Source organism: Pseudomonas sp. GZJR-8 (genome assembly GCF_002916705.1).
GTDB classification, from domain to species: Bacteria; Pseudomonadota; Gammaproteobacteria; order Pseudomonadales; family Pseudomonadaceae; genus Aquipseudomonas; species Aquipseudomonas synxantha_A.
Genome location: NZ_JXSI01000013.1, coordinates 55,747 through 113,417, shown reverse-complemented (window position 1 = coordinate 113,417; position 57,671 = coordinate 55,747). Strand labels below are relative to the sequence as shown.

The 57,671-nt window shown below is 58.9% G+C and carries 48 protein-coding genes (2 of these 48 only partly in view); 29 read left to right on the top strand and 19 right to left on the bottom strand.

The features are described from left to right. The 12 genes from arnC to TK42_RS22500 form a co-directional block, all read left to right on the top strand. Positions 1–78 carry the 3' portion of an undecaprenyl-phosphate 4-deoxy-4-formamido-L-arabinose transferase gene (gene arnC / locus TK42_RS22555; protein WP_103735170.1) on the top strand. It extends 987 nt beyond the left edge of the window, so the window shows 78 of its 1,065 coding nt (coding positions 988–1,065); the start codon falls outside the window, past its left edge; its stop codon occupies positions 76–78. Further along, positions 75–2,066, top strand: a complete 1,992-nt coding sequence (gene arnA, locus TK42_RS22550; RefSeq protein WP_103735169.1) for a bifunctional UDP-4-amino-4-deoxy-L-arabinose formyltransferase/UDP-glucuronic acid oxidase ArnA — start codon at positions 75–77, stop codon at positions 2,064–2,066. Before arnC ends, arnA begins: the two co-directional genes overlap by 4 nt. Next, positions 2,066–2,950, top strand: coding sequence for a 4-deoxy-4-formamido-L-arabinose-phosphoundecaprenol deformylase (gene arnD, locus TK42_RS22545; protein ID WP_103735168.1), 885 nt, complete (start codon positions 2,066–2,068; stop codon positions 2,948–2,950). Before arnA ends, arnD begins: the two co-directional genes overlap by 1 nt. Beyond that, positions 2,947–4,602 (top strand): lipid IV(A) 4-amino-4-deoxy-L-arabinosyltransferase, encoded by a 1,656-nt coding sequence (gene arnT / locus TK42_RS22540; protein ID WP_103735167.1) that lies wholly within the window; start codon positions 2,947–2,949, stop codon positions 4,600–4,602. Before arnD ends, arnT begins: the two co-directional genes overlap by 4 nt. Next, a complete protein-coding gene (gene arnE, locus TK42_RS22535) occupies positions 4,599–4,946 on the top strand; it encodes a 4-amino-4-deoxy-L-arabinose-phosphoundecaprenol flippase subunit ArnE (protein ID WP_103735166.1) in 348 nt (115 codons plus the stop codon). The genes arnT and arnE overlap by 4 nt, the downstream gene beginning before the upstream one ends. Continuing rightward, positions 4,943–5,356 (top strand): 4-amino-4-deoxy-L-arabinose-phosphoundecaprenol flippase subunit ArnF, encoded by a 414-nt coding sequence (gene arnF / locus TK42_RS22530; RefSeq protein WP_078821367.1) that lies wholly within the window; start codon positions 4,943–4,945, stop codon positions 5,354–5,356. Before arnE ends, arnF begins: the two co-directional genes overlap by 4 nt. After that, positions 5,353–6,735 (top strand): UDP-glucose/GDP-mannose dehydrogenase family protein, encoded by a 1,383-nt coding sequence (locus TK42_RS22525; protein ID WP_032875337.1) that lies wholly within the window; start codon positions 5,353–5,355, stop codon positions 6,733–6,735. The genes arnF and TK42_RS22525 overlap by 4 nt, the downstream gene beginning before the upstream one ends. Then, positions 6,736–8,358, top strand: a complete 1,623-nt coding sequence (locus TK42_RS22520; protein ID WP_103735165.1) for a glycosyltransferase family 39 protein — start codon at positions 6,736–6,738, stop codon at positions 8,356–8,358. Positions 8,359–8,679: 321 nt separating this feature from the next. Beyond that, the gene (locus TK42_RS22515) at positions 8,680–8,868 is read left to right on the top strand and encodes a type VI secretion system contractile sheath small subunit (RefSeq protein WP_256584644.1); all 189 of its coding nucleotides are present in this window, start codon (positions 8,680–8,682) and stop codon (positions 8,866–8,868) included. Positions 8,869–9,033: 165 nt separating this feature from the next. Continuing rightward, positions 9,034–9,741, top strand: coding sequence for an HPP family protein (locus tag TK42_RS22510; RefSeq protein ID WP_078821363.1), 708 nt, complete (start codon positions 9,034–9,036; stop codon positions 9,739–9,741). A gap of 131 nt (positions 9,742–9,872) precedes the next feature. Beyond that, positions 9,873–10,973: an enoyl-CoA hydratase/isomerase family protein gene (locus tag TK42_RS22505; protein ID WP_103735164.1), complete on the top strand. Its 1,101-nt coding sequence runs from the start codon at positions 9,873–9,875 to the stop codon at positions 10,971–10,973. Positions 10,974–10,976: 3 nt separating this feature from the next. Next, on the top strand, positions 10,977–12,128 hold the full coding sequence (locus TK42_RS22500; RefSeq protein WP_103735163.1) for an acyl-CoA dehydrogenase family protein: 1,152 nt from the start codon (positions 10,977–10,979) through the stop codon (positions 12,126–12,128). Between the two features lie 136 nt (positions 12,129–12,264). Here the strand turns inward: TK42_RS22500 and TK42_RS22495 are convergent, their stop codons facing one another. Genes TK42_RS22495 through TK42_RS22475 form a run of 5 tightly spaced genes read right to left on the bottom strand, consistent with a single transcriptional unit; the run spans position 12,265 to position 17,821 of the window. Continuing rightward, positions 12,265–13,038: an enoyl-CoA hydratase gene (locus TK42_RS22495; RefSeq protein WP_103735162.1), complete on the bottom strand. Its 774-nt coding sequence runs from the start codon at positions 13,036–13,038 to the stop codon at positions 12,265–12,267. An 11-nt stretch (positions 13,039–13,049) separates the two neighbouring features. Continuing rightward, positions 13,050–14,177, bottom strand: coding sequence for an acyl-CoA dehydrogenase (locus TK42_RS22490; protein ID WP_032875350.1), 1,128 nt, complete (start codon positions 14,175–14,177; stop codon positions 13,050–13,052). A 9-nt stretch (positions 14,178–14,186) separates the two neighbouring features. Continuing rightward, a complete protein-coding gene (locus tag TK42_RS22485; RefSeq protein WP_103735161.1) occupies positions 14,187–15,371 on the bottom strand; it encodes an acetyl-CoA C-acyltransferase in 1,185 nt (394 codons plus the stop codon). Positions 15,372–15,382: 11 nt separating this feature from the next. Next, positions 15,383–16,150, bottom strand: coding sequence for an SDR family NAD(P)-dependent oxidoreductase (locus tag TK42_RS22480; RefSeq protein WP_103735160.1), 768 nt, complete (start codon positions 16,148–16,150; stop codon positions 15,383–15,385). Between the two features lie 21 nt (positions 16,151–16,171). Then, positions 16,172–17,821, bottom strand: coding sequence for an AMP-binding protein (locus TK42_RS22475; protein ID WP_032875355.1), 1,650 nt, complete (start codon positions 17,819–17,821; stop codon positions 16,172–16,174). A gap of 245 nt (positions 17,822–18,066) precedes the next feature. On the opposite strand from TK42_RS22475, the gene TK42_RS22470 reads away from it, so the two are divergent. The 4 genes from TK42_RS22470 (at position 18,067) to TK42_RS22455 (ending at position 23,397) form a co-directional block, all read left to right on the top strand. Continuing rightward, positions 18,067–18,960 carry a bestrophin family protein gene (locus TK42_RS22470; protein WP_103735159.1) on the top strand — a complete coding sequence of 298 codons (894 nt, stop codon included), beginning with the start codon at positions 18,067–18,069 and terminating at the stop codon, positions 18,958–18,960. Between the two features lie 76 nt (positions 18,961–19,036). Next, positions 19,037–20,095 carry a tetratricopeptide repeat protein gene (locus TK42_RS22465; RefSeq protein WP_032875361.1) on the top strand — a complete coding sequence of 353 codons (1,059 nt, stop codon included), beginning with the start codon at positions 19,037–19,039 and terminating at the stop codon, positions 20,093–20,095. A 132-nt stretch (positions 20,096–20,227) separates the two neighbouring features. Beyond that, a complete protein-coding gene (locus TK42_RS22460; protein WP_103735158.1) occupies positions 20,228–21,730 on the top strand; it encodes an ATPase domain-containing protein in 1,503 nt (500 codons plus the stop codon). 71 nt (positions 21,731–21,801) lie between these two features. Beyond that, positions 21,802–23,397, top strand: a complete 1,596-nt coding sequence (locus tag TK42_RS22455) for an ATP-binding protein (RefSeq protein ID WP_228309906.1) — start codon at positions 21,802–21,804, stop codon at positions 23,395–23,397. Between the two features lie 55 nt (positions 23,398–23,452). Here TK42_RS22455 and TK42_RS22450 read toward each other — a convergent pair whose 3' ends face one another. The 6 genes from TK42_RS22450 to TK42_RS22425 form a co-directional block, all read right to left on the bottom strand. Then, positions 23,453–27,292, bottom strand: coding sequence for a hypothetical protein (locus tag TK42_RS22450; RefSeq protein ID WP_146097894.1), 3,840 nt, complete (start codon positions 27,290–27,292; stop codon positions 23,453–23,455). Positions 27,293–27,653: 361 nt separating this feature from the next. After that, entirely contained in the window at positions 27,654–28,031 is a 378-nt protein-coding gene (locus tag TK42_RS22445; protein ID WP_103735156.1) for a response regulator, read from the bottom strand. A 78-nt stretch (positions 28,032–28,109) separates the two neighbouring features. Continuing rightward, positions 28,110–29,303 carry a hybrid sensor histidine kinase/response regulator gene (locus tag TK42_RS22440; protein WP_078821356.1) on the bottom strand — a complete coding sequence of 398 codons (1,194 nt, stop codon included), beginning with the start codon at positions 29,301–29,303 and terminating at the stop codon, positions 28,110–28,112. Next, positions 29,297–29,896 carry a chemotaxis protein CheB gene (locus tag TK42_RS22435; RefSeq protein ID WP_005788283.1) on the bottom strand — a complete coding sequence of 200 codons (600 nt, stop codon included), beginning with the start codon at positions 29,894–29,896 and terminating at the stop codon, positions 29,297–29,299. Before TK42_RS22435 ends, TK42_RS22440 begins: the two co-directional genes overlap by 7 nt. Beyond that, a complete protein-coding gene (locus tag TK42_RS22430; protein WP_171905487.1) occupies positions 29,893–30,723 on the bottom strand; it encodes a protein-glutamate O-methyltransferase CheR in 831 nt (276 codons plus the stop codon). The genes TK42_RS22435 and TK42_RS22430 overlap by 4 nt, the downstream gene beginning before the upstream one ends. Beyond that, positions 30,724–34,221, bottom strand: a complete 3,498-nt coding sequence (locus tag TK42_RS22425) for a response regulator (protein WP_032875383.1) — start codon at positions 34,219–34,221, stop codon at positions 30,724–30,726. It lies immediately after the preceding gene. Between the two features lie 283 nt (positions 34,222–34,504). Here TK42_RS22425 and TK42_RS22420 point away from each other — a divergent pair, with 283 nt between their 5' ends. The 3 genes from TK42_RS22420 (at position 34,505) to TK42_RS22410 (ending at position 40,171) form a co-directional block, all read left to right on the top strand. Next, positions 34,505–38,089, top strand: a complete 3,585-nt coding sequence (locus TK42_RS22420; protein WP_146097893.1) for a hypothetical protein — start codon at positions 34,505–34,507, stop codon at positions 38,087–38,089. A gap of 197 nt (positions 38,090–38,286) precedes the next feature. After that, positions 38,287–38,649: a response regulator gene (locus TK42_RS22415; RefSeq protein WP_078821353.1), complete on the top strand. Its 363-nt coding sequence runs from the start codon at positions 38,287–38,289 to the stop codon at positions 38,647–38,649. A gap of 121 nt (positions 38,650–38,770) precedes the next feature. Continuing rightward, positions 38,771–40,171, top strand: coding sequence for a DUF1254 domain-containing protein (locus tag TK42_RS22410; RefSeq protein ID WP_103735154.1), 1,401 nt, complete (start codon positions 38,771–38,773; stop codon positions 40,169–40,171). Between the two features lie 19 nt (positions 40,172–40,190). Here TK42_RS22410 and TK42_RS22405 read toward each other — a convergent pair whose 3' ends face one another. Both TK42_RS22405 and TK42_RS22400 read right to left on the bottom strand, forming a co-directional pair. Beyond that, the gene (locus tag TK42_RS22405) at positions 40,191–40,862 is read right to left on the bottom strand and encodes a DUF3313 domain-containing protein (RefSeq protein WP_005788271.1); all 672 of its coding nucleotides are present in this window, start codon (positions 40,860–40,862) and stop codon (positions 40,191–40,193) included. A gap of 105 nt (positions 40,863–40,967) precedes the next feature. After that, entirely contained in the window at positions 40,968–41,462 is a 495-nt protein-coding gene (locus TK42_RS22400) for a hypothetical protein (RefSeq protein WP_032875395.1), read from the bottom strand. A 165-nt stretch (positions 41,463–41,627) separates the two neighbouring features. On the opposite strand from TK42_RS22400, the gene TK42_RS22395 reads away from it, so the two are divergent. Next, the gene (locus TK42_RS22395; RefSeq protein ID WP_103735153.1) at positions 41,628–42,320 is read left to right on the top strand and encodes an aspartate/glutamate racemase family protein; all 693 of its coding nucleotides are present in this window, start codon (positions 41,628–41,630) and stop codon (positions 42,318–42,320) included. Here the strand turns inward: TK42_RS22395 and TK42_RS22390 are convergent. Further along, entirely contained in the window at positions 42,317–42,829 is a 513-nt protein-coding gene (locus tag TK42_RS22390; protein ID WP_032875400.1) for a GNAT family N-acetyltransferase, read from the bottom strand. The two genes, TK42_RS22395 and TK42_RS22390, sit on opposite strands and share 4 nt — an antisense overlap. A 227-nt stretch (positions 42,830–43,056) precedes the next feature. Here TK42_RS22390 and TK42_RS22385 point away from each other — a divergent pair, with 227 nt between their 5' ends. The 4 genes from TK42_RS22385 to TK42_RS22370 all read left to right on the top strand — a co-directional run bounded on the left by TK42_RS22385 (position 43,057) and on the right by TK42_RS22370 (position 47,289). Further along, entirely contained in the window at positions 43,057–44,028 is a 972-nt protein-coding gene (locus TK42_RS22385) for a LuxR C-terminal-related transcriptional regulator (RefSeq protein WP_103735152.1), read from the top strand. Positions 44,029–44,127: 99 nt separating this feature from the next. Then, a complete protein-coding gene (locus tag TK42_RS22380; RefSeq protein WP_103735151.1) occupies positions 44,128–45,003 on the top strand; it encodes a transporter in 876 nt (291 codons plus the stop codon). A 22-nt stretch (positions 45,004–45,025) separates the two neighbouring features. Then, the gene (locus TK42_RS22375) at positions 45,026–46,180 is read left to right on the top strand and encodes an MFS transporter (protein WP_103735150.1); all 1,155 of its coding nucleotides are present in this window, start codon (positions 45,026–45,028) and stop codon (positions 46,178–46,180) included. Beyond that, positions 46,177–47,289: a class II histone deacetylase gene (locus tag TK42_RS22370; RefSeq protein WP_103735149.1), complete on the top strand. Its 1,113-nt coding sequence runs from the start codon at positions 46,177–46,179 to the stop codon at positions 47,287–47,289. Before TK42_RS22375 ends, TK42_RS22370 begins: the two co-directional genes overlap by 4 nt. On the opposite strand, the gene TK42_RS22365 is transcribed toward TK42_RS22370, so the two are convergent. Continuing rightward, positions 47,279–48,418, bottom strand: a complete 1,140-nt coding sequence (locus tag TK42_RS22365) for a glycerate kinase (RefSeq protein WP_032875415.1) — start codon at positions 48,416–48,418, stop codon at positions 47,279–47,281. The two genes, TK42_RS22370 and TK42_RS22365, sit on opposite strands and share 11 nt — an antisense overlap. 100 nt (positions 48,419–48,518) lie before the next feature. Continuing rightward, entirely contained in the window at positions 48,519–49,634 is a 1,116-nt protein-coding gene (locus tag TK42_RS22360) for a sugar diacid recognition domain-containing protein (RefSeq protein WP_103735148.1), read from the bottom strand. A gap of 160 nt (positions 49,635–49,794) precedes the next feature. On the opposite strand from TK42_RS22360, the gene TK42_RS22355 reads away from it, so the two are divergent. Both TK42_RS22355 and TK42_RS22350 read left to right on the top strand, forming a co-directional pair. After that, positions 49,795–51,105 (top strand): MFS transporter, encoded by a 1,311-nt coding sequence (locus TK42_RS22355; protein WP_032875421.1) that lies wholly within the window; start codon positions 49,795–49,797, stop codon positions 51,103–51,105. 179 nt (positions 51,106–51,284) lie between these two features. Then, positions 51,285–52,157 (top strand): hypothetical protein, encoded by an 873-nt coding sequence (locus TK42_RS22350; protein WP_103735147.1) that lies wholly within the window; start codon positions 51,285–51,287, stop codon positions 52,155–52,157. 24 nt (positions 52,158–52,181) lie between these two features. Here TK42_RS22350 and TK42_RS22345 read toward each other — a convergent pair whose 3' ends face one another. Continuing rightward, entirely contained in the window at positions 52,182–52,886 is a 705-nt protein-coding gene (locus TK42_RS22345; RefSeq protein WP_103735146.1) for an SDR family oxidoreductase, read from the bottom strand. 101 nt (positions 52,887–52,987) lie between these two features. Here TK42_RS22345 and TK42_RS22340 point away from each other — a divergent pair, with 101 nt between their 5' ends. The 3 genes from TK42_RS22340 (at position 52,988) to rarD (ending at position 55,997) form a co-directional block, all read left to right on the top strand. After that, positions 52,988–53,890 (top strand): LysR family transcriptional regulator, encoded by a 903-nt coding sequence (locus TK42_RS22340; protein WP_078821340.1) that lies wholly within the window; start codon positions 52,988–52,990, stop codon positions 53,888–53,890. Between the two features lie 81 nt (positions 53,891–53,971). Continuing rightward, complete coding sequence (locus TK42_RS22335; protein ID WP_005788244.1) at positions 53,972–54,988, top strand: aldo/keto reductase; 1,017 nt, start codon at positions 53,972–53,974, stop codon at positions 54,986–54,988. Positions 54,989–55,115: 127 nt separating this feature from the next. After that, positions 55,116–55,997 carry an EamA family transporter RarD gene (gene rarD / locus TK42_RS22330; RefSeq protein WP_032875435.1) on the top strand — a complete coding sequence of 294 codons (882 nt, stop codon included), beginning with the start codon at positions 55,116–55,118 and terminating at the stop codon, positions 55,995–55,997. Between the two features lie 54 nt (positions 55,998–56,051). Here the strand turns inward: rarD and TK42_RS22325 are convergent, their stop codons facing one another. Both TK42_RS22325 and hppD read right to left on the bottom strand, forming a co-directional pair. Then, the gene (locus TK42_RS22325) at positions 56,052–57,281 is read right to left on the bottom strand and encodes a dermonecrotic toxin domain-containing protein (protein WP_177464517.1); all 1,230 of its coding nucleotides are present in this window, start codon (positions 57,279–57,281) and stop codon (positions 56,052–56,054) included. A gap of 164 nt (positions 57,282–57,445) precedes the next feature. Further along, a protein-coding gene (gene hppD, locus TK42_RS22320; protein ID WP_032875438.1) for a 4-hydroxyphenylpyruvate dioxygenase crosses the window boundary here: on the bottom strand, positions 57,446–57,671 show its final stretch. It continues 851 nt past the right edge of the window; only the last 226 of its 1,077 coding nucleotides appear in the window; the start codon falls outside the window, past its right edge; it ends in the stop codon at positions 57,446–57,448.

The window sequence follows — 57,671 nt, the reverse complement described above, 5'->3', positions numbered from 1 at the left end:
GTGTCTTCCCATACTTCTACTTCTACTTCTACTTCTACTTCTACTTCTACTTCTCCTTCGGATCAGGTTCAGTCATGAGTTCAAAAGCTGTTGTCTTCGCTTACCACGATATCGGCTGTGCAGGCATTGAAGCCCTGCTCGGTGCGGGTTACGACATTGCTGCCGTGTTCACCCATGCCGATGACCCCAAGGAAAACAATTTCTACGGCTCCGTCGCCCAACTCTGCGCACGCCATGGCATCCCGGTGCACGCCCCGGAAGACGCCAACCACCCGCTGTGGGTCGAGCGCATCGCCAAGTTGAACCCGGAGTACATCTTCTCCTTCTACTACCGCAACCTGCTGAGCGAACCGCTGCTGGCTACCGCTCGCAAAGGCGCGTTCAACCTGCACGGTTCGTTGCTGCCTAAATACCGTGGCCGCGCCCCGGCCAACTGGGTGTTGGTCAACGGCGAAACCGAAACCGGCGTCACCCTGCACCGCATGGTCAAGCGTGCCGATGCCGGCGCCATCCTCGCCCAGCAGAAAGTCAGCATCGACCGCACCGATACCGGCCTGAGCCTGCACGCCAAGTTGCGTGATGCGGCCACAGCCTTGCTGCGCGACGCGCTGCCACAATTGGCCCTGGGCAAGCTGACCGAAACCGCCCAGGACGAAAGCCAAGCCACCTGTTTTGGCCGCCGCACTGCCGCCGATGGCAAGCTGGACTGGAAAAAGCCTGCCGAACAACTGTTCAACCTGGTGCGCGCGGTGACGCAGCCGTACCCGGGCGCCTTCTGCGCAGTGGGCGAGCACAAGCTGATCGTATGGCAAGCCGACGTGGTCAAGGGCAACGACGGTTTGGCGCCAGGCCGTGTGATCAGCGTCAACCCGCTGCGTATTGCCTGCGGTGAAGACTCCTTGGTCATCAAGTTTGGCCAGCGTAACGAAAACGGACTGTACCTGGCCGGTCCGGCCCTGGCCGATGAACTGGGCCTGGTGGATGGCTCCGTACTGCGTGGCGCCGAGTCTGGCCGCAAGCCACGTCGTACCCGCGTGTTGATCTTGGGCGTAAACGGCTTTATCGGTAACCACCTGTCCGAGCGCCTGCTGCGTGACGACCGTTACGAAGTCTATGGCCTGGACATCGGCTCCGACGCCATCGAGCGTCTGCGCAGCCACCCGAATTTCCATTATGTGGAAGGCGATATCAGCATCCACACCGAGTGGATCGAATACCACATCAAGAAATGCGACGTGGTCCTGCCATTGGTTGCCATCGCCACGCCAATCGAATACACCCGTAACCCACTGCGTGTGTTCGAACTGGACTTCGAAGAAAACCTCAAGCTGGTGCGCTACTGCGTCAAGTACAACAAGCGCGTGATCTTCCCCTCGACCTCCGAAGTCTATGGCATGTGCCAGGACCAGTATTTCGATGAAGACACCTCCAACCTGGTGGTCGGTCCGGTCAACAAGCAGCGCTGGATCTACTCGGTGTCCAAGCAACTGCTGGACCGCGTGATCTGGGCCTACGGCGACAAGGGCCTGAAGTTCACCCTGTTCCGTCCGTTCAACTGGATGGGCCCGCGTCTGGACCGCCTGGACTCTGCGCGTATCGGCAGCTCCCGCGCCATTACCCAATTGATCCTGAACCTGGTGGAAGGTACGCCGATCCGTCTGTTCGACGGTGGTGAGCAGAAGCGTTGCTTCACCGACATTGCCGACGGTATCGAAGCGCTGGCGCGCATCATTGATAACGACAATGGCGTGTGCGACAGCCAGATCATCAACATCGGCAACCCGGAAAACGAAGCGAGCATCCGCCAGTTGGGCGAAGAGCTGCTGCGTCAGTTCGAGGCTCACCCACTGCGCCACAACTTCCCACCGTTCGCCGGTTTCCGCGACGTCGAAAGCAAGGCGTTCTATGGCACGGGCTACCAGGACGTGGCGCACCGCAAGCCGAGCATCGAGAACGCCAAGCGCCTGCTGAACTGGGAGCCGAGCGTGCAGATGAGCGAAACCATCGGCAACACGCTCGATTTCTTCCTGCGTGAAGCCATGCTTGAAATTGCGGATAAAAAGTAATGCAGGCAGGTCTTCGCATCGACGTCGACACCTACCGTGGCACCCGTGAAGGTGTGCCGCGGCTGCTCGAATCCCTGGATGAAGCCGGGGTAAAGGCGACGTTCTTCTTCAGTGTCGGCCCGGACAACATGGGCCGCCATCTGTGGCGCCTGATTCGGCCACAGTTTTTGTGGAAGATGCTGCGTTCCAACGCCGTCGGCCTGTATGGCTGGGACATCTTGCTGGCCGGCACCGCCTGGCCAGGCAAGCCGATCGGCCGCGACCTGGGGCATCTGATGCGCCAGGCCAAGGCCGCCGGGCATGAAGTCGGCCTGCACGCCTGGGATCACCATGGCTGGCAGGCCAATACCGGGCGTTGGAGCGAGGCACAGCTGGTCGAGCAGATTCGGCGTGGCGTGCAGACTTTGAGCGACATCCTAGGCGAGCGCGTGGACTGTTCAGCCGCCGCCGGGTGGCGCGCCGACGAACGTGTGGTGCAAGCCAAGCAAGGCTTCAATTTTCGCTACAACAGTGATTGCCGGGGCACCAGCCTGTTTCGACCGACACTGGCCGATGGCAGCGCGGGCACCCCACAAATTCCGGTGGACCTGCCGACCTTCGACGAAGTCGTCGGGCCGGTGGTGGCTGCCAATGATTTCAACCGCTTCATCCTGGACCGGTTCAGCGCAGCGAAGCTGAACGTCTACACAATCCACGCAGAAGTTGAAGGGATTCTGATGGCCAATGATTTTCGCCAGTTGCTCGCCCAGGCAGGGCAGCGCGGCATTGATTTCAAACCCTTGGGTGATCTTCTGCCCGCAGATGTAACCACCCTGCCCCAACAAAAACTGGTGCGCGGCGCATTGAGCGGCCGCGAGGGTTGGTTGGGAGTACAGCAGGCATGATTCGTCGCTGGGCCTTGCCCCTGCTCCTGCTGGCGTTTGCCGCGTTTTACCTGCTGCCGCTGGCCACCCATGGCCTGTGGATTCCCGATGAAACCCGCTATGCGCAGATCAGCCAGGAAATGCTGCTGACCGGCAAATGGGCCTCACCGCACTTCATGGGTATTCGTTACTTCGAAAAACCCGCCGCGGGCTACTGGATGATTGCGCTGGGCCAGGCGATTTTCGGGCAGAGCCTGTTCGGCGTGCGGTTTGCCTCGGCCTTGAGCAGCGCCTTGAGCATTGTGCTGGTTTACCTGGTATCCCGCCGGTTATGGAGCGACCCGCACAAAAGCCTGGTCAGCACCCTGCTGTACATGAGCTTCGTCAGCGTGGCGGCCCTCGGTGGTTATTCCAACCTGGACCCGCAGTTCACCTTCTGGGTCAACCTGACCGGCGTGGCGTTGTGGTTCTGCTTTGACAGCAGCACGCGGCGCGGCCGACTGTGGTCCTGGGCGCTGTTGGGTTTCGCGTGCGGCATGGGCTTCATGACCAAGGGCTTCCTGGCCTGGTTGCTACCGGTATTGATCGCCCTGCCCTACGCCCTCTGGCAAAAACGCCTGGGTGAGTTGTGCACGGTTGGCGGCGTGGCCGTGGTGGTTGCAATTGCTGTCAGCGTGCCGTGGGCATTGGCTGTGCACCTGCAAGAACCGGACTACTGGCATTTCTTTTTCTGGCACGAGCACATCCAGCGCTTTGCCGGGGAAGATGCCCAGCACGCTGAGCCGTTCTGGTATTACCTGCCGCTGCTGGTAGCGTTCGCGCTACCGTGGGTAGCCCTGTTGCCGTCCACGCTCAAGCAGGCATGGCTGCAAAAGCGCGCGCCGAAAACCGCATTCCTGCTGCTATGGCTGTTGATGCCGCTGGCGTTTTTCAGCCTGGCCAAGGGCAAGTTGCCCTCCTACATCATGCCTTGCATGCTGCCCCTGGCGTTGCTGATGGGCTCGACCTTGAGCGACAAGCTCAAGCAAGGCCACGGTCGCGTCCTGCGCATCAATGGCTGGCTGAACCTGGCGATCGGTGTGCTGGTATTGCTGGCCCTCAGCTGGTTCCAGTTGAAAAAACCGGTGTACGAGCCGGGTGAGGAAACCTTCAGCCTGGTGCTGGTGTTCATCTTCCTGTTCGGTTGGATCGTGGTCAACCTGCTGCAAGCGGCACGGCCCTTGACGTTGTGGGCCGCGCCTCTGATTGGCAGTGGGCTACTAGTGGTTTTGGTGCCTGCGGCATTGCCCCATTCGGTGGTTTATAACAAGACCCCGGACCAGTTCATCATCGATCACATCGAGGAATTACAGCCCACTGTCGCCCTGTTGAGCAACGATCTGGGCGCTGCTTCTGCACTGTCCTGGCGTCTCAAACGACCGGATATCACGCTCTACAACACCTCGGGCGAGGTCAAGTACGGGCTGGCTTACGCCGACACGGCCCATCGGCTGGTCGACCGTAATGCGATCCAGGCGTGGATGGCGCAAACCCGCCGCACCGGTGCCGTGGGTGTGGTGATGCGCGTCAACAGCCAAGGTGAAAAGGAAGAGCTCGCGCTGCTGCCCGCCGACGGCAAGCGTTATGCCCAAGGCAAGATCGTGATCCTGATTTTCCCGCAGGTCGCGCCATGACCACCCTGCTGCTGTTGCTCACAGCCTGCTTGCTCACCTGCATGGGCCAGGTCTCGCAAAAGTTCGCCGTGGAAAGCTGGCGGAACCTGCCTCAAGGCTGGGCGTTGAAGCTGCGCTCGCCGTGGTTATGGTCAGCGTTGGTGTGCCTGGGCCTGGGCCTGGTGGTGTGGCTGCTGGTATTGCAACGCCTGGAAGTGGGGATTGCCTACCCCATGCTCAGCCTGAATTTTGTGCTGGTCACGCTGATGGCGCGCTTTGTATTTCACGAACCCATTGATGGCCGCCACTGGCTGGGTGTGGGGCTGGTGATTGCCGGCGTCGTGCTGCTGGGGCGCCAGGTATGAGCCGCATAAAGGGTTTCGCCCTGGCCCTGGGCAGTGTCGGCCTGGTGAGTGGCGCCCAACTGGGCATGCGCTGGAGCATGACGCGCCTGCCCTTGCCCACCGAGTGGCTGGCCGCCTTCGCCCACAACAGCATCGACCTGAGCGCCCTGGGCGTGGTGATCCTGGCGATCATCGCCTACGCGCTGTCGATGCTCTGCTGGCTTGGCGCACTCAAGCATTTGCCTCTGGGCCGTGCCTACTCGCTGCTCAGCATCAGCTACGCGTTGGTCTATCTGCTGGCCGCCAGCCTGCCGGTGTTCAACGAAGCTTTCTCGCTTTCAAAAACCCTGGGGGTGGCCTTGGTCATCCTCGGCGTACTGGTTATCAACTCTCGTCGTGCATGCACCTCAAGTCCCAGGAATACCCCATGAAAATCAGCGTATTTGGTAGTGGTTACGTTGGTCTGGTACAGGCCACTGTATTAGCCGAAGTCGGTCACGATGTCATTTGCATGGACGTTGACAAGAGCAAGGTCGAGTCGCTCCAGAAAGGTCACGTGACCATCTTCGAGCCGGGCCTGGCCGCGATGGTCAAGGACAACCTGGAAAGCGGACGCCTGCATTTTACCTACGACGAAAAACTCGCTGTCGAGCACGGTGAAGTGTTGTTCATCGCCGTGGGTACGCCGTCGGATGAAGACGGCTCTGCCGACCTGAAATACGTGCTGTCGGTGGGTGACGCCGTGTCCCGCCACCGCGTGCAGCCGGTAATCCTGGTGGAGAAATCCACCGTGCCGGTCGGCACCGGTGACACCCTGCGCGCTCATATCGAAAAGAACCTGAATGCCGCTGGCCGTCAGTTGGAGTTCGATATTGTCTCCAACCCGGAATTCCTCAAGGAAGGCTCGGCCGTTGCCGACTGCCGCCGCCCGGACCGCATCATCATTGGCTGCGAGCGCGAGGAAGTACGTGAGGTCATGCGCGACCTGTACGCGCCGTTCAATCGCAACCACGACCGCATCATCTTTATGGACCTGCGCAGCGCCGAACTGACCAAGTACGCCGCCAACTGCATGTTGGCCACCAAGATCAGCTTCATCAACCAGATTGCCGAACTGGCCGAGCACCTGGGCGCCGATATTGAATCGGTGCGCCTGGGCATTGGTGCAGACTCGCGAATCGGCTACCACTTCATCTACCCAGGCTGTGGCTACGGCGGCTCGTGCTTCCCCAAAGACATGCGTGCCTTGATCCATAGCGCCAAGCAAGCCAACTGCTCCAGCGACCTGCTCGAAGCAGTGGAAGCCATCAACCAGCGCCAGAAGAGCAAGCTGTTCGAGCGCATCAATGCGTTCTTCAAGGGCAATCTGAAGGGCAAGACCTTCGCCCTGTGGGGCCTGGCCTTCAAGCCCAACACCGATGACATGCGCGACGCTCCCAGCCGCGTGCTGATGGAAGCCTTGTGGGCCGCCGGTGCCAATGTGCGCGCCTTCGACCCGGAAGCCATGCAGGAAACCCAGCGGATCTATGGCGACGACCCGCGCCTGATGCTGATGGGCACCCCGGAGTCCACCCTGGGCGGCGCCGATGCGCTGATCGTGTGCACCGAATGGCAGCAATTCAAGGCGCCGGACTTCGACCTGATTCACCAGCGCTTGAAAACCCCGGTGATCTTCGATGGCCGCAACCTGTATGACGGCGAACGCCTGACACGCAAAGGCTTCAAGTATTTCCCCATTGGCCGTGGCGATTCCTGCGAGTTGCCGATTCCCCAGCAAAACTGGGTGGAACAGGTCAGGGATGTCGGCTAGGTGAACAAGGCTTTCCCATCCATGCAGAGCGCCACAATCCGCCGCCATTCACTGGGGCTTGGGCTCTTGGCGCTGGTGCTGTTTATCGCCGGCAACTGGCACCAGGCAATTATTGGCTTTGATTCACGCTTCGTGGTGTTTGCCCAGGAAATGCTGCGCCACGGGCCTGGTTTCTTCCCCACGACCTACGGCCAACCGTATGCCGACTACCTGGCGACTTCAACGCTGCTGACCTGGCTGCTGTCGTTGCCATTGGGCCAGGTCACCAGCCTGACGGCATGGCTGCCCACCGCGGTCGCGTCAGCAGTGATCGTAATGCTGGTCTACCGCCTGACTGCGCCCTACTCCCCGCGCTGGGGGCTGTTGAACCTGGCAATGTTGTTGCTCAGCAGCACCTTTGTCAGCGAAACCCGCGCGGTCTCCTTGGACCAGATGCTCGCCGCCGTGACCCTGGCGGTGTTCTATCTGGGCTATGCCCATGATCACTTCGCTGCTGCCAAGCGCTTGCATTGGGTGTTTGTGTTGCTGCTCCTCGGGTTTGCACTGCGTGGGCCGATTGGCCTGGTGGTCCCTACAGGCGTTTTGTGCAGCTATTACCTGATCAACCGCCAATGGCGCAGCCTGTTCAGCTTCGGCCTGCTGGCGTTGGCGCTGCTGGCGGCGTGCGTCGGTCTGTTGCTGCTGCTGGCCAAGCTCAGCGGCGGCGAAGACTTCATGCATGACGTGATTCGTATGCAGTTCCTGGGGCGCATGGATGGCAGCGAAGGCTCCGGCGGTGTGCTGTATTACTTCACCAGCTCCATGGGTAACTACGCGCTGGCTTATCCGCTGGCAATATTGGTACTGGTGGCGGTCATGATCGGCGGGCGGCGCACACCGGATCCGGCATTGAAGCTAGTGTTGTATTGTGCAGCCGCGGGTGTGCTGGTGATGGTGGGCCTGTCGGTGCCCCAGGCGAAAAAAGCGCGCTATATCCTGCCGATGTTGCCGATGGCAGCGATCATTGCCGCGTATCCGTTCCAGGCGACACAGGGGCGACTGTTTGCCTGGCTGCGCGGCCTGATGCTGGGCGTCTGGACGCTATTGCCGACGCTGTTGGTGATTGGCCTGCTAGTGGCGCGGCGGCGTTATCCGGAGCCGCTGGCCCACCTCGAAGTGATCTTCGCCGTGCTTGGGCTGCTTCAGATCCTGGCGCTGCTGACACTGCTCAAGTCCCGACTGCGTACGTATGGCCCGGCCCTGGCTGCAGTGCTGGCCCTTTGGACAACCTACATCCTCGTGGTCGAACCCCTGGAGCGTCGGTTATACGACACCCGCACGTTCAGCCTCGCCGTCAAGGCTCAAGTCCTGCAGCAACCGGCGCCCGTGGTGCTGCACGCGCTGGGTAAAGACGCGAAAGCCATCAAGTTCATGGTCAACTTCGATTGTGACAAGGTCCCGCTGTTTACCCAATTGCCCATTGAATTGAAGCCGATCCAGGCCCCGGCATGGTTGGTCATGAGCCAGGCCGACTTCGAAGGGCTGGACGATCCACGCTTGCGTTCGATCACGCCCACGCTGACCGGCGAGTTCGACAAGAACCCCTACGTATTGTTGCATCTGGTAAAAACCACGGTGCCATGAGCACTTTTCCAGGGGCATTGTAAGAAAGAACGCCGACTCTTTAACCAGTAGGCGTCTTTCATCACAAGCACCAAGAAAACACCTACATTCCTTTGCGTAATAGCTGGTGCACTTTCCCTTCCTGTGCCTGGAACCCGACGGTAGACTCGCTGCCACGTGCGTTAAGTATCTACCACCCGATCGTCAGGGCTGTCCCGAAAGCGCTTGGGTCAAGGCACGCCATAACTACAAGGACGCTGTAGGCTGCCCAAGCGCGATGGCTTACTTCATTGAGAGGACAATGCCGTGCGAGAGGAACTGTTGAATGTACCTTTACCAAGACTGGATCGTTTGATGGCATTGCGCGACGCGCTGGTGGCGTTGAAGGGGCCACTGGCCGACGACGCCAAATTGCGCGAAAACCTGCATGAGCGCTTGTTCAATGAAGAGGCCAATAACCGGGTGCTGGGCAAACTCTGCACACCAGCGCCCACTGTGGCAGGCCCCATTACCTTCGGAGACACCCTTTAACTGCATAATATTTGCGTTTAACCTTCATTAATATGCAGTGGTGCGATCAGACCAACCTCGGCACACTGCACGGGTTCCTCCCCCAAATGTTGGAACGTTCAAAGGGCTGCACCGGGAAACCAGGCAGGCCTTTTTTTTCGCCCGCCGTTTATGGATCGTCTTTAAATGCTCGCTCGCTGGTTACCCGCTGCAATCAACACCCGCCCCGCTGAATGGAGTCGTGCCGGCATCGGCATGGCTTTGGGCACAATGTTCAGTGTCTGGGCTTGCGCCCAGGTATTCGGCATGGAGGTCGCCCTGCATTTGCTCGGCCCCCTTGGCGCTTCGGCCGTGTTGCTGTTTGCGGTGTCATCGGGAGCGCTGGCCCAGCCATGGTCGATCATGGGCAGTTACCTGTGTGCCGGCATCGTTGCATTGCTGGTGGCACGGGTACTGGGGCGAACCCTGGGTAGCGCGTGCCTGGCGGCGGGCATGACGGTAATCCTGATTTGTTGGCTGCGTTGCCTGCACCCACCGGCCGGTGGCCTGGCCATGACCCTGGTACTGGCCGACCCTGCGTCCATCGCCCTGGGCTGGTATGAACTGGCGCCGGTCATGCTGGGTGCCGGCGCTCTGCTGGGATGCGCACTGCTCTATAACAATGCCACGCGCACACGTTACCCCAAGGGGCCAGCCGAGCCTGCTCCTGTCGTCCTCGGCATTCAGCCCGTGAGCGATCCATCGATTACAGCGGCCGACCTCAAGCTGGCGCTGGCCGAAATGGAGCAATTTTACGATGTCGAGCCCACTGAGCTGGAACAACTGATCCACGCAGCAGAAGGCCATGCACGACGTCGCAGTATCGGTGAGGTCCTGGCCAACCGCGCGGCTTGATCCCTGCTGCATAAATGCAAAAACGACCTGCATGATTACCGGTTGTACTCGGCAAATTTGCACTGGTAGGATCGCGAGAAGGTTCGCCCGCGAACATCTTGATAAAGAACAATAAAAGCAGGGAGTTAGTGATGACTGCTCAGGTTTCATCCGAAGCAAGCCACGCCGATATTCAGCAGGAAGTACTGAGTGAAGTGCGTAACCATATCGGCCACCTCACCCTCAATCGCCCCGCCGGCTTGAATGCCATCACCCTCGACATGGTCCGCCAGTTGACGGCGCAGTTGCAGGCGTGGGCGGATGACCCGCAGGTTTATGCCGTGGTGCTGCGTGGCGCCGGCGAAAAAGCCTTCTGCGCTGGCGGCGACATCCGCTCGCTGTACGACAGTTTCAAGAACGGCGACACCCTGCACCAGGATTTCTTCGTGGAGGAATATGCCCTTGACCTGGCCATCCACCATTACCGTAAACCGGTCGTGGCACTGATGGACGGCTTCGTCCTCGGCGGCGGCATGGGCCTGGTACAAGGCGCGGATCTGCGGGTCGTCACTGAACGCAGTCGCCTGGCGATGCCGGAAGTGGCTATCGGCTACTTCCCTGATGTAGGCGGCAGCTATTTCCTGTCGCGTATTCCCGGTGAGCTGGGGACTTACCTTGGCGTGACCGGGGTGCAGATACGTGCCGCCGATGCGCTGTATTGCGGGCTGGCCGACTGGTCTATCGACAGTGCCAGACTCCCCGCCCTGGACAACAAGCTCGACCAGTTGCAATGGAGCGATTCCCCCCTCAAGGATTTGCAAGGTGTGCTCGCCAAACTGGCGGTGCAGCAATTACCCGATGCGCCGCTGGCGGCCCTGCGCCCGGTCATTGATCACTTCTTCGCCCTGCCGGATGTACCTAGCATCGTCGAGCAATTGCAGGCAGTTACGGTCGCCGACACCCACGAATGGGCGTTGACTACCGCCCATCTGATGCAGTCCCGCTCGCCCCTGGCCATGGCCGTGACCTTGCAAATGCTGCGTCGTGGTCGGCACCTCCCGCTGGAACAGTGCTTTGCTCTGGAGCTGCACCTGGACCGTCAATGGTTCGAACGTGGCGACCTGATTGAAGGCGTTCGCGCCCTGATCATCGACAAGGATAAAGCCCCGCGCTGGAACCCGCCCACGCTCAATGCGCTGGATGCCAGCCACGTCGAGAGCTTCTTCCACAGCTTCGCGCAGATTGAGAAATAAGCCATGCAAGATCTTGAATACACAGAAGAACAAATCATGATCCGCGACATGGCGCGGGACTTCGCCCGTGGCGAAATTGCTCCCCATGCCCAAGCCTGGGAGAAAGCCGGGTGGATCGACGACGCGCTGGTGGCGAAGATGGGCGAACTGGGCCTGCTCGGCATGGTGGTCCCGGAAGAATGGGGCGGCACCTATGTGGACTACGTGGCCTACGCGCTGGCCGTGGAGGAAATTTCCGCGGGTGACGGCGCCACGGGCGCCTTGATGAGTATCCATAATTCAGTGGGTTGCGGGCCTATCCTCAACTACGGCACAGCTGAGCAAAAACACACATGGCTGGCCGAACTCGCCAGCGGCCAGGCCATCGGCTGCTTCTGCCTGACCGAACCTCAGGCCGGCTCCGAAGCCCACAACCTGCGCACCCGTGCCGAATTGAAAGACGGCCAATGGGTGATCAACGGCGCCAAGCAATTTGTCAGCAACGGCAAGCGCGCCAGGTTGGCCATCGTGTTTGCGGTGACCGATCCGGAACTGGGCAAGAAGGGTATTTCAGCGTTTCTGGTGCCTACCGACACCCCGGGTTTTGTGGTCGACCGCACCGAACACAAGATGGGCATCCGTGCGTCGGACACCTGTGCCGTTACGCTCAACCAATGCAGCGTGCCGCAAGCCAACCTGCTGGGTGAGCGCGGCAAGGGCCTGGCAATCGCCCTGTCCAACCTGGAAGGTGGGCGCATCGGTATTGCCGCCCAGGCCTTGGGCATCGCCCGGGCCGCCTTTGAAGCAGCGCTGGCTTATGCCCGGGATCGCGTGCAGTTCGACAAGGCGATCATCGAACATCAGAGCGTGGCCAACATGTTGGCTGACATGCAAACGCAGCTGAACGCAGCACGCTTGCTGATCCTCCACGCTGCGCGCCTGCGCAGTGCCGGCAAACCATGCTTGTCCGAAGCTTCCCAGGCCAAGCTGTTTGCCTCGGAAATGGCCGAGCGTGTCTGCTCCAAGGCGATGCAGATTCATGGGGGGTATGGGTATCTGGAAGACTATCCGGTGGAGCGTTACTACCGGGATGCGCGGATCACGCAGATTTACGAAGGCACCAGCGAGATTCAGCGGATGGTGATTGCCAGGGAACTCAAGCACTACCAGCTCTGACTGACACACTGCAAAAAACTGTGTCAAACACTGCAGTTCAAATGTGGGAGGGGGCTTGCTCCCGATGGCCGTGGTTCAGTAGCTGATGTGCTGACTGATCCACCGCCATCGGGAGCAAGCCCCCTCCCACAGCGTTTTACTTATCCTTGAACTCCGGCGCCCGCTTGGCCACGAATGCGGCCATGCCTTCCTTCTGATCCTGGGTCGCAAACGCCGCGTGGAACACCCGGCGCTCAAAGCGCACGCCTTCGGACAGGCTGACTTCAAAGGCGCGGTTCACGCTCTCCTTGACCATCATGCTGATCGGCACTGACTTACTGGCGATCAGGGCAGCGACTTTCAGCGCTTCTTCCAGCAACTCATCGGCCGGCACGATACGCGCCACGATCCCGCAACGCTCGGCTTCGACGGCGTCGATAAAGCGCCCGGTCAGGCACATTTCCATGGCCTTGGCCTTGCCCACGGCGCGGGTCAGGCGCTGGGTGCCGCCCATGCCCGGCAGCACGCCGAGGTTGATTTCCGGCTGGCCGAACCTGGCACTGTCACCGGCCAGGATAAAGTCGCACATCAACGCCAGTTCACAGCCGCCACCGAGGGCAAAGCCATTCACCGCCGCAATGATCGGCTTGCGGCGGTTGGCCACACGGTCACTGTCGCTGAACAGGTCGTCCATGTAGATCTGCGGGTAAGTCAGCTCGGCCATTTCCTTGATGTCGGCGCCGGCCGCAAAGGCTTTTTTCGAGCCGGTGAGCACGATGCAGCCGACCTCTGGGTTGGCCTCCAGGTTATCCAGCGCCTGGTTCAGTTCGCTGACCAGTTGCGCGTTCAAGGCGTTCAACGCCTGCGGGCGGTTGAGGGTAATCAGCCCGACGCGGCCCTGGACGTCAAGCAGGATGGTTTCATAACTCATGTATCGGCTCCTTATAGATTGCGTGAGATGACCATGCGTTGAATATCGCTGGTGCCTTCGTAAATCTGGCAGACCCGCACATCGCGGTAGATCCGCTCCAAGGGGAAGTCGCTCAGGTAACCGTAACCGCCCAGGGTTTGCAAGGCGGCCGAACAGACTTTCTCGGCCATTTCCGAAGCAAACAGCTTGGCCATGGACGCCTCCACCAACGCCGGCTTGCCGCTGTCACGCAGGGCCGCGGCGTAATGCACCATCTGCCGGGCCACGGCAATTTGCGTGGCCATGTCCGCCAGGCGAAAGGCGACGGCCTGGTGCTCGATCAACGGTTTGCCGAAGCTTTCCCGCTCACGGGCATAGTCGCGGGCTGCTTCGAAGGCGGCGCGGGCCATGCCCACCGACTGGGAAGCGATGCCGACACGGCCACCCTCAAGGTTGGCCAGGGCGATCTTGTAACCCTCGCCCTCCTCGCCCAGGCGATTGGCCACGGGCACCTTCACGTCTTCAAACAGGATCTGGCACGTGTCGGAAGCATGTTGCCCGAGCTTGTCTTCGACTCGCGCCACGGTGTAGCCCGCAGAGTCAGTGGGTACGATGAAGGCACTGATCCCGCGCTTGCCCGCTGCCGGGTCGGTGACGGCAAACACAATCACGATCCCGGCGTTTTGCCCGGAGGTGATGAACTGTTTGCAGCCATTGAGCACATAGTGATCGCCTTCAAGGCGTGCACGGGTCTTCAAGCTGCTGGCATCGGAACCGGCCTGGGGTTCGGTCAATGCGAAGGCACCGAGCATGGTGCCACTGGCCAGGGGCGTGAGGAATTGGGCCTTTTGCTGGTCATTGCCGAATTTGAGGATCGGCACGCAGCCCACCGAGTTGTGCACGCTCATGATGGTCGAGCACGCGCCGTCACCTGCGGCGATTTCTTCCAGGGCCATGGCGTATGCCAGGTAGCCGGTGTCGCAACCGCCCCACTGTTCCGGCACCAACATGCCGAAAAAGCCCAGTTCGGCCATTTCAGCGATGGCTTCCTTGGGAAAGCGATGCTCGCGATCCCATTCGGCGGCGAACGGCTTCAAGCGTTCCTGGGCAAATTGCCGGGCGGCGTCGCTGATTTGCAGTTGTTCGTCATTGGGCAGCATAAGTCATCCTTAGTAGAGGCATTCAACGGCCATGGCCGTGGCTTCACCGCCGCCGATACAAATGGCCGCGACGCCACGCTTGAGGCCCTTCTGGCGCAAGGCCGACAGCAGTGTCACCAGGATCCGCGCACCCGAAGCACCAATAGGATGGCCCAGGGCGCAGGCACCACCATGCACGTTGACCTTGTCGTGAGGGATCGCAAGCTTGCTCATGGTTACCAGGCTGACCACGGCAAAGGCTTCGTTGATTTCGAACAGGTCGACGTCTTCCAGGCGCCAGCCAGTCTTGCTCATCAACGTGCGTATCGCCCCCACCGGCGCCACCGGAAACAGCCCCGGCTCATCGGCAAACGCGGCGTGCCCGTGGATCACCGCCAACGGCTTGAGGCCACGTTTAAGGGCGTCCGACTCGCGCATCAGCAGCAATGCCGCGGCGCCGTCGGAGATCGAGCTGGAATTGGCCGCGGTGACGGTGCCGCCTTCACGGAACGCCGGCTTCAGGCTGGCGATCTTGTCCAGCCTGGCTTTAGGCGGTTGTTCATCGTGCAGGATGGTTTTTTGTTCCTTACCCACGGTGACCTGCACCGGGACGATCTCGCTGGCGAAGCTGCCATGGGTGATGGCCTCCTGCGCGCGCGTCAGGGACGCGATGGCGAAGGCATCCTGAGCTTCCCGGGTAAAGCCGTTGTGCTCGGCGCAGTCTTCGGCAAAGGTGCCCATAAGGCGGCCCTTGTCGTAGGCGTCCTCCAGGCCATCGAGAAACATATGGTCAAGCACCTTGCCGTGCCCCATGCGGTAGCCGCTGCGCGCACGATCCAGCAGGTACGGTGCGTTAGACATGCTTTCCATGCCGCCGGCGATCACCACATCGACGCTGCCGGCGCGCAATGAGTCGTGGGCGAGAATCGTCGCCTCCATGCCCGAGCCGCACATCTTGTTCAGGGTGGTGCAGCGGGTGGACTTGTCCAGGCCGGCGCCCAGGGCCGCCTGGCGTGCAGGTGCCTGCCCGAGCCCGGCCGGCAGTACGCAGCCAAACAACACCTCGTCCACCGCATCGGTGGCGATACCGGCGCGTTCAACGGCGGCACGAATCGCTGCGGCGCCCAGCTGCGGTGCGGTCAGGCTTTTGAGGTCGCCCTGGAACCCGCCCATGGGCGTGCGCACGGCGCTGACAATCACAATAGGGTCGTTCATACAGGCACTCCTTACTTGGCGGCCATACGCAAGGCACCGTCGAGACGGATCACCTCACCATTGAGCATGCTGTTTTCAAGGATATGTCGCACCAGCGCGGCATATTCGGCGGGTTTGCCCAGGCGCGGTGGAAACGGCACGCCAACGGCCAGGGAGTCGCGAACTTCCGGAGTCATGCCGGCCATCATCGGGGTTTCGAAAATGCCCGGAGCGATGGTCATCACGCGGATGCCGAAACGCGCCAGTTCCCGAGCGGCGGGCAAGGTCAAACTGGCAATCGCACCTTTGGACGCGGCATACGCGGCCTGGCCGATCTGCCCATCGAATGCCGCCACCGAGGCGGTATTGATGATCACACCGCGCTCGCCGTCAGCATTCGCTTCGGTTTCTGCGATCGCCGCAGCGGCCAGGCGCAAGAGGTTGAAGCTGCCGATCAGGTTGACGTTGATCACCTGGGCAAAGCTGGCCAGCCCATGCGGGCCGTTCTTGCCAAGGATTTTCTCGCCGCGCACGACACCGGCGCAGTTGATCAGGCCATGCAAACCACCAAACGCCTCCACCGCTGCCTTCACGGCAGTTTCGGCAGCGGCTTCCTGGCAGATATCTGCCACGGTGCTACGAGCGTTGTCGCCCAGTTGCGTGGCCTTGGCGGCAACGGCGTCAGCGTTCAAGTCCACCAGCATGACTTTGGCGCCGGCCGCGATGAGCATGTCAGCCGTGGCCGCGCCGAGGCCAGAAGCACCGCCGCTGACCAGAAATACCTTGTTTTCAATCTGCATCGTTGTTTCCTTTGAAAGGGATCAAGCCACGGCCGCCTGGGCCTTGGCTATTTCCTGATTGCGCAAAATGAAGCGTTGCAGCTTGCCGCTCGGGGTTTTGGGCAAGTCGCTGACAAATTCGATTTCCCGTGGGTAAGCATGGGCGGCCAGGCGCTGGCGTACATGCAGGCGCAGCTCTTCGGCCAGTTCCGGGGTGGCGCGGTATTGCTCGCTGATCACCACGAAGGCTTTCACCAGTTCAGTACGCTCAGGGCATGGTTTGCCGACCACGGCGGCCTCGACCACCGCCGGGTGTTCGACCAGGGCGCTTTCGACATCGAATGGCCCCACGCGGTAGCCGGAAGTGGTAATCACGTCATCGCTGCGCCCGACAAAACTGATACTGCCGTCGGGGTTCAATTCCACCGTATCGCCACTGAGGTAGTACTTGCCGACGAAGGCTTTGGTCTTCACACCGTCGTAGCCGGCAAACCAGCACATCGGCGATTGCTCGCGGTCGATGGCCAGAATGCCGGGCTGCCCGGCTGGCAGTTCCTGGTGGTTGTCATCCAGCACCACGATGCGGTGCCCGGGCGAAGCGAACCCCGCCGAGCCCACATGCACCGGATGCGTCAAGCCGTGGTGATTGCACAAGACCATGCCCAGCTCGGTCTGGCCGTAGTGGTCGTGGATGGTCACCTCCAGGTTGTCGGCGAACCAGCGGATCACCTCCGGGTTCAACGGCTCGCCGGCACTGCTGACGATGCGCAGCTTGCCCTTGATTGAACGGGCGAACTGCTCGCCGCCGGCAATCAGCAATCGATACGCCGTGGGCGAGCCGGTCAGGTTGGTGATCGCGTATTTATTGATGACCCGGCAGGTGCTTTCCAGGGTGAACGGGCCGTCGTAGAAGGTAATCGGATGCCCCATGGACAACGGCCCGGTCACACCGAAATAGATGCCATAGGCCCAACCGGGGTCGGCGACGTTCCAGAACGCGTCTTCAGGGCGCAAGTCCACGGCGTCGCGCATATAGCCCTGGAACGCGACAATGGCTTTGAGCGGCACCGAGAGTGCTTTGGAGGGACCGGTGGTGCCCGAAGTGAACATCAGCAGGAACGGATCCTCCGCGCCCAGCAACACCGGCTCGCAGACGTTGGAGTAGTTGGGCAGCTCAGCCCAGAAGCTATAGTCGCCACGCACGATGCCCTCGCCCTTGGCGCCGGTGACCGTGACAATGGTCGGGCAGCCGGCGACTTCGGCCAGCTTGGGGCGGTTCACCGCGTCGGTGACCACCAGCGCCGCGCCGGAGCTGGTCAGGCGATGTTCAATGGCCTTGGGGCCGAAGGCAGTAAACAGCGGCTGATACACCGCGCCGATGCGCCAGGTTGCGAACACCACCACCAGCAACTCGGCCGTACGTGGCAGCAGGCCCGCCACCTTGTCGCCGCGCTTGACGCCCTGGGCCAGGAGGAAATTGGCGAAGCGTGCGGCCTGATCCTGCAATTCAGTAAAGGTCGACGTGGCGCTGCGCCCGTCCCGACCCTCCCAGAACAACGCGATGCGCCCTGGCAGCGCGTGGCGGTCACAGCACTCCACGCAGGCATTGAGCGCCTGCAGGTTGCCAGCCAGTGCGGCATCGACAGTGCGCTGATAATCAAACTCGGTGGTGGCGGCCAAATACTCACGCATCGTTTCAATCCTTCTGTATTTTTATTTTCAGGACTTTTTAACTGGATAAATCGGCTGAAATAGTCGCTCCAGAGCGTTGCAGGGGCAATGGTCAAAGCCTTCAACTTGGCTGACTGGTTTGGCCAATCCTGCTATCGGCGGCTACGCCGATCATTGGTCCCACCGATCAAACGGTCGATCCAAGTGATTGGACGCTCTGCAAGCCAGCTTCTACCCTGATGCCTGCACCCTCACAGAAGCCTGCCATGATCGTTCGCCCCAAGCCCAACCTGCTGGGCATCCTGTTTTCCCTCAAGGGCTCGATTGCCAAGCGCATTGCCTGGCGCAGCCTGTTGGTCACGCTGCTGGCTTCAGTCATCGTGCTGGTGGAAACCCTGCACCCCGCCTATTTTTCCAAGGTCAACGCTACGCCCTTTACCTTGCTGGGCTTGTCGTTGTCGATTTTCATGAGTTTTCGCAACAACGCCTGCTACGACCGCTGGTGGGAAGGCCGCAAGCAACTGGGACAGATGATCATCGAGGTACGCTCGCTGATTCGTGAAACCCAGGTGCTCGGCGATACCCCCGAGCGGGCCGGGCTGTTGCGTGAGCTATGCGGTTTTGCCCATGGCTTGATCGCGCATTTGCGCCATGAAGATGAGGTGCGCGCCATACAGCCCTGGGTTACCGTGCGCGCGAGCCACCCCAACTTGCCTGACAGCGTGCTGCAGATGCTCGGTGCGCGGTTGTGCGTTCTGGCCCGGCAGGGTGTGATCAGTGAATGGCGCTACACCCAGCTGGAAGCTCGGCTAGTCGGCCTCAGCCAGGTGCAGGCGTCCTGTGAGCGCATCAAGACCACCCCGCTGCCCTTCCCCTACACCTTGCTGCTACACCGCACCATTTACCTGTTCTGCATCCTGTTACCCTTCGCCATGGCCGAACCGCTGGGCTGGTTGACGCCGGTGTTCACTGCAATCGTCAGCTACACCTTCTTTGGTCTGGATGCGATCGGCGATGAATTGGAAGACCCGTTTGGCTTTGACGAAAACGACCTGCCGTGCGATGCCATCCTGCGAACCCTGGAGCGCGAGATCCTGGCGGCCCTCGGTGAAGTCGACTTGCCTGCTGCGCCGCAACCGGTGGAGTACGTGCTGACCTGACGCCGGTTTGACACTGGCCCTGCACTGACCGAAGCTGATGGCTTTGCACTAGCAACCACAGCTTTCGGACGCCCGCATGTCAAAGTCACGCCGTAACTCCATCATCGGCCTGTGCGCCCTGTTGTTGATCGTGTCGATCACTTGGTTTTTCTCTCGTCCCCCTCAAGTCACCGTGGCGCCCGCCATTGCCCACGGTTATTCCAAGGCGTTGAAACAGGCCCAAAACGGTGAGCCGGGCGCTGCGCGCGTGTTGTACCAACAGTTGGGACGGCCTGATCTGTCGCCTGAGCGCCGTGCCGCCCTGCACGCCCAATTGCCCAATTACCCCAGCCCCCAAGCGCTGAAGCTGGCGGATAAAGACCTGGCCGATGAATCTGCAATGGTTCGCGAAGCGGCGATCCACAGCATCGTCGGCCTGGTACCTAGCGGCCAGCGCACCCTGTTGCTCGGTCCGGTACTGGATGATCCCGAACAGGCTGTGCGCTTTGCTGCGGCCAATGCCCTGCTCGGTCTGTCGCCGGACACCCTGGGCTTGTATTTCGGCCCCTTGCAGCAGGTACTCGACGAGTTTGTGAAAACCCTCAAGGCCCAGCCCGAAACCGCTGAAGGCTGGATCCAACTGGCGCGCCTGTACATCCACAGCGCGATGCTGGCACCGGCGCAAGACGCTCTGGAACAGGCAATGCGCCTGGAACCGGACAACCTGCAAGCAGGCGTGGCGCAAATCGAACTGCTGGACAAGCAAGGCAAGAGCGAGGAGTCGCGCCAACTGTTGGCGCAGCAATTGGCGGCGCATCCGGAGTCGGCCTACCTGCAACACGCGTTGGGCATGTGGTTGCTGCACCACGGCGAGCGCCCCTATGCCTTGCTCGGCCTGTCCAAGGCGGTGGAGCTTGAGCCGGACAACCAGGATTATCGCTTTGACCTGGCCACCACACTGCACGACCAGGATGAACTGGAGGCGGCCCAGCGCCAGTTGGAAGAGATCGTTCAGCGCCACCCGGCCAATCGCAAAGCACGTGTACTGCTGGTCAATTACTGGAAAGAGAGCGGCCAATTGCAGAACGTCCAGGTGCTGCTGGCACAGTTGGAGCAGCAGAACCCGGATGATCCAGCCTTACAGCAAGGCCTGTAGGAACGAGCTTGCGCGCTCCTACACGACTGCAATTCTTAAGAAACGTTGAACCGCCACATGCCGATACGGTCAAGTGAATATGGCGCGCCCCTTCGGCGTGCACCCAACTTGTACGTGACCTGAGGGCACTTCTTGTCTACATCCAATGCGCTTTTTAGTGAAAAGGCGGCCACCGGCATCGAAGGTCTTGATGACATTCTTTCCGGCGGGCTATCACGTAGCCATTTGTTTCTCCTTGAAGGTGAGCCGGGCACCGGTAAAACCACCGTCGCCCTGCACTTCTTGCAGGCAGGGGCGAAAAACGGTGAAAAATCGCTGTATATCACCTTGTCAGAAACCGAGCGGGAACTGCGCCAAGGTGCCAAGTCCCACGGTTGGGACCTGGACGACAACATCCATATCTTCGAATTGACCCCGCCCGAAAGCTTGCTCAATGCAGAGCATCAGCAGAGCTTGCTGTATTCCTCCGACCTGGAGCTGGGCGAAGCCACTCGGCAGATTTTCGAAGTGGTGGAACGCGTCAAACCGACCCGCGTGGTAGTCGACAGCCTGTCGGAGATCCGTCTGCTGGCGCAAAGCTCGCTGCGCTATCGCCGGCAAATCCTGGCGATCAAGCACTACTTCGTGCGTTATGACGCCACGGTACTGCTGCTCGATGACCTGACCACCGAGTCTCTCGACAAAACCGTGCACAGCGTGGCTCACGGCGTCATCCGCCTGGAAGAGTTAACCCCTGACTACGGCGCCGAACGCCGTCGTGTGCGAATCGTGAAGTACCGCGGGCAGAAATACCGGGGCGGCTTCCACGACTTCACCATCATGGGAGACGGTGTACATGTGTTCCCGCGTCTGGTAGCGGCCGAGCACCGTGGTGGCTATGTACGGCAAACCATGAGCAGCGGCATTGCCGAACTGGATGCCTTGATGGGCGGCGGTGTCGAGACCGGCTCCAGCAGTCTGATCCTCGGTCCGGCCGGTACCGGCAAATCCTTGATCTCGATGATTTTTGCCGCCGCCGCCGTAGAGCGCGGAGAAAAGGCGGCACTGTTCATCTTTGACGAAGAGATGGGTCTGCTGTTCGAGCGCATGAGGAACATGGGTATTGACCTGGAGGCTATGCAAGCGACCGGCAATCTGTTGATCGAACAGGTGGACGCCGCCGAGTTGTCCCCGGGTGAGTTTTCCCATCGGGTACGACGTTGTGTGGACGAACGCGGCATCAAGACGGTGGTAATTGACAGTATCAATGGTTATCAAGCGGCGATGCCGGAAGAAAATGCACTGATCCTGCATATGCACGAACTGCTGCTCTATCTCAACCGCCGCGGCGCTGCGACCTTTATGACCGTTGCCCAGCACGGCCTGGTCGGCGATATGCAAACCCCGGTAGACATCACCTACCTGGCCGACACCGTTATCCTGCTGCGTTATTTCGAAGCACTGGGCAAGGTCCGACGCGCGATTTCCATTATCAAGAAACGCACCGGTTCCCACGAATCGACCATACGCGAATACCGTATCAGCAGTCGCGGCATGACCGTAGGCCAACCCCTGGATAATTTCCAGGGCGTGTTGCGCGGCATTCCGACCTACATGGGCGCCGGTTCACCCCTGCTCAAGGAAGAGGACGTGTGACCCCGCCTCCTTCTGCCTTCGAACGAGCCATCATCCTTGCGCCCCTGGGGCGAGACAGCTCACTCGCGCTGATGATGCTCAATGAAGCCGGTTACCAAGGTGTGGTTGCCGGCAGTCTTGAGGATTTGTGCGCAGCGCTGAACGAGGGTGCCGGCCTGCTCATCATTGCGGCTGAAGCCTTGCGTGGCGTGAACCTGGAACCTTTGCTGGAGTTCCTGCACCGACAGCCGGCCTGGTCGGACCTGCCCATTGTGTTGATGACCCATCACGGCGGCAGTGAACAAAATGGCTCTTCACACTTGAGCGGGCTACTGGGCAACGTCACGTTCCTTGAGCGCCCATTCCATCCTGTGACGCTTATCAGTCTGGTCAGTACTGCACTGCGCGGTCGTCGACGCCAATACGAAGCGCGCGACCGGCTGATCGACTTGAGCCAGAGCGAACTGCGTTTGCAGCGCACCCTGGAAACCCTCGAACAGCAAGTGGAAGAACGCACTGCGCAACTGCGCAACAACGAAGAAGCGTTGCGCCAATCGCAGAAAATGGAAGCCGTCGGCCAGTTGACCGGCGGTATCGCCCATGACTTCAACAATATGCTCACCGGAATTATCGGCAGCCTGGAATTGCTGCGCAGGCGCGTGTCCCGCGGCAAGCTGGATGACCTGGACAGCCTGATCGACCTGGGCGTGACCTCCGCCAACCGTGCGGCCAGCCTTACCCACCGACTGTTGGCGTTCTCCCGTCGACAATCGCTGGATTCCAAACCCGTGCAGATCAATCAGTTGGTCATTTCCATGGGCGAGTTGCTGCAACGCAGCATCAACGAAAGTATCAGCTTGGACATGCGCTTGAGCGAGGTGTTGTGGACAGCCGAAGCCGACCCGAACCAACTCGAAAGCGCCCTGCTCAACCTGGTAATCAATGCACGCGACGCGATGCCCACGGGGGGCACGCTCAGGGTGGAAACCACCAATCGCCACCTCGACAGTGTCTTCACCGCCGCCTACGGCTCCCTGACACCGGGCGATTACGTAGAGCTGAGTGTCAGCGACAACGGTTGCGGCATACCGCAACACTTGATGGGCCGTGTGTTCGATCCGTTTTTCACCACCAAACCCATCGGCCAGGGCACCGGGCTGGGGCTGTCAATGATCTATGGCTTCGCTCGCCAGTCTCGTGGGCATGTGACCATCCACAGCGAAGTCAACAAAGGCACCACGGTCAGCTTGTTCCTACCGCGTTTTATCGGCGAGCCCCAAGCCCAGGAACCGCTCAATCCGACTTTGCTACCGTTTGCCAATGCAGGGGAAACGGTGTTGATCGTCGAGGATGACCCCGCAGTACGGGTGCTGGTCAGCGCCGTGCTCAAGGAACTGGGTTATGGGTTTATCGAGGCTGAGGACGCGAATACGGCGGTGCCAATCATTGAGTCCGAACAACGCATTGACCTGATGATCAGCGATGTCGGGTTACCCGGTATGAATGGCCGGCAATTGGCGGAAATCGGCCGGCAAATTCGACCTGAACTCAAGGTGTTGTTCATTACAGGCTATGCCGAACACGCAGCGGTGCGCGGTGGTTTCCTGGACCCAGGGATGCAGTTGATCACCAAGCCGTTTACGTTTGATTTATTAACGGCCACAGTACGGGAGATGATTCGGGAGTAAGGGCCTTTATCAGAACTGACAGCCCTTTCGCTGTGACGAAGGGGCTGATCATGTTTTAGCTTGCCTTAAACTTTACTGGGCGATAATAAAAGGGTATTTCCTTTCCAGACCGAGAGCCACTAATTCCTTTAGAGCTGGTTTTACTTGTGCCAAGAGATAAATTCAGCTGAAGCTGATTGTAGATCCTCTGGTTAATATCAGCGGTTGAAGCTCCGGGACTTGTCAGGTTTATATCTGCCTTTAAAGCATCAACATGTTCAGGCACGACATACGCACGAACAGGCCCTTGAAACGCCTTGACATCACGCTTTATTAATTTCCCAAACTGACTCCCAAAAGAATTGGCAGAACCATTGGCTGAGTGACACATCAACAAGCGTACATTGTTGAACTTTTCAGGGCTAATACCCGAAGCGCGAAGATGCTCCAGCAGATCAGCGGGCGTGTTCTTCTTACCATTAAAAAACATACTCATTGGCTCATCAGTGAGAAGTTGTTTAAAGTTCGGATTGACGCCATGGGCACAGATATTAAGCCTCTCCACGCCTTTATATTTATCCACATAGCAAAAAATACCATCGCCGAGCACCTTGAAGTCCTTGATTTCGCGCCCTAAATGTATTGCGCGATCATTGGCCAGGCTTTTTTCCAGGTGATTGGTTTTTTTTCTGCGGCGTACCACTTCACCGACGCCATCTGCAACATCATCTGCAACGCCCAAGCTGTCCTCAAAATACCTGGCGGTTTCAGGGGTGAAGTTTTCCAGGGGGTTGCCATAGACTTTGTTTTTGGTTACATCATAAGGTGACCATCTGCCAGTCGCCTCATCGAACTTCGCAGCGACGTTCGATATTGGCTCGCCGTTGAGCGGTTTATAAGTACCTATTGCAATATCGTGTCTATTGGAGAGCTTAAGTAAGTCGACACTGTCGGAGGATCCTGTCAACCTGCCGAACCACTGACGGCCTGTGGATACCAGTTTTCCCCCACCGTTTGTTGTCGACCTAAGCAAGTTACCCACGCCAGCTGTCGATTTGCCAGCAGTCAGGAACTTTCCGAAGTGGCTTGACCCCGCACGAGATGCTCCACTAACCGGCTTTCCTAGCCCTGCGGTGGCAGCGTATAACACGATATCAAAAATGATATCCGCAGCTGCATCTTTGTAATTGCCGTGTGCCAAATTCCACACGGCAGACCCTCCGGGTATTAAACCCAGGATCAGGTTACGAAAAAACGTCTGTTTTTCTTTTTCTTGATCAAACGTTGTTACTTCGCGAGTGGAGGCCTTCACCTCCTCCATGCCGTAGGATCCTATAATGTTTTTAGAGAGCAGCATGCCCAAAAAATTACTTCGGTCACTGGAAAATGAATCAGGTAGGAAATCTTCGTTCTCTGGGGCTCCCCGCCTAATGGCGGCGTCATCAGAGGCCGGATGTTTTTGAATGGTATCAACGGTGAATTGTTTGCCAAGACCGCCGTACTGGATTTCAGTCTCTGGACCTTGAGGCCCCTCATGGAAGGTGTCCTTCCAATCGTCTCGTTTTCGTATCGCCTTGCGTTGAGGATCAAACTCATAGTAAGTCTCGACACCGTTACGAACGGTTTTAATAATCAGTGACCTGTCTTCTTTAGGCCGTGAAAAACCGTTGGAATAGTGTAGAGCTCCCGCACGGCCTGCGATTGTTTCCGTACGCGTTGTCTGACCTTTTTCATAAAACTCCAAATCGCCCCATTCGATGTTTTTGCGGTCTTCCAGAGGTAAGTTGGAAATAAGCTTTTTGGTCACTGTACTCCAGGCCTGCGACAAATCCTCCGCGTACTGATCGAACACCTCGCTGTGTTTTGTTATCGGATCCGGCAACGTTAAAAGTTTGTTGATGACTGTTTCAGTAATCTTGGGGTTGGTGGAGTACCAACCCACCGTCAACCCTGCCTTCTTCGCCAGAAAAAGGTCCAGCAATGAATAACTGCCTTCAGGATCTAATGTAAGCGATGGAGTTAACCTGTAGCCATCCGTCCGAGTGACGTGGCTACGGATACTCTTTTCTTCAAACGGCATGTCCTCACCGAAGTGCGCCTTGAGCTCGGCCAGTGCTATAGAACGCTGCGTCGGGGGTGAGGACGTCAATACGTCAGCGGCGCTCAATATCTGCTGTTGCTCCTGACTGAATGCCTTCTGGGTTTCTTCCAGCTGTTGAGCTGTATGCTCCTTTGTTAGCGAGAGCTTGCCATGAGCTTTGCCCCATTCGCGGAGCCCAGGCAAGGCCGTCAGCGTTTGAATCTCTTGCTCATGGTCTGTAATAGGCTCAATAGCGTCGAAATTAACAATTTCGCTAAAGCTCATGCGTGTCGCGGCACCCGGACTGGTTGCTTCGAGCCGGCCTACCGCTGCCTTGAGCTTGAGCCAGTTAGCTGAGAGATAGGTCACGTCTTCGGGAATGTCTTTGACACATAGCTCTGGTGCGGCACGACTCAGTAGAAGCATTGCTGCAACTGGCGCGGCCTCTGGTGTGGTTTTGTTGGTCTGCACCAGATGATCGATCAGCCCTTGTTTGATGACGGACAAGGGCTGGTGATTGAACTCGGGCGCGGTGAGATTAAACCCGGCAATGTAATCGGGCTTTGCCTCAACCAGACTTTGTGAGTCCAGTGTCACAGCCAATACCGTCAACAATACTTCCCGTGGTGTGGAGTGTTGCGCCACCTCCCCCATTCGCTTTTTCAGCTCCGTGCCTAATTTTTGGCCCACACCGCTGTTGAGGATCCATTCTACGGTGGCGACTGGATCCCCTTGATCGAGTACGGCACGGGGGACCTGCTTTACCAATGCCCCCAACACATCAGCGCTGCCAAGCCGAGCGTCACTGCTCAAGCCAGGCAATGGCGGCTGGTTGTCAATGACTATGCGCACCAGTTCAGACTGGTCCTCGGCGGACATTGGCGTGGGCCATGCCAATGCGCCGGCAAAGTTTCCGTCGGTTGTTTGAGGCAATGCAGGGGAGCCCAGAACATGGATCAGATTTTTCAGTTCGTCCACATTATTTGGCACGTACCAGCCGTTTGCATGAAGCAGGTCTTGCAGACTGGCGTCGGGCTGTTGAGTGTCTTGTCGGTAGGATGAGTCTGGGTGGGCCGAGACCCGTGTATCGGCCAGATACCCGGCAAGGAACTGAGGATGGACGTGGTTGAATTTCTTCAGTTTTTCAAGCAACGCGAATTTGTTGGCGCTATCGCCTAGCTCGCGCTTTTGCTGTTCCAGTATCTCGGGCGATTGAGCGCCAAGATCGACATAAGTCTCAGCGCCCAACACATCGAATTCCTGATTATGTTCAAGCTGCGTGGCTCGGGCGAGCACTTCTTCTTTTCTGTAAGGCAGCAGTACCTCAGCATAAAATCGAGCAACCAGAATCAACGGCGCCAGCTCTGGGCGGGTTGGCGCGTCGACGGTGGAAGACCCCAACGCTTTCGCGGCCACCATGATCGGGCCCGTAGCCTCCCGCCAGCCGGGGCCTTGTTCCGAACCGCGCAATTCAGTACGTTCGCCATTGATCGTAACGGTCAGCACGTCACTGTGAGGGTTGATGGTGATGGCTTGTGAGGTATCGATATTCTTCGATTTCGCCCATTCCAGGAAAACCGGGCTATGGGTAGCGTTGTACAGTTGCTGCCACCATGCGCCAAACCGCGAGTCATTAGGAATATTGTCAATTGTTTCATCGCCCGTGTTTGTCTGCGTTGCTTGGCGTATGGCACTCGCATAAAGCTCCAACAGCCGCCTATCGCCAGTTTCCCCGGTGGCTTGGGCTTGTTGTATGGGCGCCTCGATAGAAAGCGGGTGCGAGTTCATTACCGGATCAGACAGGCGGTTGCTTGAGGAAATATTGGATAGGGTCATGGGTCAACCTTCTGAAAGACAAATTAATAAAGTCAGTGATGAATGTGGCTCATCGCCGACGAGATTAATGGGCTGAATCTGTCAGAAGGTTCCGATCAGGATATATAAAGCAACGATATTTCGACGCCGCCTTGGCAAAAGGCCGTCATGACAGGCTGAAATATACTTTCGTTATGTCATCCGACATTGTTACCACTTTCCTCGCTTAAAAAACCAAGATCGATATGAATGTTGCCACTACCTTTTTGCTTGAGTCAGCCTTTCACCGGGTGAGCAGAGTTGCCCAACCTGAAGTTATTACTCCATGGGTTGATGTTGGACTCATCCGCGAGGATTTTCCCTCGCGGTGGAGGACGTGTACTTATGCAAGCAAACGCTGGATATGCTCTTGCAACGTATCCAAATCAAACGGCTTGGCGAGGATAGGTGCATTGCGCGTGATCGGGCTGTTGCAGTCGAGGATTTCCTGCGGGTAGCCGCTGATAAAAATCACTTTCAATTCCGGTCGCAGCTTGAGCGCCGGCTCGGCAATCTGCACCCCGGAAATCCCGCCAGGCAGGCGATAATCGGTGACCATCAGGTCCAGGTGCGGCTTGGTCGCAAGGATTTCGAAGGCCTGCTCCCCATTGATCGCTTCCAAGACCCGGTAGCCCAAACCTGCCAGGTATTCACCCAGCACAAACATAATGGATTCGTCATCCTCGACGATCAGTACGACATCTTGCGCATCTTCACTCATGGGAAGCCTTTGTCCGGTCAATTGCTGCAGTTACGACCATGGGGTCACGCAGAGGTTGCGTTGAGCTGACGATTGATTTCACGCAGCCGCCTCAAGGGGCAGGCACACCCGAAACAGGGCGCCCTCGCCTATCTGGCTCTCGACCTCAATGGTGCCGCCATGGGCGGCAACAATCTGCTCGGAAATAAACAGCCCCAGGCCCAGGCCAGCGGCGGCATGGTTGGCAGAAACCCGTTCGAACTGCTGAAAAATGCGCTTCTGGTTGGCTTCACTGATACCAATGCCACGGTCGCGTACTTCCACGCGCGCCTCGCCATGCTCGGTATACACCCGCACATCCACCGGGCTTTTGGCCCCGTAGCGCAGGGCATTGGTCAGCAGGTTGGTAATCACCTGCTCGATACGAAACTCATCCCAGTTGCCTTCCACAGCCTCGTCGGCCACCAACTGCATCGACGACTCGGCAGCGGCGACCTGTGGTTCGAAGTTATGTACGAGGTTGCGCACCAGTTGCGCCAGATCAAAACGCGCCGGGCGTATGGACAGCTTGCCGGTGCGGATGCGCGACACATCGAGCATGTCTTCGATCAGGCGGATCAGGCTTTTGATCTGCCGCTCATCGCGGTCGACCATCGCATGCATCTTGTCCAGGGTAAACGCGGCGGCGTTGTCACGGGCCAGGTGCATCTTGCGCAGCTGGGTCTCCAGAATCAGCCCGTTCAGAGGCGTACGCACTTCGTGGGCGACAATCGACATGAAGTCGTCTCGCATACGCACCGCCTGCTCCAGCTCGGCCTGTGTAGCTTGCAGGCGCGTAAGCAACAGCTCCTGCTCGCGGCGGCTGCGCTCTAGTTCCTCGACTTGCAGCTTCATCGCCTTGCTCTGGCGATACAGGTCGACGAACACATTGACCTTGCTCTTGACCGCGTGGATGTCCAGCGGCTTGTGCAGGAAATCTACCGCCCCGCTTTCATAGCCCTTGAAGGCATAGTTGAGTTCGCGGCCGGCGGCGCTGACGAACACAATGGGAATGTTCTTGGTCTTTTCGGTGCCGCGCATCAGTTCGGCCAGTTCGAAACCGTTCATCCCGGGCATCTGCACGTCGAGAATCGCCATGGCGAATTCGTGTTCCAGCAACAAGGACAACGCCTCGTCGGCACTCAATGCCTTGAAGACCTGGCGATCCTCGCGCTTGATCAGCGCTTCAAGGGCCAGCAGGTTTTCCGGCAGATCGTCGACGATCAGCAGTTTGGCCTGGACAGTACTTAACATGGGAAGGGTTCCAGGGAAGCCAGCAATGAGCCGATCTGGCTCAAGGAAAGAATATGGTCAGGTGTATGCAAGGCCAGGGCCGCCAGGGGCATCACGGCGATCCGTGCCTGTTTGGGGTCCTGCACGATGGTGGTGCCGCCAGATTGCTTGACGTGGGCCAGCCCCTGCGCACCGTCCTGGTTGGCGCCGGTCAACAGGATCGCCAGCAGGCGCGGCCCATACACATCGGCAGCCGAGGCAAACAGGTAGTCGATGGCCGGCCGTGAGTGGTGCACACGGTCTTCCTGGCTCAGGGACAGGCTGCGGTCATGTTCCACCGACAAGTGATAACCAGGCCCGGCAAAATACAAGGTGCCCGCTTCGACCGCCTCTTTGTCCCGGGCTTCCTTGACCGGAATGCTCAGGCGCCGCGCAAAGACTTCTGCCAACTGGCTGCGACGCTCATCCGGCAGGTGCAGCACGGCGATGATCGGCAGGCTGAAGGTCACAGGCAGCTCACCAAAAATGCTCAGCAAGGCCTCAACGCCGCCGGCGGAAGCGCCGACAACGATAGCTTCAATCCCACGCATCGGGGGGTCATGCGCCTCGCTCATGATTTTCGGTAGATCCGTTCCTGTTTGACCAAGGGTTCGAATTGCTTGCTGTAGGCAGAAAAATCCAGGGTTTCCTTGCTGCCCAAGACGAGAAAGCCACGATGACACAGCGACTCATGAAACAATCCGAATGCTCGATCCTGCAACTTTTTGTTGAAGTAAATCAATACGTTACGACATGAAATTAATTGTGTTTCTGAGAATACACTGTCGGTCGCCAAGCTGTGGTCGGCGAAGGTCACGTTCTCGCGCAGCGTCTTGTCGAAGATCGCATAATCGTAGGCTGCGGTGTAATAGTCGGCAAATGAACGCTGCCCACCTGCCTGCTGATAATTGGCTGTGTAGGCGCGAACGTTCTCAAGGGAGAAGATGCCCTGCTTGGCTTTCTCCAGCGATGCCGGATTGATGTCCGTGGCGTAGATGATCGTGCGCTCCAGCAACCCCTCTTCGCGCAACAGGATGGCCATGGAGTATACCTCCTCGCCCGTGCTGCAGCCGGCGATCCAGATCTTGATCGACGGGTAGGTCTTGAGCAGCGGTACCACTTCCTGGCGGATGGCGAGGAAGTGCGACGGGTCGCGAAACATTTCGCTCACCGGGATCGTCAAGAATTGAAGCAACTGCATGAACGCTGCCGGGTCGTGCAGCACTCGCTCCTGCAGCGCCGAAATAGTCGCGCAGTCGAACTGGCGCAAGGCGTGGGCCACGCGCCGTTTGACCGACGCACCGGAGTAGTCACGAAAGTCGTAGCTGTACTTGAGGTAAATCGCCTCAATCAACAGGCGCAGCTCAATGTCGCTGCTTTTGTCCAAAAAACACTGCTCCACTTAAATACGTTCCATCTTCGGTAGCCATACGCGAATCAGCGAGAACAGACGGTCCAGGTCAATCGGCTTGGCCAGATAGTCGTTGGACCCGGCCGCCAGGCAGCGTTCCTGATCGTCTTTCATGGCCTTGGCCGTCACCGCAATGATCGGCAGTTTTTTCCAGCGCGGGTCCTGGCGGATCAAGGCCGTGGCCTCGTAACCGTCCATCTCGGGCATCATGACGTCCATCAATACCAGGTCGACATCCTCGACTTCGTTGAGCTTGTCGATAGCTTCGCGTCCGTTACGTCCGATAACCACTACGGCGCCCTTGTGCTCCAGGGCGCTGGTCAGGGCGAAGATATTGCGTACATCGTCGTCCACCAGCAGGATCTTGCGCCCCTCGAAGACCTTGTCGCGGCTGCGGGCAGTCTTGAGCATCTTCTGGCGGTCATGGGACAGCTGGGATTCGACTTTGTGCAGAAAGAGTGTGACTTCATCCAGCAGGCGTTCAGGTGAGCGTGCACCCTTGATAATGATCGAGCGGGAATACTTGCGCAGCTCAGCTTCTTCATCGCGGGTCAGGTTGCGCCCGGTATAGACGATTACCGGCGGGAACGAGCAGATGTCTTCGGTGGCCATGCGTTTGAGCAGCTCATTGCCGAGCATATCCGGCAACTTGAGGTCGATGATCATGCAGTCGTAGATGTTGTTGCGCAGCAGGTCGAGGGCTTCCTGAGCAAAGCCTACGGCGGTGATCTCGATATCATCGTCGCCGATCAGGCGGGCAATGCTGTCACGTTGCAGATCATCGTCCTCTACCAGGAGCACGCGCTTGACCTTCTGGGTCAGCTTGGCTTCCAGGCGGGCGAACACGTCCTTGAGCTCTTCTCGAGTGGTGGGTTTGACCGCATAGCCGATGGCGCCCATGTGCATGGCAGCTTCGACGCGGTCTTCCACGGAAATCACGTGCACGGGGATGTGGCGGGTGTTGGCGTGTTCTTTGAGACGCTGCAGCACGGTCAGCCCGGAATGGTCTGGCAGGCGCATGTCCAGCAGGATCGCGTCCGGGATGTATTCCTCGGCAAGGCTGTAGCCTTCGTCGGCGCCGTGGGCGACCAGGCAGTGGTAGCCCAGCTCATGGGCCAGGTCGAACAGGATGCGCGCGAAGTTGGGTTCGTCTTCCACCACCAGGATGCAGCGGGTGCTGAAAGGGGCCTTTTCACGGTCATCGGCAAAACGTGGGATCTGCTGGGTATCAGTGACTGGCAGCGCAGAAATCTTCACCGGTGCAGGGCTTGGCGCGACCACGGCTTGGCGCGGTTGCTCGATAGGTGCTGCGTCTTCCTCACGCTCCACGTACTGCTCCGGCAATACCAGTGTGAAAATGCTGCCTTTGCCTGTTTCGCTGGTCACGCTGATGTAGCCGCCGAGCAACGCCGCCAGGTCGCGGGAAATGGACAGGCCCAGGCCGGTGCCGCCATAACGGCGATTAGTGGTGCCATCAGCCTGGCGGAAGGCTTCGAAGATGCTTTCCTGCTGGTCCAGGGCGATACCGATGCCAGAGTCGCGCACGGTAAAGGCAATGCCCTCCCCTGGCGCCCTGGAGACCGTCAGGCTGACCTCACCCTGTTCGGTGAACTTGATGGCGTTGGACAACAAGTTCTTGAGGATCTGCTCCAGACGCTGCCGGTCGGTAAACAGCAAAGTCGGTGCACCCTCCTGCACGTCCACCTCAAAGCCCAGCTTGCGATCTGCCGCCAGCGGCTCGAACATGCCCCGCAAGCCGTCGACAAGGCGTACCACACTGGAGTTCTCCGGGCGCACTTCCAGCTTGCCGGCTTCAACCTTGGAAATATCCAGAATGTCGTTGATCAGGTTGAGCAAGTCATTGCCGGCCGAATAGATCGACTCGGCAAACTTGACCTGCTCGGCGCTGAGGTTTTCCTGGGGGTTTTCTGCCAACAACTTGGCCAGGATCAACGAGCTGTTCAGTGGGGTGCGCAGCTCGTGGGACATGTTGGCGAGGAACTCGGACTTGTATTTGCTGGAGCGTTGCAACTCATCGGCGCGGTCTTCGAGCTCCAGTTGGGCCTGGTTGAGCTGGATATTCTTGCGATCCATGGCGTCGCGCTGCTCGGCCAGGGTCTGGGTCTGCGCGGCCAGTTGCTCGTTGGTCTGCTCAAGCTCGGCCTGCTGGGTTTCCAGGTGGGCCTGGGATTCCTTGAGGATACGCGACTGTTCTTCCAGCTCTTCGTTGGCGGTCTTGAGTTCTTCCTGCTGCACTTGCAGCTCTTCGTTGAGCTGTTGGGTTTCGGCCAGTACTTCCTGCAAGCGCTGGCGATAGCGGGCGGCTTCGATAGAGGTGCCGATATTGCCGGCGATCAGTTCCAGCAGTTCGACATCGCGCTCATCCAGCGCACGCAGGAAGCCCAGTTCAACCACACCGTTGACGCGGTCTTCATCGCTGGTCGGCATCACCAGCACGCTGCGGGTAGCGCCTTCGCCCAGGCCGGAGCTGACCTTGAAGTAATCCACCGGCACATCGTCCAGGCGAATCAGGCGATCCAGCTGGGCGGCCTGCCCGACGATGCCTTCGTCGCTATAGATCGACTGCTCCTGCTGCTCTTGCTCGCGGGAGAACCCATAAGTGGCCACGCGCTTGAGGCCGCCGTGCTCATCGCGCACATACAAAGCGGCAACGGCCGAGCCCATGTACTGAGCGAAGAACTGCAGGATGTTGCGCCCGAGCATGTTCAGGGTCAGCTGGCCAAGCACCTGTTCAGCCAGTTCGGTCTGGCCATTGCGTAGCCAGGCTTGCTGTTCGAGGCGTCGCGCAATCTTCTGTTGTGACGCGAGGTTCTTACTGTAACTGTCTGAAAGTGAAACTAAATTCTTTCTACCGATATAAGCAAGAAACCCACTCAGTCCCAGTACGAACACCAGGTACAGGGTGACGCTGAGCACCGTCGTGCGGGTGACCTCTTGGTTACGGGTGATGCGGAACTGCTGCTCCATCGCCACCGCGTCTTCGTACTCCCGGCGAATCTCGTCCGTCAGGCGTTTGCCACGGCCAGCCTTGACGGCGCCACGGTAGTCACCGTTCTGGCGCTGCATATCAATCATCGACTGGGCGTAGGTGTTCCACTCGTTCTGCAAGGCTTCCAGGCGTTTGAGGCGGTCGACCTGCTGGGGGTTGTCTGCCACCAGGTCTTGCAAATTACGCAGGTCGGCAATGATTCGCGGCTTGGCCACTTCATAAGGGTCGAGAAAATGCTCGTCACCGGAGATCAGAAAACCGCGCATGCCGGTCTCCAGGTCAACTGTCAGCTTGGACGTCTCATTGAGGTTATTGATGACCCGATCGGTGTGCTCCACCCACTGGATCACCGAAAGCAGATAGGTAATCAGGCAGACGAAAAATACCGCACTGAGCACCCCCACGCCCAAGGGTAGGGCCACGTTACGGCTCAACAGAGTACGAAAGCTCTTTTCATCGACGGACGACGTGGGAGTCATGGGGATGCCCTGGCCAAATGCGGAAAAACCGGGAGTTTGCCCCAAAGTTGCGCTTGAACGCTATTTTTCTAAGGCCGAAATACACAAGAAGCATCACCCGCGAGCAAAAAATACGCCATGGCTTTGCCTGTTTTACATTCGGTTATTGACGTTATTTCTCACACAGCGGAGTAGGAAGTATCGGAACCTGCCCCATCCACCCCTCCACTCAGGAGGGCGTCTCGGGACAAGGAGGCTCCATTAGGAGGGCGCATTTCCTATCCACATTTAAGGTTTATCTATCATGTTGAATATCGAGCGACGTGCTTTGTCCTCTGTGTCAAGCGCCATTCCATTCCCTGAAGAAACACAAGCCCCCGACACCCCTCAAACTCAATCGACCCTATCGTCCCCCCCTGCGCGCACCAGCCTGATACCTTCCCGGAAAACCGGTTTGGTCGCCCAGTTGGCAGACAAAGAAAATTTGAAGTCACTGGGCCAAAAGCTCCAGCAGATTGCGGCGAAACTGGGTGAAGAGGCGCAGCCCTCAGCCGTCCTCGCCGCGCTGGGCAGCACCCCGCTGGATATTCACCCTGGATCTTCCTACGCTGAAGAAGCGGGTGGCAGTGTGACCCTGGAGACCTTCATCAAGAAGTTCCTGGGGTTGCCGTTGCCCAGTAGCCATGTCCAACTCACGGGCCTCGCGTCTACGGTGACCAGCCGCTCGCTGGAAAACCCGCTGGGCAACCTGAGCGGCGCGCTGTCCTGGCCGGTGCCCTTGAGCAAAGATGAACAACAACGCTTGCGTAACATCACCCTGAATCAAGAACATGCGCTGGGTGATAAGCCGTTATTGATGCAAACCAAAGGCGGTGTATTGGAGTTCCTGCGCTACCAGCAACCCATTACCACAGGGCCTCAGGATGATCCGGCTAAAATACTGCTGGCACTGATCCGTACCCCGCAGGCACAGTTGATGGGCAAAGACCTGCAGGAGCGAATGCAAGGCCTTGCCAGCGACAGCAGCGTGACCGACTACCTCTTGGCGGGCATCACATTGCAGTTGGACCCGGAGTCGATCACCGCTCCTCATCGCAATAAAATCGCCGGTTTCGATCTGGCCAGCAACCAGCACTGGGGTAAGCCTGCGTCCACTATCATCGATAACCTGTCCAATTGGCTGATCGATAAAGGCAAAACGTCCCCGGAAATGGCCAAGGTGGGGGCCTACCTGCTGTTGGCCGGCCGTGCGCCTGAGTACCTGATCAAGGACATCCCTTCCAGCGTGAAAGTCGGCAGTGCCCTGTGGGCCCAACTGACCATCGCCGCCGCAAAAATCGAAGCCCACACACCTGGTCGGGTTCCCGGCATGACCTATGCCGAAGTGCTGATAGCAGCGGAATCCTTACCGGCCAACACCTACGCCGTTCAAACGGCCCAGCGCGATGCCCTGATACTTTGGGGTGGGGCACGAAACCTGCTGGATCGCCATAACAGCGAACCTACACCTTCACAAATCGAACAGGTCAGGGTGGCTTACAACAACCATCTGAAATCGTTGACGGATATCTCTTCTTCCATACAGGTGCCTATTCCCAATCGCACGGAGATGGCGCTTGACTGCCTGAAAGCTGAGTTTCCCGACGTAGATCCGGCGGTTTTCGAAGCCCGAGTATTGGCCATGCGTTACACCGGAGACGGCCCTCTGCGCGGTGACCCGAGAATGCGCTCCATGCTCGATATTCTGCTGGAGGGGGAGCGTCTAGGGGAAAAATACGCATGGATCACCAACGACAAACGGATTCCGATCACTGCATTCAATCGCTTTGCACGCACCGAAGAATGTGACATCACCGCAAACTTCATGGACCAATATGAAAAGGCTATAACGGCACAAAAGAAAGGCCACCATGGGATGGTCAAACATCTGATTGGCGAGCTGCCATTGGAAGATCGCAAAAACTTTGAATTCGGCAAACTTGAATACTTCTACAACGATGAATACCGCAAAACAAAGAACGGCAGATTAGAGTTGGTCAAACGTGACCGTACCTTGTATGTGAAAACCACCCGAGAAGGTGTGGAAACCCTTTACCACATCAACACCAGCACCGGCAGTATCGAGAAAAAAAACGAGCTGATCTCAAATTTCCCTGGCCTGCTCCCCGTAGAAAAAACCAATAAGGCCGGGGAACAACTCCACGCGATATCAAGGCCTTATCACCCTTTCACTAACTCGCCCGCCCCTGACTCTGCAGAAAAACCTGGCAGTGATGCGATTCCCAATAGCTTCGACTCCAGCCGAACCAATGCGATTGCCAGTTTCTACCTGGAAAAAATGGACCTCGACCGCAAGGAGTTGCTCAATTACGCCAAGAGCGTTACTTCCTTCGAGCATGATCGGATGGGCGATAGTCAGGTGGGTGAGTTCCTGCTCAATTTGATCCCATTTCGGCCTGCCGTTAACAACATTCGGCAAGGCAACTACGGCGAGGCGGTATCTGACCTGGCCTTCGATATCCTCGGATTCCTCACTTTTGGCGTGGGCAAAGCTGCGCAAGCCGGCAATGCCGCGCTCAAGGGCGTGCGGACCTTGAGTGCTGGCGCCAGGGCCGTGAAGACAGCAAAGCTCTTCGGTGCAATGGCAATTGAATCACTCAACGTACTCGGCGGTCTGGTCGGCGGGATAACCGGGGTTGGGACCGTGCTACATAAAATTGCGACCAAGGGGCTCGAATGCGTGAACATGCTCAAAGGCGCAACCGGTAGTTATGACCTGCTTAAAGCCGCCAGTAAACAGGAGGGCATCGTCGCAACCGGCACCTACAAGGTTACAGAGCAGACGGTCGAAGGCGGCGCTGTGTTTCGAGAGGGCAAGTGGTACGCCTACGACCCTATCACGCAGAAGCCTTATGGAGCTGCGCTGGATGATTTCACACCTGCGACCGTTGCCGCCAATGGTCAAATAAACAGTAACTTTATTGACTGGATAGCCAGGTATGCCGCGCCCAATCCATCCACCAGTCGCGAGATATTCAGAGACACATTAGAGAGCGCCCAGAGAAATGATAGCGTTGCCTACATGCGAGGCTTTAACTCGGGCCGGGTCGAAGATGTCCCAGGCTACCACCCAACGATGAAGCAATCGGAGGTTAGGGATCTGGCAGTCACGAAGACCAATGATCCTGAGGCGGTAGGCACATTGGCCAAGGAAATACAGAAACGCATGGCGCACACTAGCCTTGAACATTACAAAGCTTTTCAAAATGAGATAGTTGCCCAAGGGGGTAAAGCCTACGCAATGCCGCAAAACCTCTACCTCAGCCAAACGGACCTGGCTTCTAATGGGGAGTGCGCAGCTATCGTGAATACCATGGCGCTGGCGATTCTGCGCGGTCGCAGGGACCAGTTCATCAGTAACTTCATGAAAGCAGTTGGGAATGCTGACGACCCCAACGTAAAGGCTTTTCGTAAGCAACTGAACCAAATGCATCAGGTTTTGAGTAGTCAGTATCACGGTACGCAACCTTTCAGCCAATTGCCGTACACCGACATTATCGACAATCTCAGCAAGGCAACTCCTCCGACACTCTTGGCGATCAGTACCAAAGATCATGGGCTGCTCGCAGGCGTCACCCTGAACAAAAACAACGAGAAAGAATGGTTTTTCTTCAACCCCAACTTCGGGTTGGCGACGTTTGCGGATGAGGCCTCAATGCGCCGGGGGCTGGAGGTCTCTTTGAACAGTGGATGGGCCGCCGGCACGCTTAAACCCGTCGACGTTGCCAGCGGCGTACCAGAGTTCAACGTCAGTTATTTCAACGAACAGAGCTTTGTCAACACCGTGCCGTACAACGAGCCCTATCCGCTGATCACCGCAAATCTTTGACCTTCGTTTGAATCACTTGCGTCAATGGCATGGTTGCGCAGTGCCATTGACGTTCTTCCCTTTGTTCCCGCGACATTTGCTCGCATACCCTTCACAATGCCCCACCGCAACGGAACTTGCCGAGATCGGCGCGACTCATTAGAGAATGGTCTTTCAAGCGTTGAAGACACGCCCTTTATTTTTCAGGAATCTCCCTTATGTCCGCTGAAGCATCCACCATCCTTGTAGTCGAAGACGATGCCATCGTGCGCATGCTGATCGTCGATGTACTCGAAGAGTTGGAGTTCAAGGTGCTTGAGGCCGCTGACGCCGAAGAGGCACTCTCTATGGTGCAGGACACTAGCCAGGTGATCGACCTGATGATGACCGACGTCGGCCTGCCAGACATGAATGGCAGGGAGCTGGCGACCAAGGTCCGCGAACTGCGCCCCACCCTGCCTATTCTATTTGCCAGTGGCTATGCCGAAAATATTGATGCGACGTCCGGCATGCAGGTGATCGCCAAGCCATTTTCCATCGACCAACTACGTGACAAAGTCAAATCAATGCTTCCAGCCTGACACCTCCTTTAGGATCTGTCCGCGTCGGCGAAGGGATTAACGTGACGTTCGGCCAATAAAACTGGAAACTCTGCGCCTTCACCTCACGCTCTTAGACAGAACTCAGGAAGGACGCAACAACATGATTGGAAAACCGACGCGCCTGCTGTTGGCGAGCCTCTCGATATTCATGAGTACCGGCGCCTGGGCTGACTTCACCGCCAGCCCGAGTGAAGCCCGGGCAATCGCCAAGGAAGCCTACCTGTACGGTTTCCCGGTGGTGCAAATGTACAAGACGCTCTACACCCAGGCCGTTGACAAGGGCGGCGCCCACTTCAAGGCGCCGTTCAACCATATCGGTAATACCGCGCAGGTACTGACCCCCAAGGACACCGCGCTCCCTAGCCCGAACGCGGACACACCCTACTCATTCGTGTGGATGGATCTGCGCAAAGAGCCTCTGGTACTGACCCTGCCCAGGATTGAAGACGAGCGCTACTACTCGGTGCAGTTGATCGACCTTTATTCCCAGAACATTGCTTATCTGGGCACCCGCAGCACCGGTAACAACGGCGGTCACTACATGATCGCCGGGCCTGACTGGAAAGGTCAGCAACCGGTGGACATCGACCGCGTGGTCTACAGCGAAAGCAACATCGCCTACGCCCTGTACCGCACGCAACTGTTTGATGACAAGGACCTGGCCAAGGTCAAGCAAATCCAGAGCGGCTACAAAGTGCAGCCCCTGAGCAGCTATGTGAAGCAGCCTGCCCCGGCCAAGGTGCCGAAGATCGAATGGCCCAAGCCGACGGCGACCATGACCGAAGGCCCGCAACTGTTTCGCTACCTGAACTTCATGCTGGCCTTCGCCGCCCCACAGGACAGCGAAAAAGACCTGCTGGCGCGCTTTGCCAAAATCGGCATAGCGCCGGGTGCGCCGTTCAAGGTCAACCAATTGACAGCAGAACAGCGCAAGGCCCTGGAAGAAGGCATCGCCGATGGCCGGGCCGAATTTGCCGCGTTCAAAAAGGACAAACTCGACACTCATCAGGTTGTCCAGGCTGATCTGTTCGGTAGCCGCGACCGCCTGCAAAACAACTACCTGTATCGCTACGCCGGTGCCGAGTTAGGCATTTTCGGTCACTCCAGCGACGAAGCGGCGCACCTGACCTACGTCGTCGACAGTGAGGGTAAGCCGGCCAATGGCGCACGCCACAGCTACACCGTGCATTTTGCCAAGGACCAGCTGCCACCGACCGATGCGTTCTGGTCGCTGACCCTGTACGACGCCAAGACAAAAATGCTGGTGCCTAACCACAAGAAACGCTATCTGATCAACTCGCGGATGTTATCGACCCTCCAGCGTGACGCCGACGGTGGCCTCACCCTGGCGCTGCAACACCACGAGCCACCGAAGGCCGAACAGAGCAATTGGCTGCCGGCCCCGCCCGGTCCGTTCTATGCGATCCTGCGTATTTACCTGCCCAAGCCCGAGGTGGGTAACGGTCAATGGAAGCTGCCCCTGTTGACACCGCTGAAATAGCACCTGGGCTTGCCGAGGCTCAATGTTTTTTGAGCTTCACGTAGGACTGATGCAGGTCCGACGCCCAGCCGTCAATGACGACTTTCACGTCGTCGGCCTTGAGCACCTGTGAGTCGTTGGCCAATGGCTTGCCGGTGCCTTTGCGTACCACCTGGGCCACCACTTTGTTCGTGCCTCCATCGAGGAACTGCGCCTCAGTGCCCAGCGTGGTCTCCTGATCGCGGATGCCCGTGCCGGTGCTGACTGCTGCGGCCACCAGCGCCACGGGGATAAACTCATAGGGCTTGAGGCTTTCGGTCTTGCTGCTCACGGCGGTAATCGCCGCACGCACCACGATCACGCCTGGGCCTGGAGCATTGGCCAGGGGCAGTGACTTGGCCAGTTCACGCCTGAGCGCCTGGTTGTAATAGTCGCTGATGCCCCGCAGGGTGCTGTCCGGAATCTTTGCGGTGGCCTGGGGTTTGGGATAGAACTGGGTAGGCTCGATGTACGCCGCGGTGTAGCGGCTCAAGTCCAACTGCGGATCGACCCAGCGCATCACCTCTGCCCCGGAGGGCGACTTGGCTTCCTTGAGCTGGCTGTAATTGGAGAGAAACCCTGAATACTCATCCGGTTGCGGCACCTTGCTGGCACAGCCTGCCATGCCGAGCGAGGCGACGCACAGTGTGCTGATCATGAGCCTTAATTTCATTGTTGAACTCCCTGGCGACCATCATCGTAAGAATGAGTTTTAGGTATAGCCAATACTTGGGCAATGCACCTGATTAAATGCACAGCCTGTTTTTTTCTGTGCCGATCATGCGCGTTCGCGCGGGATCAGGCTCTGTAGCTGAGTGGCCAGGAAGTTGGCGTCGAAACCGAAGGTGTCCGGGTCTTTCAGGCCGTTGGTTTTCTTCCACAGCCAGTCGTGCTTATCCACCGGCAGGACCAGCGACACACTGCCGTGGCGGGCGGCGGTGAGGCCCATCACCGACACTGAAATCAAACCACCGACGCCCATCACATCCGGCACGAACTCCACGCTTTTACCAGTGATATGCACGCTGAGTTTTTCGCTCTTGAAGGGTGAACTCTCCACCGGTACGCTCGGGCTGCTGGCGGTGTAAGCCTCACGCTGAACTTCCAGCAAACCTACGGTTTTTACCGGCTCCAGCCACTGTTCAATCTGGCCGAACAGCTCGCCAAGCTTCTGCGCCCAACGTGCTGATTGCAGGTCGAACTGCTGTTGTTTGTGTGCTTCGCTATCGGCGTAATGACGAAGCATCTCGCCCAGTTGCTGTACATCGTCCATTGCGGATTTCCTTGGGTGAGCCAGGTTGCCAAGCCTGATCATGGCAGATGCAGAGCATTACCGTATGGGTTAAAAACTGCTCCGGTGATTTTGTCGGCAACTGCGTATGACGAACCCACCGTCAATGAGTAAGGTGGTGCCCTACCCCCTTGTCCGGAGCATTGCATGCGCACCATCGGCCTTATCGGCGGCATGAGTTGGGAATCCAGCGCCGAGTATTACCGCCTCATCAACCAGCGCGTACGTGACCAGCTTGGCCCTTTGCGTAGCGCGCAGATTTTGCTGTACAGCGTGGACTTCGGCCCGGTGGAGCAGGCCCAGCACGCCGGGCGCTGGGACGATACCGCGCTGATCCTGGAGGACGCCGCGCGCCGTTTGCAGGCAGGGGGCGCCGAGTGCGTGGTGCTGTGTACCAATACCATGCACCTGGTGGCGCCGGGTATTGAGGCGGCGGTGTCGATTCCATTCCTGCATATTGCCGACGCCACGGCGGCCGCAGCCCTTGAGGCCGGAACCTTGACGGTGGGTCTGCTCGGTACCGCGTTTACTATGGAACAGGACTTCCTCAAATCCCGCCTCGCCGCCCAGGGCCTGACCGTGCTGATACCGGACGCGGAAGAGCGCAAGCAAGTGCACCGAATCATTTATCAAGAGTTGTGCGTGGGAGTCATCAGCGACGCTTCGCGCCAGGTGTATCAGCGGGTGATCCGGGCGCTCGCCGCGCGCGGCGCCCAGGCGGTCATCCTCGGCTGCACGGAAATCTGCCTGTTGATCCAGCCCGAACACAGCGCCCTGCCGCTGCTGGATACCACCGCGCTGCATGCGCAGGCTGCGGTGGCGTTTGCTCTAGCGGATTAAGCCGACTTGCGCAGGCGCGCCATGCTCAGGGTGTCGACAAACGCACCGTCACGCAGGGCGTAATCGCGCAACCGGCCCTCCACTTCGAAGCCGAACTTGCGATACAGGTGATGCGCGGCTTCGTTGTCGGCATACACCGTCAGTTCCACGCGGTGCAGGTTCATCCAGTTGTCGGCGACGTCCAGCGCGGCGGTCAACAGCCGCGAGCCGACGCCCTTGCCCTGCCAGGCAGTCGCCACGCCCATGCCGAATGAACCGACATGGCTCTGACGCACGCGCAGGTACTGTTCCAGGCCCAGTTGGCCAACCACTTCACCGCCATGTACTGCCACCAGCTGCAAGCGCCGCTCGTTATCCATCACCAAACGCTTGCGCCAGGCTTCCACCGATTGGAAAGGCATTTGCAGCACCTGACGGCAGACCGCCGGTTCGTTGTAGAGCGCGGCGACGCCCTCAAGGTGGGCCTCGGTAAAGCGCTGGATCACGATATGGGGCTCAGGTGTGTGCATTGCGTTTCATCCTTTGAAAGACCAATGGCGGACCAGTGTAGGGGCAAAGTCAGCCGCCTGACGAGCCCGGCGTTTTCCCACACATCAACCAGTGCCATCCTGCATCTGAACGATAGCAGTCCAGCCGTGCAACATCGATACTCAACCCAGGCCCTGCCCCCTGACCCCAGGCCCCGGCCTTCACCCTGTGACGAGAACAACAAAAAAAGTCCCACAGAGGAATACCTATGAGTCGCCTTGATCCCAATGGCCTGTTGCAGGCCTTCAGTACCCTGGCCCTGGATCTGCAGCGCCTGGCCCAACATCAAGACATCGAACATTTCCAGCACCATGCCCTGGCACGGCTGAGCCAGTTGCTGGCATTTGACAGTGCCTGGTGGGGGCGCGCGGCGGTGATTGACGGTATGCCGGAGGAGCACAACAGCTACCTGTACCATTTACCACCACACTACGTGGCGGACTGGCAGTCGATCCGCCATCTGGACGTGACCGTCGGCCGAGTGCATGCAACACCCGGCCAGGCCGTGATCATCGACATGCGCGACCCGGCCAATGGCAGCGCCTTGAATTGGCTGGGGCAGCGCCACGGCCTGGGCCAATTGCTGTGCGTGATCCATATCGACCCGCAAACCCACCTCAGCGACCACCTGACGCTATACCGCAAACCCGGTGCGCCCAGGTTCAACACCCATGACTGCCTGCTGCTCAATAATCTGATGTTGCATCTGGTGGCGGCAGTGTCCGCGAACCAGATCCGCACGCTGGTGGCCATGCGTGAAACCCTGACCAGCCCACGCAACCTCGCCTTGGCTGTATGCGACCCTCAAGGCGTATTGCAATGCGCCGAGCGCGGCTTTATCGACATTTTGCTCAGTGAGTGGCCGCGCTGGAGCGGCCCTACCCTGCCGGTACAACTGGATGAACGCGGCCATGCCGGCAAGCACATTCACATCCAGGTTTCGGCAGTGGGCGACCAGTTGCTGCTGGCGGCGCGCCTCAACCGTGCACTGCCCCAGTTGAGCCCGCGAGAGAACGACGTGGCCCAGGGGTTTGGCGAGGGCAAGACTTATAAGCAAGTGGCCCGCGACCTTGGCCTTTCACCCAATACGGTACGTCACCATCTGCGCGCCATTTACACCAAGCTGGGGGTCAACGACAAGGCGCGTATAGCGCACTTGGTACACGCCCCACCCGACTGATCCTCGCCCTTTCAACTTAAGACTTTGCCACGCTCGTTTTCACGGTCGCGGGCAGCTGTTGCCCGTTTTTTGGCTGCCGCTTACAAGAGATGCCTTGCCATGATTCATTCACCTCTATGCAAGATCACAGTGCTGCTTGGCGGCACGCTGCTCAGCCTCGACAGCCAGGCTGCCGACCTTAACGCTCGGGACTTTTTTGGCGCACCGGCGGGCACCAGCCTGGGGGTGGTGTACCTGCCCGCCACCCGTGCCGGCGATTTCCATGGGCCCGCCGACAGCACCGGCAAGGCCGACCTCAAGGTCAACGCCCTGGCCTACCGCCAGGTGTATTTCACCGACGCCTGCGGCACGCTGTGTACGCCGCAGTTCATCCTGCCATTTGCCGACATTACGGCGCGCTTGCCCGGCACTGAGCAGCGCACCCGCGAGCGCGGCCTGGGCGATCCACAAGTGGGCGGCACGCTGTTTTTCATCAACGACCCGGCATCGCGCACCTACAGCGGCCTGTTGAGCCTGATCAGCGTGCCGCTAGGTGAGTACCACAGCCAGAACCCGGATGTGTCCCCGGGTGCCAACCGTTGGGGCGCCACCTTTGTCTACAACTACACCCAGGGCATCGGCGATAACTGGGTGCTGGAAGCCAACCTCGAAGCTCAGCTTTACGCCAAGAATGACGACTATTTTGGCAGCGAACTCAAGCAAACCCCGCTGTACCGCCTGCAAGCCTTCGCGTCCTATGACTTCAGCGCCGCCACTTACGGGGCACTGCGCCTGATCCAGGCGGATGGTGGTGCGCTGCGCATCAACAATCGCCGTATCGACGATACCCACAAACGCTACACGCAACTGGGCCTGGAACTGGGGCATTGGCTCGACACCCAGAACCAACTGATGGTCAGCCTTTCGCAAAACGTCGCTGCCTCCAACGGCTATGCCGGGACCGAGGCATTGCTGCGTCTGGTCCATGTGTTCTGATCCCCATTCCTGGAGTTTGAAAATGCCTACTCAACCCTCTGCGGCAAAGGCACGGCTGGCAGCAATCGTGCTGTTTGCCGCCATCACCCCGACCATCCTGATGACCGCACCCGCCGTGGCCGCGCAGTTGGCCAGCGAATGGCAACTGAGCCCGGCACGCATTGGCGATTTGTTTTCCGTGGAGCTGGGCGCGATGAGCCTGGCGACCTTGCCTGCCTGGTGGTGGCTCAAGCGCGTTGATTGGCGCGCCGCGGCCCTGATTGCAGCGCTGCTGTTTATCGTGGCCAATCTGTTGTCGATGCGCGCCGACACCTATGCAGCGTTACTGGCGCTGCGCTGTACCAGCGCCCTGGCCGGCGGCTCATTGATGATCCTCTGCCTGGCCAGCGCCGCCACTACCGCCAATCCCAGCCGTGTCTACGGGCTGTGGGTGATGGGCCAATTAGTCGTCGGTGCACTCGGGCTGATCGTACTGCCGGGCTTGTTCGAGCGGTTTGGACTGAACGCCTGCTACCTGATCCTGGCGGGCTTGATGACCCTGTTGCTGCCTCTGGCCCGGGCGTTTCCCGCTGGCAATGCCACGGCACCGGCAAACCACGGCCCTTCATTGCCTGGCTCACGCTGGAAAGCCGTGCTGGGGGTCGGCGCAGTCCTGGCCTTTTACATCAGCCTGGGCGGTGTCTGGACCTTTATCGGTGCCTTGGGCGCCCGTGTCGGGATTTCCCCACAACACAGTGGCGAGGTACTCGCCATCGCAACCGTAATGGGCATTGCCGGCGCCGCGAGCGCGTCGCTGATTGGCAGGCGACTGCCCCGAGCAATGCTGTTGCTCGGGGGTTATGCGCTGATGGCGACGGCTGTGCTGCTTTTGCTCGGCGAGCCAGCGCTGCTGCGTTTTGCCCTGGCGGCGCTGCTGTTCAAGTTCACCTGGACGTTCATCCTGCCGTTGGTGCTGGCCTGCCTGGCTGATCTTGATCACAGCGGCAAACTCATGAACGCCTCCAACCTGGTGATCGGCGGTGGCCTGGCCATCGGCCCGGCGATTGCCGGCCGCCTGATCGAGGCCAGCGGCGGGTTCACCCTCCTGCTGCTGGGCGCTGCCGTCATCACGTTGCTTTCCCTGGTGATGATCCTCACCAGCCGTCCCAACCACCTCACCGAACTGGAGCCGGTATGAACCGAACCACCGCATTTTTCTTCGATGAAATGAGCCTGTGGCACAGCGCAGGTGCGCACGCGCTGACATTACCCGTAGGCGGCTGGGTACAACCGCCGGCGGGCAGCGGTCATGCCGAATCCCCGGAGACCAAACGCCGCTTGAAAAGCTTGTTGGATGTGTCTGGATTGACGCGTCATCTGCACCTGCTTAGCGCACCGCCGGCCAGTGAAGCAGACCTGCTACGGGTGCACAGCAGCGCTTATCTGCAACGCTTCAAGGCCCTGAGCGATGCTGGCGGCGGCGAGCTCGGCCCACAGGCGCCGATTGGGCCGGGCAGCTACGAGATCGCGAAACTGTCTGCGGGCTTGACCATCGCCGCCGTAGACACGGTGCTCAAGGGTCAGGCGCACAATGCCTATTCCATGTCTCGGCCGCCTGGGCATCACTGTCTGGCAGACAGCGCCATGGGCTTCTGCTTTCTCGCCAATATTGCCATTGCCATCGAAGCGGCCAAGGTCCATAACGGGCTCGGCAAAGTCGCTGTGATCGACTGGGACGTGCACCACGGTAACGGCACGCAATCAATCTTCGAGGAGCGCGCCGATGTGTTGACGGTTTCACTGCACCAGAACGCTTGCTACCCACCGGGCTACAGCGGCGAACGGGATCGTGGCCGGGGTGCCGGCCTGGGCGCCAACATCAATATCCCGCTGCCGCCGGGCAGTGGTCACGCAACCTATGCGCATACGATGGAACGCATTGTGCTGCCCGCCCTCGAGCGTTTCGAGCCAGAGTTGATCATCATCGCCTGCGGCTATGACGCCAACGCCGTCGACCCACTGGCGCGCATGTTGCTGCACAGCGAATCGTTCCGGCTGATGACCCGCAGCCTGCGCCAGGCAGCCGAGCGTTTGTGCCAGGGCCGCCTGGTGCTGGTGCATGAAGGCGGTTACAGCGAAGCCTACGTACCGTTTTGCGGGTTGGCGACCCTCGAGGAATTAAGCGGCGTGCGCACAGCGGTGCAAGACCCAATGCTGGAGTTTGTGCAATTGCAGCAACCCGGTGCGGCGCTGCAAGCGTTTCAGGAGCAGTGGGTGGAGCGGTTGGCGCAGGGGGTCAGCGATTAGCAGCAAGGCGCCACACCCGCGCAATATCCGCGGCGCGCTCGCGCAACAGGCGTGGCGCCTCGCTGCAGGCTTGTTCCAGGCTCATTGGTCCCGACGGTAGGGCAAATGCTGCATCCACACCGTGGGCATACATCTGCTCGTAACCGTCGCCCAAGGTGCCTGCGATCACAATGACCGGTACGCCGTGCTGGCTGGCGATGCGCGCAACCCCGAACGGGGTCTTGCCGCGCAGGGTCTGAGCGTCGAAGCGGCCTTCGCCGGTGATGACCAGGTCGGCGCCGCGTACGGCGTCTTCGAGGCCGACCAGTTCGGCGACCACCTCCACGCCCGGACGAAATTGCGCACCGAGGAATGCCTTGGCGGCGAAGCCCAGACCACCGGCAGCACCACTGCCGGGTTCGTCGCGCACATCCTTGGGCAGCACCTGGGCGCAGTGGTGGGCGAAATGGTCAAGGGCGGCGTCCAGTTGTGCCACCTGCTCGGGACTCGCACCTTTCTGCGGGCCGAAAATCGCTGAGGCACCGTGAGGACCGCACAGGGGGTTATTGACGTCAGCAGCGATCTCAAAACGCACCTGCGCCAAACGCGGGTCGAGCGTTTCAAGGCTAATACGCGCCAGGCGCGCCAACGCCAGCCCACCCGGGGACAGCGGCTGACTTTCTGCGTCAAAAAGTTGCACACCCAGGGCCTGCATCGCACCAGCCCCGCCATCGTTGGTAGCACTGCCGCCAATCGCCAGGATAATACGCTGCGCCCCCGCATCCAGGGCGGCGCAGATCAACTCCCCGGTGCCATATGTTGTCGTCGAACACGCGTCGCGCTGGCCGGGCGCGACCAGTTGCAAACCACTGGCCTCGGCCATCTCGATAATTGCGGTATGGCTGTCGGCCAACCAGCCCCAACGCGCCTCGACTTCGTCTCCCAGTGGGCCTCGCACGGTTTGCCGGCGCAACTGGCCATTGCACGCGGCAAGTACCGCATCCACCGTGCCCTCACCGCCATCGGCCATCGGGCATTCGACCAACTGCGCATCCGGCCAGACCTGGGCCAACCCTTCGGCAATGGCCTGGGCCGTGCCTGCGGCACTGAGGCTGTCCTTGAACGAGTCGGGGGCGATGATGATCTTCATGATGGGCTTTCTCCGGTTTTTATAATGCCCATGCTGCCAGTTGGCCTGGGCAATGACGCCGGTCCGATGCACAAGTGCAGGTGGGGTTTGTTGGTCATTTCTACAAAGCCTGCGCCTCCAGAGGCTGAGGCAACAACTGCACGCCCAGGTATAAGGTAAGCATACCGTCGAGGGTCAGCGGGTCGACGCCGCTGAGTTCGGCAATACGCTCCATGCGGTAACGCAAGCTGTTGCGGTGGATGCCCAAGGCATCGGCACACGCCTGGCTTTGCCCGTCGTGCTCGCACCAACTGCGCAAGGTCGCCAGCAGTTGCCCATTGCTATCCTTGGCCAGCACCTTGCGCAATGGGTTGAGCAGCTCGTCCAGCGCGTCGTCGTTGCGATGACGCCAGAGCATGACCGGCAGACGATAACGGGTGAGGGTCAATAGGCGTGTTTGCGGCAGGAGATCGCGGCCATAGGCAAGTAGATCACTGACCCTGCGGTAACAGCGGCGCAGCCCTGGCAAGCCATCCGCTTGCCCGCCAACCGCAACACGCAGGATAGTCCAACCCAGGCCGTCGAGCTTTTCCAGCAAACGCGGATTATCGACCTGCACAGCGGCAGGCCGGCACCACAGCAGGGAGAACTGCGCAGGGCTGACGCACCAACTGTCGGGATAGCGGCTGGTAAGCCAGGCACTCAAGGCTTCTGCCGATTGGCCCGGGCCCAGTTCGAACAGGTATGGCGTGCGCGCCAGATGCGGTTTGAGGCCCAGTTGCCGGGCTTCGTCCACCAGGCGGGGGGAGTCGCCATTGTCGGCCAGCAGCAAGGCTAGCAAATCATCGCAACGCTGGCGTCGCCATTGCTGCTCAGCTTGCTGATGGCGGTGGCTGACCAACATTTCAGCCGTCATGCGCACCAGTTCGGCATAGGTGCGCAGGCCATCGGGTTCGCCGGTAATGCCCAGCACGCCGATCAGCCGCTGATCGTGCATAAGCGGCAGGTTAATGCCCGGTTGCACGCCCTTGAGATGCTTGGCGGTCTGCCCGTCGATTGCCACCACCCGGCCATTGGCCAGGACCAACTGCGCCCCTTCGTGACGAGTATTGATACGCTCCGGCTCACCGCTGCCGAGGATCAGGCCCTGGCTGTCCATGACGTTGACGTTATAGGGCAGGATTGCCATGGTGCGATCGACAATCTCCTGCGCCAAGTCATGATCCAACTCGAACATGGGGCTAATTTCCTGAAAAGACGGGTTGTTCACCGGCACAGCGCAAAGGTGGCTTCGCTGTGCGCCGGCACAAAGACAGTCGCCCATCACGTCGCCGAGACTGTTGGGGCGGTCAACGTTACCCTCGCGCCGCGAAAAATCATAATAAAGAGAGAATCCCATGCCACAGAGCGCCACTGCAGCACTGGCCAGCGATGACGATAAAAACGCCATCTACAAGCGCATCACCCTGCGCCTGATCCCCTTCATCTTTATCTGCTACCTGTTCAATTACCTCGACCGGGTAAACGTTGGCTTTGCCAAGCTGCAGATGCTCGATGCGTTGAAGTTCAGCGAAACCGTGTACGGCCTGGGCGCCGGGATTTTCTTTATCGGCTACGTGCTGTGCGGCGTGCCGAGCAACCTGGCACTCACCCGGTTCGGCCCACGGCGCTGGATCGCGTTGATGATGATCGTGTGGGGGACGCTGTCTACCTGCTTGCTGTTTGTGACCACGCCGACGCATTTCTACACCTTACGCCTGTTTACCGGTGCCGCTGAAGCCGGCTTCTTCCCCGGTGTGGTGCTGTACCTCTCGCAGTGGTTCCCGACCTTCCGCCGTGGGCGGATCATGGCACTGTTCATGTCGGCAATCCCGGTGTCCGGCTTGCTCGGCAGCCCGTTCTCTGGGTGGATCCTCAACCACTTCGCAGCCGGCCAAGGTGGCCTGGCGGGCTGGCAGTGGATGTTCCTGCTGCAGGGCATCCCGACTGTGATCCTCGGCGCCCTCGCCTACTTTCTGCTCAGTGACAGCTTCGCCAATGCCAAGTGGCTCAAGCCCCATGAGCGCGCAGTATTGGAAGCCGACCAGGCCACGGACCTGGCGAACAAGCCCGCAACCACCAGCGATTCGCTGGCCGAAGTCTTCAAGAACCCGGCGATCTGGGCGTTCGGCCTGATCTACTTCTGCATCCAGAGCGGCGTGTATGCGATCAACTTCTGGCTGCCTTCGATCATCAAGAACCTGGGGTTCAGCGACAACCTGGTGATTGGCTGGCTCAGCGCGATCCCCTATTTGCTGGCGGCGGTGTTCATGCTGCTGGTGGGCCGCTCCGCCGACTTGCGCAAGGAACGCCGCTGGCACTTGGTAGTGCCGATGCTGATGGGCGCCATCGGCCTGGTGATTGCGGTTAACTTCGCCACCACCCCGGCCATCGCCATCCTTGGCTTGACCATCGCCACCATGGGTGCACTTACCGGCCTGCCAATGTTCTGGCCGGTGCCCACCGCCATGCTCAGTGCCGGTGCCGCAGCGGGTGGCTTGGCGTTGATCAACTCCATGGGGCAGATGGCGGGGTTTCTCAGCCCGTATATCGTCGGTTTTGTGAAAGATGCCACTGGTTCAACCGATGTGGCGTTGTACCTGCTGGCGGCGGTGATTGTGGGTGGGAGTATGTTGGCTTTGCGGATGACGCGTGCGCTCAAGGTTTAACCTCCATGGGACGGCGCAGATGCTCTTGGAAGGCGTGAGGGTGTTTGCGTCGGCACACGCTGCCTTGAATGGAATTAAAGGCTTGCTTTTTATACCTGTCACTTTTGACAGTATTCAAATTTTTGGATCGCATTTAGCCTTCACTGTGAATTCATTTCACTTCTTGAAGGGCTATCGAGATGATCAGTAAAACAGCACAGGGCACCCAAGGTAAGTTAACAGTCACAGTAGCAGGCGCGCACAACCTGACCTTCCAAGGTGACGCGGATAAAATGGATATGTACCAGGAGCCAAATGGAATATGGCATTTGGTGGCGACAAAACGTCTCTCGCCAGAGCCCAACCATTTTTATGGCATTGATATTTATCTTCCCGCTGAGCTACCGAGTGACGAGACCGAACACAGCTATAGCTTTGCCGATGGGCACGCCAGGTTGCTCTTTTCTGCGTATGAAAACTCGGGCATTTCTCCCTATTGGGCAACTGCCGGGGAGATAACAGTGTCATTCGACGGTGAACGGATGCAGGCGTCTTTCTCGGGTAAAGCGCAGTTTGGTAGCGATAAACAAATAACGCTGACAAAAGGTGATGTCGACCTGACAGGCGTGTCAATGGTTCACAGCGCCCAGTATCCGGCCAAGGGTGAACTGGACCTGACTTTCGAGGGTGGGCCGCTACCGGGTTCTTACTCTTTCAAAACCGACCTGCGGATTGATAGCTCCGACTTCGGGGGCCACCGCCCGGATCGCCGAATCTTCATGGGCGACTATTACGATGACGGCTTGCCGCGGACTCGGAATATTTTTGCCATCGTGGTCTATAACGACGCGAAGGGATTGATCCATGACCTGGCCGGCAATAATGACGTCCGCGTTCAGTTTCAACGACTCGACACTTATGGGACGGTGACAGCCCATGCTGGGGTGCTGAAACTGAACGAAGAAGTCACTGACGAGCATGGCTCGGGTGAGTTTGCCTGTTCCTTTCGAAGAAATGACGGGCCTGAGTTTACTGCCATAGGGACGTTTACACTGGACAAGGCCCGTCATTAACCAAAGGGCACCGGCGGTGGGCGGTTACAGCTGCCCGCCGCCGTCGATATCGATGATGCTTCCCGTTATAAAGCTGTTCTCCATGGCCAGCACATACCCCGCCGCCACTTCTTCAGCCTGCCCTACCCGGCCAACCGGCAATGCCCCGCCTGCGTTGGCAAACATCGCCACGCGCTGCTCTTGCGCCAACCCGGCATAGGCCGGGGTGTCAATCACGCCCGGGCTGATGACATTGACTCGACGTGGCGCCAGTTCCTTGGCCAGTTGCTTGCCCAATGCTTCGGTCGCAGCGTTGATGCCGGTCTTGATGAACTGCCCCGGTGCCAGCTTGCGCCCCAACTGACCGGAAGTCAGGCTGATGCTGCCGTGTTCATTCAGGAACGGCAGCGCCTGTTGAATCGCACGCAGCGCGCCCCAGAGTTTCACATTGAAATTTTCCTGGGCTTCGTCAAGGTCGGTTTCGATCAGGGGCTTGGCCCGCACCGAAGGGCCCGAGGTGTAGACCAGGTGGTCAAAATGCCCCACCGTTTCGAACAATCGCTGCAACGACGCGCTATCGGTGACGTCCACCGGTTCGCTGCGTGCGCCTTTCTCGATGCCGGCGGTCAAGCGACGCCCGGCCAGCACCACGTGCGCGCCGCGAGCAATGGCCGCCTGGGCCACTGCCGCGCCGATACCGCTGCTGCCGCCAATAACGATGACGGTTTTACCGCTCAGAGAAGAGACCATGTGAAAACTACCTGGATAAGAAAGTGAGCCTTCATCTTCCCAGCTTGGCAATCGGCGAAAAATCCGGGTAAAACGACAAGATCTTTAAAGGATTTTTATCAATGGGCTCGATTCTCGACCTTGAAGTCTTTGTGCGCAGCGCCGACACCGGTAGCCTGACCGCTGCCGCCCGTAGCCTCGGCCTTACCCCAGCAGCGGCCAGTATTGCCCTCAAGCGTCTTGAAACCCGGCTCGGCATCCGACTGCTTGCCCGCTCCACCCGCAGCATGCGCCTGACCGAAGAAGGCCGGCGTTATCTGGACAGTGTGCGAGTGGCGCTGGAAGCCCTGTCCGAAGGCGAACATGCCATCAAGCAACAAGGCCAAAGCCTCAGTGGTTTATTGCAATTGGCCGCTCCCTCGGACTTTGGCCGCAATGTGCTGCTGGGCTGGCTGGATGAGTTCAAGCTCGAGCATCCGAACATCCGCCTGCAATTGTTACTCAACGACAGCAATGCCGATTTGTTTCGCGACACCGTCGATATCGCCCTGCGCTTTGGCGTGCCGAGGGATTCCAGCCTGGTGGCGCTGCCGGTGGTGCCCGGCCACCAGCGCATCGTCTGCGCCAGCCCCGACTACCTGGCGCGCTACGGTGCACCGCAGGTGCCTGCAGATTTGGCGCAGCACAGTACGCTGCGCTACATGCGCCGCGGGCAGGCCAATAGCACCTGGTATTTCCGCCAGGGCACACTGCTGCAGGAGGTCGAAGTCAGCGGCGACTACCTCAGCGATGACGGCGAAATCGTTCGGCGCTGGGCGCTGGCCGGCCATGGCATTGCCTATAAAGCCAACCTGGATGTGGCCCGAGACATCCAGGCCGGGCGGCTGGTGCCGCTGCTTCCCGACTGGCAAGGCGAACCCACGCCGTTCAACCTGATGTGCCCTCACCGTCTGCAAGTATCGGAGCGGGTGAAAGTGCTGCATCGTTTTTTACAGGCTCGCTGCCAGACATTGCTGCGCGGATGAAGAAATGCGCCCAGGGCTTGTTCCAGAGCCGTCGGGTCTGGTATTGCATGACTCACATTTGCCTGCAATGAGGAGCTTTGCATGATTTACCGCACATTGGGCCAGTCCGGGTTGAAAGTCAGCGCACTGACGCTCGGCACCATGATGTTTGGCGAACAAACCAGCACCGAAGACTCGCTGCGTATCATCGACAAGGCCTGGGACCAGGGTATCAATTTTATCGACACCGCCGACGTCTACACCGGCGGGCGCTCCGAAGAGATCGTTGGCGAAGCCATTGCGCGCAATCGCCAGGATTGGGTGCTGGCCACCAAGGTCGGCTTCGGCCCCGCCGATGGTTTGCCCAACCGCAGCGGGCTGAACCGCAAGCGCATCTTCAATGCGTTGGAAGCCAGCCTTGCGCGCCTGGATACCGATTACCTGGACATCTACTATCTGCACCGTGAAGATCACGACACGCCTTTGGAGGTAACCGTGTCGGCCATTGGCGACCTGATCCGCCAAGGCAAGATCCGCTACTGGGGCCTGTCCAATTATCGCGGTTGGCGCATCGCTGAAGTGATTCGCGTGGCCGAGCGCCTGGGGGTAGATAAACCCATTATCAGCCAGCCGCTGTATAACATCGTCAACCGCCAGGCCGAGGTCGAGCAAATCACAGCGGCGGCAGCCTATGGTTTGGGTGTAGTGCCTTACAGCCCGCTGGCACGTGGGGTGCTCAGTGGCAAGTACGCACCTGACGTTACACCCGAGCCAGGCAGCCGTGCCGCGCGCCAGGACAAGCGCATCCTGGAAACCGAATGGCGGGTGGAGTCGCTACGCATCGCCCAGCTGATCCAGCAATACACCCAGGGACGTGGCGTGGGGATTGTAGAGTTCGCAATTGCCTGGGTGCTGAACAACGCGGCAGTGAGTTCGGCGATTGTGGGGCCGCGTACCGAGGCGCAGTGGGATGCCTACACTCGCGCGCTGGACGTAAACATCACGCCTGAGGATGAGGCCTTCATTGATTCGCTGGTCACGCCCGGGCACTCGTCCACTCCGGGGTTCAACGACGTGGGCCATTTTGTTTCCGGCCGCGTGGCGTTGCGAGCGGGCTGAAATCTGCCTGATAGCATGGAGATTGAAATGTGGGTGGGAGCAAACTCCCGCCCACATTCTATTTCTCGCAAAAAACGCCATACTCCCCTCCTGGAACTGGATATGAATCGGCTTTCGCGAGGACAGTGTGTCTAAAGGTGTTGTGTTATCGGTCTTGGCCTCGGTGTTGTTTGCCGTGATGTATTACTTCACGTCACTGCTCACACCGTTGAGTGGTCTGGAGATTTTCGGCTGGCGCATGTTGCTTACAGTACCGTGCATGACGGTGTTCATGATCGTCAGCGGCGAGTGGCGGCGGGTGTGGGAACTGTTGCGGATGTTGGCGGCCAAGCCGCGCCTGATCGCCGGGGTGCTGGTGTCTTCTGCCTTGCTCGGCGTGCAGTTGTGGCTGTTTATGTGGGCGCCGCTGAATGGGCGCAGCCTGGACGTTTCCGTGGGGTACTTCCTGCTGCCGCTGACCATGGTGCTCACCGGGCGCCTGGTCTATGGCGAGCGGTTGTCACGGTTGCAACAGATCGCCGTGGTGTTTGCCGCGCTGGGCGTACTGAACGAGTTGTATCAGGCTGGTGGTTTTTCCTGGGCAACGCTGGTGGTGATCATAGGCTACCCGGTGTATTTCGTGGTGCGCAAATACCTGACCACCGATCATTTGGGCGGGCTGTGGCTGGATATGGCGTTGATGCTGCCGGTGGCCTGGTGGTTTGTGCAGAGCGGCGAACAGGGTTTTGCGGTGCTCGATGTGCATCCCAAGCTATACGGGTTGATTCCGATGCTGGGCTTGATCAGCGCTTCGGCGCTGGTGAGCTACATCATTGCCAGTCGCTTGCTGGCCTTCAGCCTGTTCGGGCTGCTGAGCTACGTAGAACCGGTGCTGCTGCTGGCGGTGGCCCTGCTGTTGGGCGAAGGCATCCAAGGCGGGCAATGGCTGACCTATATCCCGATCTGGCTGGCGGTGATGGTCCTGGTGTATGAAGGGTTCAAACATCTAGTGCGTCAGCACCGAGCTTGAGTGGCTGGATGGAAGTGGCGCAATGGCGTGGGGTATCCATTCCCCTCTGTCGAGTCAGGTCCTGACTTCGGTCGTCGGTAATTCAGGCGTACCTACGCTTTGTTCAATGACGTCGGCTGTGTTCTCCAACCTTTTCCTCCACTTACCGTAATGGGGGATGTTGCTCTGGATTTGACTGCCCACCCTTTCCAAGTTGGCATCCATCTCTGCCTTATCAACACCAAACACCTTGCCGACACGATTGTCGTGATTCAATTCAAGCAGCGTTCCTTTGATGGGGTCTTTCAGGATGGTTTCGATGGAATTCGCCACGTTGTCAGGAAGACCCAGCGCTTTCAACGCGGTGGCGAGGCCATGCCCAGGACTTCTGAGTTGCTTCAGGAACTCGTCGTAAAGACCCATTAGGTCATTAGCGCGCACGTTGTCCAGGGAGACACTGGTTATTTTCTTGCGGAACTCGTTGAAGGTCATGGGTTCAAGCGGTTTGTTTTGGTTCAACCCGTTTTGGACGAAATAAAATCTCCTCGCCTTGGCGTCCTTTTTTTGGCCGCCGCCTTGCAAGTTTCCATAAGCGTCGTAGCTATAGACGATGGCTTCTCCATCTGGCCGATACCCGACATAAAACGCCTTTCCATCTGGTTCCAGTTTATAGAGCTGCGTTCGCACCAGCCCGTCGACCTGAGCGGGTGGGACCGAGGCGTCTTTGTTCAACCGCTCGAAAATATCCCCCCGCTCATGGCCGAAACTACCCACGACCGCATTAATATCGCCAGCCGCGAACTCGCCGAACTGCTTGTTGACCCGTTCCTGCTGTTTGGGTGCTTCAGGATTGGAAAAATGCTGGGTAAATCGCTTTCGCTCAGTCGGGTCATTGGCTACGTCCTTGAGCCAGGCCGTCATTTCCTCTGCATCCTTGAACTCATGAAACGAGGTCACGTCATCTTCCGGCATATACAGGACGAGATTAGGCCCATCTTCGGTAGGCGGCACCCGCTTGATCACCATCATGTCATTGGACTGGGCGCCATCAACCGCGAATGTCGAGACCTGCACTCCGGGCGCACCCGGTTTGTTGGGTGAGACCACAGCCTTCACCAACTGATAACCCTCGGCACTGAGGGTGTCGCCCAGGAACTCGGTTTCGCCATCATCCAGAAACTTCTTACGCGCCTGATTGACCAGGTCTGCATCATCGGATGAACGCACATAGCGAACTGGCTCGGTCTGTTCCGCTGGTAGGCTGGGCTCGATCGGGCGTTGAGGGGTAGGACAATTCACATTCATAAGCGGACCTCTTCGGAATGGAAGCGCAGGTTTTTCTGCGCTCCTCGCCTCTGTGTGATATTTGAAAAACCATTTGTTCCTATTTCACCGCCCGGCAATTACAACCCGATATAACAGACACAAAAAAGCCCGGTAAAAACCGGGCTTTTTCGTTATCCATTGAATTACTCGGCAGTCAGTACGCCACGACGCACCTGGTCGCGCTCAATCGACTCGAACAGCGCCTTGAAATTGCCTTCGCCAAATCCATCGTCGCCCTTGCGCTGAATGAACTCGAAGAACACCGGCCCCATCAGGGTTTCCGAGAAGATCTGCAAAAGCAGGCGCTTATCGCCTGCAATCGAGGAACCATCCAGCAGGATGCCACGCGATTGCAACTGGTCTACCGGC

Coding starts and splice junctions, on each gene's coding strand:
- arnA (WP_103735169.1), top strand. CDS start 75: ATGAGTTCAAAAGCTGTTGTCTTCGCTTACCACGATATCGGCTGTGCA.
- arnD (WP_103735168.1), top strand. CDS start 2,066: ATGCAGGCAGGTCTTCGCATCGACGTCGACACCTACCGTGGCACCCGT.
- arnT (WP_103735167.1), top strand. CDS start 2,947: ATGATTCGTCGCTGGGCCTTGCCCCTGCTCCTGCTGGCGTTTGCCGCG.
- arnE (WP_103735166.1), top strand. CDS start 4,599: ATGACCACCCTGCTGCTGTTGCTCACAGCCTGCTTGCTCACCTGCATG.
- arnF (WP_078821367.1), top strand. CDS start 4,943: ATGAGCCGCATAAAGGGTTTCGCCCTGGCCCTGGGCAGTGTCGGCCTG.
- TK42_RS22525 (WP_032875337.1), top strand. CDS start 5,353: ATGAAAATCAGCGTATTTGGTAGTGGTTACGTTGGTCTGGTACAGGCC.
- TK42_RS22510 (WP_078821363.1), top strand. CDS start 9,034: ATGCTCGCTCGCTGGTTACCCGCTGCAATCAACACCCGCCCCGCTGAA.
- TK42_RS22505 (WP_103735164.1), top strand. CDS start 9,873: ATGACTGCTCAGGTTTCATCCGAAGCAAGCCACGCCGATATTCAGCAG.
- TK42_RS22500 (WP_103735163.1), top strand. CDS start 10,977: ATGCAAGATCTTGAATACACAGAAGAACAAATCATGATCCGCGACATG.
- TK42_RS22495 (WP_103735162.1), bottom strand. CDS start 13,038: ATGAGTTATGAAACCATCCTGCTTGACGTCCAGGGCCGCGTCGGGCTG.
- TK42_RS22490 (WP_032875350.1), bottom strand. CDS start 14,177: ATGCTGCCCAATGACGAACAACTGCAAATCAGCGACGCCGCCCGGCAA.
- TK42_RS22485 (WP_103735161.1), bottom strand. CDS start 15,371: ATGAACGACCCTATTGTGATTGTCAGCGCCGTGCGCACGCCCATGGGC.
- TK42_RS22480 (WP_103735160.1), bottom strand. CDS start 16,150: ATGCAGATTGAAAACAAGGTATTTCTGGTCAGCGGCGGTGCTTCTGGC.
- TK42_RS22475 (WP_032875355.1), bottom strand. CDS start 17,821: ATGCGTGAGTATTTGGCCGCCACCACCGAGTTTGATTATCAGCGCACT.
- TK42_RS22470 (WP_103735159.1), top strand. CDS start 18,067: ATGATCGTTCGCCCCAAGCCCAACCTGCTGGGCATCCTGTTTTCCCTC.
- TK42_RS22465 (WP_032875361.1), top strand. CDS start 19,037: ATGTCAAAGTCACGCCGTAACTCCATCATCGGCCTGTGCGCCCTGTTG.
- TK42_RS22455 (WP_228309906.1), top strand. CDS start 21,802: ATGATGCTCAATGAAGCCGGTTACCAAGGTGTGGTTGCCGGCAGTCTT.
- TK42_RS22450 (WP_146097894.1), bottom strand. CDS start 27,292: ATGACCCTATCCAATATTTCCTCAAGCAACCGCCTGTCTGATCCGGTA.
- TK42_RS22445 (WP_103735156.1), bottom strand. CDS start 28,031: ATGAGTGAAGATGCGCAAGATGTCGTACTGATCGTCGAGGATGACGAA.
- TK42_RS22440 (WP_078821356.1), bottom strand. CDS start 29,303: ATGTTAAGTACTGTCCAGGCCAAACTGCTGATCGTCGACGATCTGCCG.
- TK42_RS22435 (WP_005788283.1), bottom strand. CDS start 29,896: ATGAGCGAGGCGCATGACCCCCCGATGCGTGGGATTGAAGCTATCGTT.
- TK42_RS22425 (WP_032875383.1), bottom strand. CDS start 34,221: ATGACTCCCACGTCGTCCGTCGATGAAAAGAGCTTTCGTACTCTGTTG.
- TK42_RS22420 (WP_146097893.1), top strand. CDS start 34,505: ATGTTGAATATCGAGCGACGTGCTTTGTCCTCTGTGTCAAGCGCCATT.
- TK42_RS22415 (WP_078821353.1), top strand. CDS start 38,287: ATGTCCGCTGAAGCATCCACCATCCTTGTAGTCGAAGACGATGCCATC.
- TK42_RS22410 (WP_103735154.1), top strand. CDS start 38,771: ATGATTGGAAAACCGACGCGCCTGCTGTTGGCGAGCCTCTCGATATTC.
- TK42_RS22405 (WP_005788271.1), bottom strand. CDS start 40,862: ATGAAATTAAGGCTCATGATCAGCACACTGTGCGTCGCCTCGCTCGGC.
- TK42_RS22400 (WP_032875395.1), bottom strand. CDS start 41,462: ATGGACGATGTACAGCAACTGGGCGAGATGCTTCGTCATTACGCCGAT.
- TK42_RS22395 (WP_103735153.1), top strand. CDS start 41,628: ATGCGCACCATCGGCCTTATCGGCGGCATGAGTTGGGAATCCAGCGCC.
- TK42_RS22390 (WP_032875400.1), bottom strand. CDS start 42,829: ATGCACACACCTGAGCCCCATATCGTGATCCAGCGCTTTACCGAGGCC.
- TK42_RS22385 (WP_103735152.1), top strand. CDS start 43,057: ATGAGTCGCCTTGATCCCAATGGCCTGTTGCAGGCCTTCAGTACCCTG.
- TK42_RS22380 (WP_103735151.1), top strand. CDS start 44,128: ATGATTCATTCACCTCTATGCAAGATCACAGTGCTGCTTGGCGGCACG.
- TK42_RS22375 (WP_103735150.1), top strand. CDS start 45,026: ATGCCTACTCAACCCTCTGCGGCAAAGGCACGGCTGGCAGCAATCGTG.
- TK42_RS22370 (WP_103735149.1), top strand. CDS start 46,177: ATGAACCGAACCACCGCATTTTTCTTCGATGAAATGAGCCTGTGGCAC.
- TK42_RS22365 (WP_032875415.1), bottom strand. CDS start 48,418: ATGAAGATCATCATCGCCCCCGACTCGTTCAAGGACAGCCTCAGTGCC.
- TK42_RS22360 (WP_103735148.1), bottom strand. CDS start 49,634: ATGTTCGAGTTGGATCATGACTTGGCGCAGGAGATTGTCGATCGCACC.
- TK42_RS22355 (WP_032875421.1), top strand. CDS start 49,795: ATGCCACAGAGCGCCACTGCAGCACTGGCCAGCGATGACGATAAAAAC.
- TK42_RS22350 (WP_103735147.1), top strand. CDS start 51,285: ATGATCAGTAAAACAGCACAGGGCACCCAAGGTAAGTTAACAGTCACA.
- TK42_RS22345 (WP_103735146.1), bottom strand. CDS start 52,886: ATGGTCTCTTCTCTGAGCGGTAAAACCGTCATCGTTATTGGCGGCAGC.
- TK42_RS22340 (WP_078821340.1), top strand. CDS start 52,988: ATGGGCTCGATTCTCGACCTTGAAGTCTTTGTGCGCAGCGCCGACACC.
- TK42_RS22335 (WP_005788244.1), top strand. CDS start 53,972: ATGATTTACCGCACATTGGGCCAGTCCGGGTTGAAAGTCAGCGCACTG.
- TK42_RS22325 (WP_177464517.1), bottom strand. CDS start 57,281: ATGAATGTGAATTGTCCTACCCCTCAACGCCCGATCGAGCCCAGCCTA.